Source organism: Dethiosulfovibrio peptidovorans DSM 11002 (assembly GCF_000172975.1).
GTDB lineage: Bacteria > Synergistota > Synergistia > Synergistales > Dethiosulfovibrionaceae > Dethiosulfovibrio > Dethiosulfovibrio peptidovorans.
In genome coordinates, this window is record NZ_ABTR02000001.1 from 2508249 (window position 1) to 2564900 (window position 56652).

At 53.4% G+C, this 56652-nt stretch carries 63 protein-coding genes, 4 tRNA genes, 1 other RNA gene and 1 riboswitch (1 of these 69 cut by a window edge); of the genes, 11 read left to right on the top strand and 57 right to left on the bottom strand.

Annotated features, from left to right (window positions below):
• Positions 1–116: 116 nt before the first annotated feature.
• Positions 117–1307: a pyridoxal phosphate-dependent aminotransferase gene (locus DPEP_RS12105; protein ID WP_005662476.1), complete on the top strand. Its 1191-nt coding sequence runs from the start codon at positions 117–119 to the stop codon at positions 1305–1307.
• 54 nt (positions 1308–1361) lie between these two features.
• Here the strand turns inward: DPEP_RS12105 and DPEP_RS12110 are convergent, their stop codons facing one another.
• Genes DPEP_RS12110 through DPEP_RS12120 form a run of 3 tightly spaced genes read right to left on the bottom strand, consistent with a single transcriptional unit; the run spans position 1362 to position 3268 of the window.
• A complete protein-coding gene (locus DPEP_RS12110; protein ID WP_050771336.1) occupies positions 1362–1928 on the bottom strand; it encodes a manganese efflux pump MntP in 567 nt (188 codons plus the stop codon).
• 13 nt (positions 1929–1941) lie between these two features.
• Positions 1942–2289, bottom strand: a complete 348-nt coding sequence (locus tag DPEP_RS12115; RefSeq protein WP_005662480.1) for a hypothetical protein — start codon at positions 2287–2289, stop codon at positions 1942–1944.
• Between the two features lie 22 nt (positions 2290–2311).
• Complete coding sequence (locus DPEP_RS12120) at positions 2312–3268, bottom strand: 2-hydroxyacid dehydrogenase (protein WP_005662482.1); 957 nt, start codon at positions 3266–3268, stop codon at positions 2312–2314.
• Between the two features lie 178 nt (positions 3269–3446).
• On the opposite strand from DPEP_RS12120, the gene DPEP_RS12125 reads away from it, so the two are divergent.
• Complete coding sequence (locus DPEP_RS12125) at positions 3447–4748, top strand: NCS2 family permease (protein WP_005662483.1); 1302 nt, start codon at positions 3447–3449, stop codon at positions 4746–4748.
• Between the two features lie 99 nt (positions 4749–4847).
• Positions 4848–6563, top strand: coding sequence for an adenine deaminase (ade, locus tag DPEP_RS12130; protein ID WP_005662485.1), 1716 nt, complete (start codon positions 4848–4850; stop codon positions 6561–6563).
• A 55-nt stretch (positions 6564–6618) separates the two neighbouring features.
• On the opposite strand, the gene frr is transcribed toward ade, so the two are convergent.
• The 4 genes from frr to rpsB all read right to left on the bottom strand — a co-directional run bounded on the left by frr (position 6619) and on the right by rpsB (position 9472).
• Positions 6619–7179: a ribosome recycling factor gene (gene frr, locus DPEP_RS12135; RefSeq protein ID WP_005662487.1), complete on the bottom strand. Its 561-nt coding sequence runs from the start codon at positions 7177–7179 to the stop codon at positions 6619–6621.
• A gap of 41 nt (positions 7180–7220) precedes the next feature.
• Positions 7221–7943, bottom strand: coding sequence for a UMP kinase (pyrH, locus tag DPEP_RS12140; protein WP_005662488.1), 723 nt, complete (start codon positions 7941–7943; stop codon positions 7221–7223).
• Between the two features lie 77 nt (positions 7944–8020).
• Complete coding sequence (gene tsf / locus DPEP_RS12145) at positions 8021–8614, bottom strand: translation elongation factor Ts (protein ID WP_005662490.1); 594 nt, start codon at positions 8612–8614, stop codon at positions 8021–8023.
• Between the two features lie 60 nt (positions 8615–8674).
• Entirely contained in the window at positions 8675–9472 is a 798-nt protein-coding gene (gene rpsB, locus DPEP_RS12150; protein WP_005662491.1) for a 30S ribosomal protein S2, read from the bottom strand.
• Positions 9473–9727: 255 nt separating this feature from the next.
• On the opposite strand from rpsB, the gene DPEP_RS12155 reads away from it, so the two are divergent.
• On the top strand, positions 9728–10021 hold the full coding sequence (locus tag DPEP_RS12155) for a metal-sensitive transcriptional regulator (protein WP_338033397.1): 294 nt from the start codon (positions 9728–9730) through the stop codon (positions 10019–10021).
• A 15-nt stretch (positions 10022–10036) separates the two neighbouring features.
• Here the strand turns inward: DPEP_RS12155 and ffs are convergent.
• The 14 genes from ffs to DPEP_RS12220 all read right to left on the bottom strand — a co-directional run bounded on the left by ffs (position 10037) and on the right by DPEP_RS12220 (position 21067).
• Positions 10037–10135: signal recognition particle sRNA small type (gene ffs / locus DPEP_RS13140), an RNA gene on the bottom strand.
• A 52-nt stretch (positions 10136–10187) separates the two neighbouring features.
• Complete coding sequence (locus DPEP_RS12160; protein WP_005662495.1) at positions 10188–11093, bottom strand: hypothetical protein; 906 nt, start codon at positions 11091–11093, stop codon at positions 10188–10190.
• A gap of 6 nt (positions 11094–11099) precedes the next feature.
• The gene (locus tag DPEP_RS12165; RefSeq protein ID WP_005662496.1) at positions 11100–12002 is read right to left on the bottom strand and encodes an ABC transporter substrate-binding protein; all 903 of its coding nucleotides are present in this window, start codon (positions 12000–12002) and stop codon (positions 11100–11102) included.
• The gene (locus DPEP_RS12170; RefSeq protein WP_005662498.1) at positions 11981–12748 is read right to left on the bottom strand and encodes an ABC transporter ATP-binding protein; all 768 of its coding nucleotides are present in this window, start codon (positions 12746–12748) and stop codon (positions 11981–11983) included. The genes DPEP_RS12165 and DPEP_RS12170 overlap by 22 nt, the downstream gene beginning before the upstream one ends.
• Complete coding sequence (locus DPEP_RS12175; protein WP_005662500.1) at positions 12745–13734, bottom strand: FecCD family ABC transporter permease; 990 nt, start codon at positions 13732–13734, stop codon at positions 12745–12747. Before DPEP_RS12175 ends, DPEP_RS12170 begins: the two co-directional genes overlap by 4 nt.
• A 93-nt stretch (positions 13735–13827) precedes the next feature.
• A complete protein-coding gene (locus DPEP_RS12180; protein WP_050771338.1) occupies positions 13828–14628 on the bottom strand; it encodes a sirohydrochlorin cobaltochelatase in 801 nt (266 codons plus the stop codon).
• A 177-nt stretch (positions 14629–14805) separates the two neighbouring features.
• Positions 14806–14938: riboswitch (cobalamin riboswitch) on the bottom strand.
• 23 nt (positions 14939–14961) lie between these two features.
• A complete protein-coding gene (gene hflC / locus DPEP_RS12185; protein ID WP_005662503.1) occupies positions 14962–15819 on the bottom strand; it encodes a protease modulator HflC in 858 nt (285 codons plus the stop codon).
• 12 nt (positions 15820–15831) lie between these two features.
• Positions 15832–16914 carry an FtsH protease activity modulator HflK gene (hflK, locus tag DPEP_RS12190; RefSeq protein ID WP_005662505.1) on the bottom strand — a complete coding sequence of 361 codons (1083 nt, stop codon included), beginning with the start codon at positions 16912–16914 and terminating at the stop codon, positions 15832–15834.
• 117 nt (positions 16915–17031) lie between these two features.
• Positions 17032–17119 (bottom strand) — tRNA-Ser (locus DPEP_RS12195).
• A 36-nt stretch (positions 17120–17155) separates the two neighbouring features.
• Positions 17156–18184, bottom strand: a complete 1029-nt coding sequence (locus DPEP_RS12200; protein ID WP_005662507.1) for a GGDEF domain-containing response regulator — start codon at positions 18182–18184, stop codon at positions 17156–17158.
• Positions 18185–18280: 96 nt separating this feature from the next.
• On the bottom strand, positions 18281–18637 hold the full coding sequence (locus tag DPEP_RS12205) for a hypothetical protein (RefSeq protein ID WP_005662509.1): 357 nt from the start codon (positions 18635–18637) through the stop codon (positions 18281–18283).
• Between the two features lie 12 nt (positions 18638–18649).
• Positions 18650–19351 carry a hypothetical protein gene (locus DPEP_RS12210; protein WP_040382675.1) on the bottom strand — a complete coding sequence of 234 codons (702 nt, stop codon included), beginning with the start codon at positions 19349–19351 and terminating at the stop codon, positions 18650–18652.
• The gene (locus tag DPEP_RS12215) at positions 19351–20058 is read right to left on the bottom strand and encodes a PDZ domain-containing protein (RefSeq protein WP_198003089.1); all 708 of its coding nucleotides are present in this window, start codon (positions 20056–20058) and stop codon (positions 19351–19353) included. The genes DPEP_RS12210 and DPEP_RS12215 overlap by 1 nt, the downstream gene beginning before the upstream one ends.
• Positions 20045–21067, bottom strand: a complete 1023-nt coding sequence (locus DPEP_RS12220) for a hypothetical protein (protein WP_005662514.1) — start codon at positions 21065–21067, stop codon at positions 20045–20047. The genes DPEP_RS12215 and DPEP_RS12220 overlap by 14 nt, the downstream gene beginning before the upstream one ends.
• Before the next feature lie 83 nt (positions 21068–21150).
• Between DPEP_RS12220 and DPEP_RS12225 the strand changes: the two genes are divergently transcribed.
• From DPEP_RS12225 to DPEP_RS12235, 3 genes are all read left to right on the top strand, one after another.
• The gene (locus DPEP_RS12225; RefSeq protein ID WP_005662515.1) at positions 21151–22233 is read left to right on the top strand and encodes an outer membrane protein assembly factor BamB family protein; all 1083 of its coding nucleotides are present in this window, start codon (positions 21151–21153) and stop codon (positions 22231–22233) included.
• Positions 22230–22718: a tRNA adenosine(34) deaminase TadA gene (gene tadA, locus DPEP_RS12230; RefSeq protein WP_005662516.1), complete on the top strand. Its 489-nt coding sequence runs from the start codon at positions 22230–22232 to the stop codon at positions 22716–22718. Before DPEP_RS12225 ends, tadA begins: the two co-directional genes overlap by 4 nt.
• Positions 22719–22773: 55 nt before the next feature.
• Positions 22774–22864, top strand: a tRNA-Ser gene (locus DPEP_RS12235).
• A 58-nt stretch (positions 22865–22922) separates the two neighbouring features.
• Here DPEP_RS12235 and recQ read toward each other — a convergent pair.
• The 5 genes from recQ to DPEP_RS12260 form a co-directional block, all read right to left on the bottom strand.
• Positions 22923–24734 carry a DNA helicase RecQ gene (gene recQ / locus DPEP_RS12240; RefSeq protein ID WP_005662517.1) on the bottom strand — a complete coding sequence of 604 codons (1812 nt, stop codon included), beginning with the start codon at positions 24732–24734 and terminating at the stop codon, positions 22923–22925.
• A gap of 65 nt (positions 24735–24799) precedes the next feature.
• A tRNA-Arg gene (locus DPEP_RS12245) sits at positions 24800–24876 on the bottom strand.
• 9 nt (positions 24877–24885) lie between these two features.
• Positions 24886–24974, bottom strand: a tRNA-Ser gene (locus DPEP_RS12250).
• Between the two features lie 57 nt (positions 24975–25031).
• Positions 25032–26084, bottom strand: coding sequence for a peptidylprolyl isomerase (locus DPEP_RS12255; RefSeq protein WP_005662518.1), 1053 nt, complete (start codon positions 26082–26084; stop codon positions 25032–25034).
• Positions 26085–26175: 91 nt separating this feature from the next.
• Entirely contained in the window at positions 26176–28740 is a 2565-nt protein-coding gene (locus tag DPEP_RS12260) for a DNA polymerase (RefSeq protein WP_005662519.1), read from the bottom strand.
• A 91-nt stretch (positions 28741–28831) separates the two neighbouring features.
• Between DPEP_RS12260 and gltX the strand changes: the two genes are divergently transcribed.
• A complete protein-coding gene (gene gltX / locus DPEP_RS12265) occupies positions 28832–30166 on the top strand; it encodes a glutamate--tRNA ligase (protein WP_005662520.1) in 1335 nt (444 codons plus the stop codon).
• 100 nt (positions 30167–30266) lie between these two features.
• Here the strand turns inward: gltX and DPEP_RS12270 are convergent, their stop codons facing one another.
• The 18 genes from DPEP_RS12270 to DPEP_RS12355 all read right to left on the bottom strand — a co-directional run bounded on the left by DPEP_RS12270 (position 30267) and on the right by DPEP_RS12355 (position 42171).
• The gene (locus DPEP_RS12270) at positions 30267–30956 is read right to left on the bottom strand and encodes a 4Fe-4S binding protein (RefSeq protein ID WP_005662521.1); all 690 of its coding nucleotides are present in this window, start codon (positions 30954–30956) and stop codon (positions 30267–30269) included.
• 12 nt (positions 30957–30968) lie between these two features.
• On the bottom strand, positions 30969–31967 hold the full coding sequence (locus DPEP_RS12275; RefSeq protein ID WP_005662522.1) for a respiratory chain complex I subunit 1 family protein: 999 nt from the start codon (positions 31965–31967) through the stop codon (positions 30969–30971).
• The gene (locus DPEP_RS12280; RefSeq protein ID WP_005662523.1) at positions 31964–33205 is read right to left on the bottom strand and encodes a hydrogenase large subunit; all 1242 of its coding nucleotides are present in this window, start codon (positions 33203–33205) and stop codon (positions 31964–31966) included. The genes DPEP_RS12275 and DPEP_RS12280 overlap by 4 nt, the downstream gene beginning before the upstream one ends.
• Before the next feature lie 10 nt (positions 33206–33215).
• Positions 33216–33776, bottom strand: a complete 561-nt coding sequence (locus DPEP_RS12285; RefSeq protein ID WP_156775134.1) for an NADH-quinone oxidoreductase subunit C — start codon at positions 33774–33776, stop codon at positions 33216–33218.
• Positions 33769–34224 carry an NADH-quinone oxidoreductase subunit B family protein gene (locus DPEP_RS12290; RefSeq protein WP_005662525.1) on the bottom strand — a complete coding sequence of 152 codons (456 nt, stop codon included), beginning with the start codon at positions 34222–34224 and terminating at the stop codon, positions 33769–33771. The genes DPEP_RS12285 and DPEP_RS12290 overlap by 8 nt, the downstream gene beginning before the upstream one ends.
• Before the next feature lie 11 nt (positions 34225–34235).
• Positions 34236–34571 (bottom strand): membrane-bound hydrogenase complex subunit MbhI, encoded by a 336-nt coding sequence (gene mbhI / locus DPEP_RS12295; protein ID WP_005662526.1) that lies wholly within the window; start codon positions 34569–34571, stop codon positions 34236–34238.
• Complete coding sequence (locus tag DPEP_RS12300) at positions 34571–36136, bottom strand: proton-conducting transporter transmembrane domain-containing protein (RefSeq protein WP_005662528.1); 1566 nt, start codon at positions 36134–36136, stop codon at positions 34571–34573. Before DPEP_RS12300 ends, mbhI begins: the two co-directional genes overlap by 1 nt.
• Positions 36133–36480, bottom strand: coding sequence for a sodium:proton antiporter (locus DPEP_RS12305; protein ID WP_040382680.1), 348 nt, complete (start codon positions 36478–36480; stop codon positions 36133–36135). The genes DPEP_RS12300 and DPEP_RS12305 overlap by 4 nt, the downstream gene beginning before the upstream one ends.
• Positions 36470–36958, bottom strand: coding sequence for an MnhB domain-containing protein (locus DPEP_RS12310; protein ID WP_005662531.1), 489 nt, complete (start codon positions 36956–36958; stop codon positions 36470–36472). Before DPEP_RS12310 ends, DPEP_RS12305 begins: the two co-directional genes overlap by 11 nt.
• Entirely contained in the window at positions 36959–37228 is a 270-nt protein-coding gene (gene mbhE / locus DPEP_RS12315) for a hydrogen gas-evolving membrane-bound hydrogenase subunit E (protein ID WP_005662533.1), read from the bottom strand.
• Positions 37225–37482 (bottom strand): Na(+)/H(+) antiporter subunit B, encoded by a 258-nt coding sequence (locus tag DPEP_RS12320; protein WP_005662535.1) that lies wholly within the window; start codon positions 37480–37482, stop codon positions 37225–37227. Before DPEP_RS12320 ends, mbhE begins: the two co-directional genes overlap by 4 nt.
• Positions 37479–37859 (bottom strand): monovalent cation/H(+) antiporter subunit G, encoded by a 381-nt coding sequence (gene mnhG, locus DPEP_RS12325; RefSeq protein WP_005662538.1) that lies wholly within the window; start codon positions 37857–37859, stop codon positions 37479–37481. Before mnhG ends, DPEP_RS12320 begins: the two co-directional genes overlap by 4 nt.
• Before the next feature lies 1 nt (position 37860).
• Positions 37861–38121 (bottom strand): monovalent cation/H+ antiporter complex subunit F, encoded by a 261-nt coding sequence (locus DPEP_RS12330; RefSeq protein WP_005662539.1) that lies wholly within the window; start codon positions 38119–38121, stop codon positions 37861–37863.
• Between the two features lie 2 nt (positions 38122–38123).
• Positions 38124–38612 carry a Na+/H+ antiporter subunit E gene (locus tag DPEP_RS12335; protein ID WP_050771339.1) on the bottom strand — a complete coding sequence of 163 codons (489 nt, stop codon included), beginning with the start codon at positions 38610–38612 and terminating at the stop codon, positions 38124–38126.
• 155 nt (positions 38613–38767) lie between these two features.
• Positions 38768–38950 carry a hypothetical protein gene (locus tag DPEP_RS12340; protein WP_005662543.1) on the bottom strand — a complete coding sequence of 61 codons (183 nt, stop codon included), beginning with the start codon at positions 38948–38950 and terminating at the stop codon, positions 38768–38770.
• A gap of 122 nt (positions 38951–39072) precedes the next feature.
• Entirely contained in the window at positions 39073–39621 is a 549-nt protein-coding gene (locus DPEP_RS12345; RefSeq protein ID WP_005662544.1) for a 2-oxoacid:acceptor oxidoreductase family protein, read from the bottom strand.
• Entirely contained in the window at positions 39621–41483 is a 1863-nt protein-coding gene (locus DPEP_RS12350) for a thiamine pyrophosphate-dependent enzyme (protein WP_005662545.1), read from the bottom strand. Before DPEP_RS12350 ends, DPEP_RS12345 begins: the two co-directional genes overlap by 1 nt.
• 31 nt (positions 41484–41514) lie before the next feature.
• Positions 41515–42171, bottom strand: a complete 657-nt coding sequence (locus DPEP_RS12355) for a helix-turn-helix transcriptional regulator (protein ID WP_005662547.1) — start codon at positions 42169–42171, stop codon at positions 41515–41517.
• A 140-nt stretch (positions 42172–42311) separates the two neighbouring features.
• Here DPEP_RS12355 and DPEP_RS12360 point away from each other — a divergent pair, with 140 nt between their 5' ends.
• A complete protein-coding gene (locus DPEP_RS12360) occupies positions 42312–43592 on the top strand; it encodes an MFS transporter (RefSeq protein ID WP_005662549.1) in 1281 nt (426 codons plus the stop codon).
• Positions 43593–43711: 119 nt separating this feature from the next.
• On the opposite strand, the gene DPEP_RS12365 is transcribed toward DPEP_RS12360, so the two are convergent.
• From DPEP_RS12365 to DPEP_RS12380, 4 genes are all read right to left on the bottom strand, one after another.
• Complete coding sequence (locus DPEP_RS12365; RefSeq protein WP_005662551.1) at positions 43712–44212, bottom strand: pyridoxamine 5'-phosphate oxidase family protein; 501 nt, start codon at positions 44210–44212, stop codon at positions 43712–43714.
• A 64-nt stretch (positions 44213–44276) separates the two neighbouring features.
• Positions 44277–45239 carry a calcium/sodium antiporter gene (locus DPEP_RS12370; protein WP_005662553.1) on the bottom strand — a complete coding sequence of 321 codons (963 nt, stop codon included), beginning with the start codon at positions 45237–45239 and terminating at the stop codon, positions 44277–44279.
• Positions 45240–45319: 80 nt separating this feature from the next.
• Positions 45320–47527: a glycosyltransferase gene (locus DPEP_RS12375; protein WP_005662555.1), complete on the bottom strand. Its 2208-nt coding sequence runs from the start codon at positions 47525–47527 to the stop codon at positions 45320–45322.
• A complete protein-coding gene (locus DPEP_RS12380; RefSeq protein ID WP_198003092.1) occupies positions 47520–48611 on the bottom strand; it encodes a lysylphosphatidylglycerol synthase transmembrane domain-containing protein in 1092 nt (363 codons plus the stop codon). The genes DPEP_RS12375 and DPEP_RS12380 overlap by 8 nt, the downstream gene beginning before the upstream one ends.
• A 117-nt stretch (positions 48612–48728) precedes the next feature.
• On the opposite strand from DPEP_RS12380, the gene DPEP_RS12385 reads away from it, so the two are divergent.
• Both DPEP_RS12385 and DPEP_RS12390 read left to right on the top strand, forming a co-directional pair.
• Positions 48729–50141: a YfcC family protein gene (locus tag DPEP_RS12385; RefSeq protein WP_005662560.1), complete on the top strand. Its 1413-nt coding sequence runs from the start codon at positions 48729–48731 to the stop codon at positions 50139–50141.
• A complete protein-coding gene (locus DPEP_RS12390) occupies positions 50128–51552 on the top strand; it encodes an amidohydrolase (RefSeq protein ID WP_005662563.1) in 1425 nt (474 codons plus the stop codon). The genes DPEP_RS12385 and DPEP_RS12390 overlap by 14 nt, the downstream gene beginning before the upstream one ends.
• A gap of 31 nt (positions 51553–51583) precedes the next feature.
• On the opposite strand, the gene DPEP_RS13815 is transcribed toward DPEP_RS12390, so the two are convergent.
• From DPEP_RS13815 to DPEP_RS12435, 9 genes are all read right to left on the bottom strand, one after another.
• Entirely contained in the window at positions 51584–51946 is a 363-nt protein-coding gene (locus DPEP_RS13815; protein WP_005662565.1) for a phage integrase central domain-containing protein, read from the bottom strand.
• Between the two features lie 105 nt (positions 51947–52051).
• Positions 52052–52366: a phage holin family protein gene (locus tag DPEP_RS12400; protein ID WP_005662567.1), complete on the bottom strand. Its 315-nt coding sequence runs from the start codon at positions 52364–52366 to the stop codon at positions 52052–52054.
• A gap of 10 nt (positions 52367–52376) precedes the next feature.
• Positions 52377–52925 carry a glycoside hydrolase family 108 protein gene (locus DPEP_RS12405; RefSeq protein WP_005662569.1) on the bottom strand — a complete coding sequence of 183 codons (549 nt, stop codon included), beginning with the start codon at positions 52923–52925 and terminating at the stop codon, positions 52377–52379.
• Complete coding sequence (locus tag DPEP_RS12410; protein ID WP_005659027.1) at positions 52922–53374, bottom strand: hypothetical protein; 453 nt, start codon at positions 53372–53374, stop codon at positions 52922–52924. The genes DPEP_RS12405 and DPEP_RS12410 overlap by 4 nt, the downstream gene beginning before the upstream one ends.
• A gap of 73 nt (positions 53375–53447) precedes the next feature.
• Positions 53448–53633, bottom strand: coding sequence for a hypothetical protein (locus DPEP_RS12415; protein ID WP_005659029.1), 186 nt, complete (start codon positions 53631–53633; stop codon positions 53448–53450).
• Positions 53633–53962: a hypothetical protein gene (locus DPEP_RS12420; protein ID WP_156775051.1), complete on the bottom strand. Its 330-nt coding sequence runs from the start codon at positions 53960–53962 to the stop codon at positions 53633–53635. The genes DPEP_RS12415 and DPEP_RS12420 overlap by 1 nt, the downstream gene beginning before the upstream one ends.
• A gap of 82 nt (positions 53963–54044) precedes the next feature.
• On the bottom strand, positions 54045–55316 hold the full coding sequence (locus DPEP_RS12425; RefSeq protein WP_005662572.1) for a hypothetical protein: 1272 nt from the start codon (positions 55314–55316) through the stop codon (positions 54045–54047).
• 12 nt (positions 55317–55328) lie between these two features.
• Positions 55329–56387: a hypothetical protein gene (locus DPEP_RS12430; RefSeq protein ID WP_156775135.1), complete on the bottom strand. Its 1059-nt coding sequence runs from the start codon at positions 56385–56387 to the stop codon at positions 55329–55331.
• The coding region annotated (locus DPEP_RS12435) for a hypothetical protein (protein WP_005662577.1) crosses the window boundary (this coding region is incomplete at its 5' end): on the bottom strand, positions 56357–56652 show 296 of its 2832 nt. Its footprint extends 2536 nt past the window's final position. The genes DPEP_RS12435 and DPEP_RS12430, both read right to left, overlap by 31 nt.

The window sequence follows — 56652 nt, forward strand, 5'->3', positions numbered from 1 at the left end:
AAAGTATAAACGACTTTCGTCAAAAGAACGAGACCGCTGTAGCTTTTCCTCGTTTTTTTTGTTTAAATGGCTGTACGCGATTATGGAACGACAAATAATCTAAGGAGATGAGCGGAATGGTTCTTTCTGAAAGGGCACGAACGCTTGAACCTTCGGCCACACTGGCCGTGGTTGCCAAGGCCAAGGCGATGAAGAGGGAGGGTAAGCCCGTAATTTCCTTCGGTGCCGGAGAGCCGGACTTCAACTCGCCCGAGTCCGCCCTCAAGTACGCAGTAGAGGCGATGGAAAAAGGTTACACCCACTATACTCCAGGAACGGGAATACCGGAGCTCAAGGAGGCCGTGTGTTCCTACTACTCCAGGAGGTTCGGTCTGGAGTACGCCCCGGGAGACGTGGTCGTAGGAGCGGGAGCCAAGATACTTCTCTACGAGGCCCTCAGCTGTCTGGTCGACCCAGGAGACGAGGTCATAGTGTTTGCTCCCGCCTGGGTCAGCTACGTGGAACAGATCCGCCTATGCGGGGGTAAAGAAATCATAGTGGACACTTCCGAGACCAGCTCCATACCGGACCTGAACGAGGTAAAACGAGTGATATCGGACAAGACGAAATGTATGATGATAAATTCGCCTAACAACCCCACCGGCGCCGTCTACGACGAGGAGACCCTTAAGGGATTGGCCTCCATCGCTGTGGAAAAAGACATAGTCATAATATACGACGAAATATACGAACAGCTGGTCTACGGCGATGCCGCTCACCATCAGATAGTTGCACTGGCTCCGGAGGTCCGGGATCATACGATAATCATAAACGGGGTCAGCAAGGCCTACGCCATGACGGGATGGAGAATAGGCTACGCCCTGGGACCGTCCGAACTGATGGCCAAGGTGGGAGCGGTGCAGGGACACCTCACGTCCAACCCCTGCTCCATAGCTCAGTACGCCGCCCTCGGAGCCCTGAAGGAAGCCGACGACGATATCGTAAAAATGCACGGTCACTTTTCCGATAGAAGAGACCTCATCCTCAAGCTCCTCGGAGATGTACCTCTGATCGAGTTCGTAGAGCCTCAGGGAGCTTTTTACGTTCTGGTCAACGTTAAAAAAGCCCTGGGCAAAAGCAGCGACGGAGAGAAACTGACCGACGACGTCCACTTCTGCCAGAAATTGCTGGACAAGTCATATGTGGCGATGGTTCCGGGCAGCGCCTTCTTTGCGCCGGGCCACATAAGGGTGTCCTACTCCAACTCGACGGAGGAGATCGTCGAGGGAATTAAACGACTCAAGGAGTTCATAGAGAAGCTGAGTTAAACGATATTATGTACCATCAACGGGGTCCTTCGATAAGGACCCCGTTTACTTTACCTATATCCAGTTCATATGGCTTGCCAATATCTCCAGACCTATGAGACAGAGACAAAGGCCTCCCAACATCTCCGCTCTGTGTCCAGTGGCGCTTCCCAGGCGGCACCCGGCCATCGCTCCGAAGACGGAAAGAAGGTAGGTTATAACCCCGGCAACTAGGGCCAAAGGCATGACGGAGTCCCCTAAAGTGGCTGTGGAAAAACCGACCGCCATGGCGTCGATGGAGGTAGCCACGGCCAATCCCAGCAGGACCCTGGTCTTGGCCGTGTCCAGACCAGAGCAGTCTTTGTCTGGCTTGATAGACTCGAATATCATGTTCCCTCCGACAAACCAGAGAAGACCGGCGGCTATCCAATGATCCCAGGCCGACACGAAGGACACGGCGGTGGCTCCCAAGACCCCGCCCAACAGGGGCATGGCAAACTGAAAAAAACCGAAGATAGAGGCCATCCGGAGGATCTGCCTTACCGGCATGCCGCACCGACAGGCCCCGGCACCTAAAGAGACCGAAAAAGCGTCCATCGCCAGAGCGGACGCCGTAGCTACGACCACATCCATCTCGGCCATCCACCGTTACCGTTCAATTAACGGACCAGACGAGCTTCACCGCCTCGCCGAGATTTTCCCCCCGTTCTATAGGCCCGTAGACCCTGAGGGATTTTTTGGGAGGGATACCGACGTCGAACACGGCTACTCCGAGATCTTCCCCCCCAGCTCCCTGAAAGACTACCTTTGCCTTCAGGGGCTGAAAGAGCTCGCCGTCGTTTTTCACAGTCAGATATAGACGTTTCCACTTTATATGAGGCTTGCTCCAGGACAGGTTGAAATAACCGTCTACCTTACCCGAACCTGGCAAGGCCGCCCAGGCCGTCCCTATCGAAGCTAAAGCCAGCAATATAGCCGAAAAGAGCGCAAGATACTTTTTCATCGAACTCCCCCTATAGACGATATCAATTCACCGGATTTCTCGGTTCCTTTCCTTCCAGCACGTCCAGCATGTTGGACGCGGCCATTGTAGCCATGGCATCCCTTGCCTCCCTGGTGGCGCTGCCTATGTGGGGCAACATTACCACGTTTTCAAGCGACAGGAGGGGGTCCTCCAACGATATCGGCTCTTCGTCGTAGACGTCTAAACCGGCGGCACCGATGACCCCGTCTCTGAGGGACTCGTAGAGCGACGTCTGGTCCACCACAGGGCCTCTGGATGTGTTTACCAGAACCGCATCCGGCTTCATCCTCTCCAGCTCTTTCTTCCCGATAAGCCCTCTCGTACGATCGTTCAGAGGGCAATGGAGGCTCAGGTAGTCACTTTTTTCCAGGATCTCTTCAAATGAGACCCATCTGGGGCCGTCGCCCTGATCCGTCGCAGGACCTCCCGAAGGGGTGTGATAGATTACCTTCATGCCGAATCCGGATGCCCTTCGAGCCACGGCCTTCCCTATTCGGCCAAACCCTATCAAACCCAGGGTCTTGCCGAATATCTCCCGCCCCAACAACATGGTGGGATGCCAACAGGTCCATTTTCCGGAACGAAGATATCTCTCCGCCTCGGTGAACCTGCGGGACGCCGCCACGAGCAACCCGAAGGCTATGTCGGCGGTGGCCTCCGTCAGAACTCCAGGAGTGTTCGTTATCTTCACCCCTCTCGAAGTGGCCTCCTCCACGTCGACGTTGTTGTAGCCTACCGCGTAGTTGCTGACCACCTTAACATTCGGGGCGTTGTCGAAGAACTCCGAGTCCACCTTTTCGGTCAACATGGTTATAACTCCGTCCACGTCGGATATCTCCTTCAAAAGCAGATCCCTCGGAACCGGTCCGTCTCCATCCCAACACCGATATTCTACTTTTCCATTCAATAAATTTAAACCGGCCTCCGGAATTTTATGGCACACATAGACTTTATTCATGGTATTCCTCCTTTTCAACAGAGCCTCTCAAAGGTATCATAAGACGATTCGGAGAGAAAGCATTTAAAATCCTGATCCCCTATGACAGGGTATCTCGTTGAAATGCTTTCAAACCAGGTCTATACTTACATTATATTCTTTAAGTAAAGACATCTTCATTATTTCAGGAGGGATCATCGTGGCAAGTTGGCTAGAAAGGCAGTTTAAACTGAAAGAAGTCGGGAGCGACGTAAAGACGGAGGTAATGGCCGGTATCACCACCTTCATGACCATGGGATACATAATTTTCGTCAACCCGGATATATTGTCCAAGACGGGGATGCCCTTCGGTCCTCTCATGGTAGCGACCTGTCTCGCCAGCGCTCTGGCGACTTTACTCATGGCGTTAATGGCCAACTACCCCATAGCTCTCTCGTCCGGCATGGGACTCAACGCCTTCTTCGCCTTTTCCGTAGTTCTGGGCATGAACATCCCCTGGGAAGTGGCCTTAGCGGCTATCTTCGTGGAAGGACTTCTATTCATAGTCCTTACACTGACCAAGGTACGAGAGGCTATAGTCAACAGTATACCTAAATCCCTCAAGATCGGCATCTCCACCGGGATAGGCTTTTTCATAGCACTCATAGGTCTGGAGGGATCGGGAATCGTCGTAGACAACCCCGCCACCCTGGTAGGTCTAGGCAATCTGGCCTCCAAGCCGGTTATACTTACGATAATAGGCTTCGTCATAATGATGGCCCTGGAAGCCCACAGAGTCAAGGGAGCCATTCTGTGGGGGATACTGGCCGTAACTGCCATAGCTGTGCCGATGGGAGTGGCTTCCATGCCGGAAGGGGTAGTCTCCATGCCTCCCTCCATCGCTCCGATCTTCATGAAGATGGATTTCTCCCAGCTGGCGAACGGAACTTTTTGGATCATAGTCTTTACGTTCTTCTTCGTGGACTTTTTCGACACGGTCGGCACTCTGGTCGGGGTCACCAACAGGGCCGGACTTCTCGACGACAAGGGCAACCTGCCCAGGGCCAGAAGCGCTCTGATGGCGGACGCCATTGGGACAACCTGCGGAGCGGTTCTCGGCACATCGACTATAACGTCCTTCGTTGAAAGCGCCAGTGGAGTCGAACAGGGGGGCAGGACCGGGCTCACCGCTCTTGTGACGTCGATACTCTTCCTTCTGGCCATTTTCTTCAGCCCCATTGTGTCCATCGTTCCAGCCTGTGCGACCGCTCCTGCTCTGATCATGGTCGGAGTCTACATGATGATGAGCCTCAAGGACCTGGACTTCGGCAGCTACACCGACGTCATTCCGGCAGCTATAGCTATATTCATCATGCCTTTCACCTACAGCATAGCCAACGGAATAGAGTTCGGCATCCTCACTTTCGTGATCCTCAAGTTTGCGGCCTGTAAGAAAAACGAGATAAGCCCCGTCATGTGGGGACTTTTCGTCATATTTATTCTCAAGGAGATATTCGTGTAAAACTCACAGCACGACAAGGAGGGGGCAGGGCTTTCGCTTCAGAGAGCCCTGCCCCTCTCTATAGTGAGTGAGATGAAACAGAAAGGGGAGTTATTTTACATGAACGTGAAATCCATGCTGGCTCAGGCCAGAGGCGAAAAGACGGCGAACCTGGTTATATCCAACGTCACGGTTCCTAATCTGTTCAGTTTCGAGCTGGAGGTAACCGACGTAGCCGTTTCGGGCGACCTCATAGTCGGTGTAGGAGAGGGATACAGTGGAGCGAGGACCGTGGACGGGACCGGCAAGTATCTGGTCCCAGGGTTCATAGACGGACATTGCCACATAGAGAGCACCATGTTGACCCCAGAGGGATTCGCCGAGTTGGTCCTTCCTAGAGGGACGACTGCGGTATTCGCCGATCCCCACGAGATAGCCAACACGTCCGGAATGGCCGGCCTGGAGTATATGCACAGGGCGTCCAGGTCCCTTCCTATGGACGTATTCCTGAACGCTCCATCCTGCGTTCCGGCCTCCCCCTTCGAGACCCCCTTCGACAGACTGGACTCTATGGCTCTGGATCGGATGTTTCGAAAAGGTTGGTGCACCGCCTTAGGCGAGGTGATGAACTATCCGGGCGTTCTGGAAGGCGATCCCGATCTATGGGGCAAGATACTCGTATCGGGAGATCAGGTTAAGACCGGACACGCTCCGGGCCTCACAGGAAAGGACCTGTGCGCCTATCTCCTGAGCCGGTGCGATTCGGATCATGAATCCTACGAGCTAAACGAGGCGATGGAAAAGCTTCGCAGAGGCATGTGGGTGATGATAAGAGAGGGAGCGAGCGAACACAACCTGGAGGATCTGGCCCCGATGATACTCCAGGACGAGAGACGGGGATGTCGAACCATGATGGTGAGCGACGATCTCAACGTCCCCCACATCTTAAGCAGAGGCCACATGGATGAAAAACTCCGTATGGCTCAGAAACTCGGGATATCCTTCCTGACCGCTCTCAGGATGGTGACTCTGTCCGCCGCGGACTATTTCGGACTGAAGGACAGAGGTGCCATTGCGCCGGGCTACAGGGCCGATATGGTCCTCATCGACTCCATGGAAAACTGCAGAGCCGAGATGGTCTGGAAGGACGGTGAGTTGGTGGCGGAAAACGGGTCCCTGTCCAGCTATCCTCTTGTCAGAGAGGGTCACTATCCATCGCCGTCCAAGACGACCGAACTTCCCGATTCGGAAGGACTGAAGGTAAAATTCCAAGGCGGGGATATAAGGGTAATAGGCATAAAACCGGGACAGGTGGTGACGGAACACCTCGTAATGTCCCCGAAGATAAAGGACGACCTGGTTATATCCGACGTCGAGAAGGACGTCGTAAAGATGGCGGTGGTCGACAGAAACACCGACAGCGGCAGGGTCGGCATAGGCTTCGTTCACGGAATAGGCTTAACCGGAGGTGCCATGGCATCTTCGGTGGCCCATGACGCCCATAATTTCGGTGTCATAGGGACGAACGACGACGACATGGTGTCGGCTCTCCGGGAGCTGAGACGCTTAGGCGGTGGATTCGTTTCCGTGTTGGACGGGGAAGTCCTGTCCTCCCTACCACTGCCGGTCGGAGGGCTTATGAGCCAGGGAAGCCCCGAAGAGGTCATGGAACAGTACGAGAGGATGGAGATATCGGTCGAAAAACTGGGCTGTTCCCTGGAGCATCCTTTTATGGTCATGGCCTTTCTGTCTCTATCGGTGATACCGACGCTCAAGTTGACCGATCAGGGATACGTCGATCTGGGTGCAGGAGGGCTGCTGGATCTCTTCGTATGAAAACGTAAAAAAGCGGAGGAGAAAGGGATCCCTTTCTCCTCCGCTTTAGAAAAGACTAGAACTTGGTGAGGATCTCCTCTTCCTTGTCCTTCATGACCTTGTCGATCTCCTGTATGTACCCATCGGTTATCTTCTGGATCTGATCAAGGAAGTCGTGGTACTGGTCCTCGCCTATCTCCGATTCGTTCAGCTTTTTCTTGTAGAAATCGTTACAGTCCCGGCGCAGGTTTCTTACCGCTATCCTGGCCTCCTCGGAGAGCTTATGGACCATCTTGGTAAGCTCTTTGCGTCTGTCTCCCGTGAGCTCCGGCAGATTCAGCCTTATAACCTGTCCGTCGTTCTGAGGGGTTACACCGAGATCGGAGGCCAAAATGGCCTTCTCCAAATCCTTGAGTACGGTCTTGTCGAAGGGAGTTATCAGAAGAGATCTCCCCTCCGGGACGCTTATGGTGGCAAGCTGCTTCAGCGGCGTGGACGCTCCGTAGTAGTCCACCTTGATGTCGCTTACCAAACCCGGATGAGCCCGCCCCGTCCTGATTCCTACGAACTCCCCTTTCAGGAAGTCCACCGCCTTTCTCATTTTTTCTTCAAGATCGAATTTCGTTACATCGCTCATGGAAACACTCTCCTTTTCGGTGGCGCTGATCTGTGATCCGGCTATTCCCCCGAAACTATCGTACCAATCTTCTTCCCTTGGATCAAGAAGTCGGCTAATCTACCGTCCTCCAGGACGTTCATGACCACTATGGGGATCTTATTTTCCATACACAGGGAGAAGGCGGCGGCATCCATGACCTCTATTCTTTGCCTTAAAGCATCCATATAGGTCAAGGAGGAGTAGAGGACCGCATCGGAGTTCTTCATGGGATCTTTGTCGTATATGCCGTCGACCTTGGTGGCCTTCACAAGACACTGGGCACCTATCTCGGCGGCCCGGAGAGCCGCTGCCGTGTCGGTTGAAAAATAGGGAGAGCCTGTTCCGGCGGAGAAGATAAGAACTCGCCCCTTGTCCATATGTCTGAGAGCCCTTCTTCGAATATAGGGCTCGGCTATCTCCTGCATCTGGATGGCCGTCTGAACCCGGGTGGGGATGCCCTGTTTTTCCAGTACGTCCTGAAGAGCCAGGGAGTTTATAACAGTGCCCAGCATTCCCATGTAATCGGCCTGGGACCTCTCTATGCCCTCGTCAACGGCCTGTTTACCTCTGAAGAAATTGCCTCCCCCTACGACCAGTCCGACCTCGACTCCGGCTCTCGAGATCTCCACGATCTGATGGGATATGCTCCTGATGGCGTCGAAGTCCAATCCGAAACCGAGCTTGCCGGCCAACACCTCTCCGGAAAGCTTCAACAATATTCTCTTGTATTTAAACTCTGCCACTGACGAATCCCCCCGTGTTTTTCCAAAAAAAAGGGGCCAGGATAAGGAATCCCTGAGCCCCTCTATCGTTGATCTAACTACTCTCCGATCGAGAATCTGGCAAAACGACGGACCACCATGTTCTCTCCAAGCTTGGCGACCGCCTCTATTACGAGATCCTTGATCTTTTTGTCGCCGTCCCTGATCCAAGGCTGCTCCATAAGACACACGGTCTCATAATACTTGCGGACCCTGCCCTCGGCGATCTTGTCCAGGATATTCTCCGGTTTGCCCTCCTGAAGGGCCTGCTGGCGGTAAACCTCTATCTCGCGATTGAGCTCCTCCGAGGGAACTTCCTCAGGAGAAACGTAGATCGGAGCGGCAGCGGCCACGTGCATGGCTATCTCGTGTCCCAACTCCTGGAACTCGTCGGTTTTGGCCACGAAATCGGTCTCGCAGTCGAGCTCGAGAAGGACACCGATCTTGCCGGTGGTGTGGATGTAGGAGAACACCCTTCCCTCTTTGGCCGCACGGCTGGCCTTCTTGGCCGCCTTAGCCAACCCTTTTTCCCTCAGGTAGTCGACGGCCTTTTCTACGTTGCCTTCGCACTCGGCAAGGGCATTTTTGCAGTCCATCATGCCACAACCGGTACGTTCTCTAAGACTCTTGACGTCAGATGCGCTGATTGCCATGGTCAGATCCTCCCTTATTCCTTTAAAAAGAAGACAGCTCTATCAACGGCCGTCCTGATATTAGTCTTCACCCTCGGCGGTATCTTCTCCGTATGCCTCGGTGAGCTTCTCCTTGACCTCGATGATGTCTTTATCGTTGACATCGTCGGAATCGTCGGATCCGTTGGCTCCGTCCACTCCCTGACGTCCCTCTATTACGGCACTTGCCATGAGCCCGGAGATGAGCTTGATGGCCCTTATGGCGTCGTCGTTTCCGGGGATAGGATAGTCTATGACCTCGGGATCGCAATTCGTATCTACTATGGAGATGACCGGTATGCCGATCTTCCTGGCCTCTTTGACTGCAATATCCTCACGACGAGGATCGATGATAAAGATAGCATCGGGAAGAACCTTCATATTCTTTATGCCAAGAAGATATTTCTCAAGCTTGGCCTTCTGCTTTTTGAGCAGGACTACCTCTTTTTTGGTAAGATCGTCCCAGGAACCGTCGGACTCCATGCGATCCAGTTCGACCATTTTGAGAACCCTTTTACGGATGGTCTGGAAGTTGGTGAGCAAACCACCGAGCCAACGCTGGTTGATGTAGTGCTGACCACAGCGAATGGCCTCTTCTCTGATGGTATCCTGCGCCTGGCGCTTGGTCCCTACGAAAAGGACACTGCCGCCTTCCTTGGAGACCTCTCTCAGAAAAGAATAGGACTTCTCAAGTCCCCTGACGGTCTTCTGAAGGTCGATGATGTAGACGCCGTTTCTCTCTGTGAAGATAAACGGCTTCATCTTGGGGTTCCAGCGGCGGGTCTGGTGACCGAAATGGACACCGCACTCGAGAAGCTGCTTCATGCTGACTACGGACATGGTGTTTCCTCCTTAATGAATGTGGTTTTTATCCTCCACCGGGCTACGAGAACGGGAACCGAAAAGGCACCACCCCGACCTCCGACCCGATGTGTGGAATGCGGTCCATACAAACATGGGCCATCGGCCATTATAGCATAGTCGGACTTGACCATCAAGAAGCTTCATATTACCATAACCGAGGTTTTTTGAATCGTGAGAGGCTCGGATAGAGTATCCTCAAAAAAGGGAAGGGGTAGCATAGTGACACAGTCTTTGATAGAACAACTGGACGATCTCTCGCCGGAGAGAAAAGCCATGCTCAATCGCCTTCGAAGGGTCGAGGGACAGCTCAGAGGAATTCAGAGGATGATAATAGAGGAAAAGGATTGTTGCGACGTTCTCCTACAGCTTTCCGCAGCAAGAAAGGCACTCCAGAACGCCTGTCTGGAGATACTCAAGAACTACATTTCCATCTGCATGACCGACGATTTATCCGAAAACGACGTCGACGTGAAGAGACTCCAGAAACTTATCGAGGCGCTGGTGGACATAGCGCCGATAAAATAGAGAAAGCTCCCTACAGGAGACCCAGGTGGCCGTGGCACCCAAGGGACACCGCTTACCGCTGCTTCCTTCCGGACCTGACGGGGTTCACGGGCTCTCGCCGCACGGGACTGGGCCCCCTGTAGGGAGCTTTTCGATGACGGAGGTCATTGTATCAGAACTGGGTAAATCATACAACTCGACAAAACAACAGAGCCGCTAAAATCCAAAGGGACATGAGAGGCAGCAGTGTTCCAAGATACCAACCCAGGAGCTTTAACACCGTTTTTTTCGGAAAAAGCCCGGACCAAAAGGCCAGATTCTGTCTCCCTATCCTGGACAGACTTCCCAAAGAGTTTCCCACGAGAAGGGCCAAAACGGCCTCCGACGAGGAAATATGGCCCACGGAGACGGCTGCTCCTGCGGTGGCCAAGGCGGCGGAGTTATGGGCCATTCCCGCCAAGGCCACGGACCAGGCCACAGGAGACATGGACAGCCCCCTGCCCCATTCTCTGAACATCGGCTCCAAAAAGGGCATCCCCCAGAAAGCCAGGGCGAAAAAAAACCAGCCCCACGGCAATGTCCTGCATAGCATTACCCAAAGAGAGGGAACCTTCCCGCTGCCTTGCCAGTTGACCTCTTCCAGGTCGACCGACCGACCGTGTCTCAACACAAGTACAAGAAAAAAACAGAATCGGACGGCGCTTCTGAGCAAAAGAGACAAAGCGTATATTCCACCGGCGAGACCGGCCAATCCTATGGACATCCCCAGGGTGGAAGTAGACCAACGTCTCAGATATCCCGGGAAAGATATGAGCTGGACTCCCCATACCAGATCTCTTTCCTCAAGCCTTCCCTGCTCCGCCGCCGAGGCCAGCATTCCGGCCGCTACCCTTGACGACCCTAGGCTCAAGGCCAGAGCCGTCACTATATCCGGGTGGATTCCCCATCTCGCGATTTTCGGTCCTATACGGGCCAAAAGTCTGTCAGAGACCCCGAAGCGCACCAGGATCCACCCGAAGAACAGACCTATCAGTACGTTCACCGTCAAAATGGCTTCCCCTCTTATGAAGTCACCCCATAGTCCCCAATCCATCACAGCCTAAAGATCCTCGGGAAAGAAGAAATCCGTCAATTGTCTAACGGTGGATTCCATCCTGTAGACCGACGGACGGCTCAGGTCTCTCTCGTCTATAAAGAGGATCCTCTTTCCCCTCAATATCTCTATCCAGGGCCTTTCGTACACGGATTTTTCCGTCACGTCGTTCATGGCACCCTGCTGAACTATGTAGACATCCAAGGTCGGAGTTATACCTATCAATCGCTCCATTCCGTAAGGGGCCAAGGGGCTTCCCTCTCTCAAGGGAGAAGCATCGGACGCTCCGTTTACCCCTCCGGCCAATTCGATAATTCCGGCGGCCCAACTGTCAGGAGAACAGGTCCTTATGCCTTTTTCGCCGGTCTCCAAAAAGAAAACCGGTTTTTTACTGCCTGCCCTGCGGATCTCCGCCATTATGGAAAGTCGCTCGATGGAACGGGCCAGAAGATCCACCTGGACATCGCCTCTATCGCCGAGGAGCTCTCCTATGGTCCTGACGTAATCGAACAGAGACGTCCATACCGGAGGATCCAGGTTCACCACGGGGATACCGGTCCGCCTAAGGACGTCGAGTGCTCGACCGTGGGTGCCCTCCAGCATGGGCCTCGATATGATCAGGTCGGGGTTCAGCGCTATGATCGACTCGGGATCGAAGTTACGAGGCAACCTGGGTATTCCTGGAAAAAGCTCTCCATCGTCGCTTTGAGACACCGCTACCAGACGATCCCCATAGCCCATGGCCAGCAGCGTCTCGCTATGTCCGGCATAGAGAGAGATCACCTTCGTGGCGGGACCGGAGAGACATAAAGAGTTCCCCAGGTCGTCGTGAACGACTATCTTCCCCTGGGCAAAGGCAGCTCCTGCGAAGAACAGATAGAAAGCGATCAATCCAGCTCGAAAAACCAAAGAGACCTCCCCCTTTCTCCGTCGTATCTACGAAAATCGACTCCGTAGACCTGAGACAGCCTCTCCCGAGAGAGGATGTCCTCCGGATTCCCGTATCTCACCAGACTACCTTCGTCCATAAGCCAGACCTTATCGGCGAACATGGCCGCCAGATTGACGTCGTGAACCGTGACGATAACGGCATGACCCCGGTTCGCCATCTCCCTGAGAGACGAGAAGAGAGAGGAAACGTGACCTGGGTCCAGAGCGGAGGAAGGCTCGTCCATCAGCATAACCGGACTATCCTGAACGATAGCTCTCGCTATGGCCACCCTCTGTCTTTCCCCTCCGGAAAGCTCCGTAACCGGTCGATCCCATAGATCCGACAGGTCCATGGCGATTGCCGCTCTACGGACGCTTCTCAGTGTCGAGTTTTTTCTCGGCTCGTCCCTGCCGTGAGGTAGGCGCCCCATAGCCAAGACCTCGGTCACGGAAAAGGGATAGTTCATGGAGGGAATCTGATCGACCACGGCGAAGAGAGCGGCCCTCGACCTTCGGCCCATGCTTTCCAGGTCGACGCCGTTCAGCCTGATCGAACCGTCGTAGTCTATCAACCCCGCTATAGCCTTCAATAGAGTGCTTTTTCCGCTTCCGTTAGGACCTATCAAAACGGTTATCTCTCCGCCCTTGGCCTCGGCCGAGATGGAGGTCACTCCATCACCGCTTGGATACAGAGCAGAGACATCATCCAGAACCAGTGAAGTCATCCCCTTCCCCTCTCTCTTATAAGGATCCAGCAGAAAAAAGGACCTCCTACCAGAGAGGTCAGGACACCGACCGGCAGCTCTCCCAGCTCCCGGACGATTCCATCCGCTCCAGAAAGAAGAAGAGCCCCGGTCAACATCGACAGGGGAAGAAGAACTCTGTGAGAGGCGCCTATGGAGATTCTTACGAGATGAGGAACGACGAGACCGACGAAACCGATAACCCCGAAAAAGGAGACCACGGAGGCGGCAGAGAAAGCCGCGGCAACCGCCAACAAAGGCCTCAGCACCCTCTCGTCGACTCCCAGCACGGCTCCGTTGTTTCCTCCCAGAGAAAGCGCGTCCAGATCGGAGGAGAAGAACAAAGACGAAGAGACGATCAAGACGCCGAACCAGACCCAAAAGACGCTTCCCCAGGAGGCACCGGAGAACCCTCCCATGAGCCAGAAGACTATCCCGGCCACCTTATCTCCGGCCAGGGCTTTCGCTAAGGTCACCCCGGCAGAGAGAGAGGACCCCACCACTATCCCGGCCAGGACGGTGTGTCCCGTGGATCCGCCGGAACGCCAGGAGATGGCCATGACCAAAGCTAGGGCTATGAGGGCTCCGGCAAAGGACGAGATCGTAACGACCCAGCCTGACAATATCGCTAAAGACGCCCCGAAAGCCGCGCCTGAGGCTATTCCTAGAGTGTAGGGTTCAGCCAGAGGGTTGGCGAGAAGGGCTTGCAGTACGACTCCCGATACAGCTAGAGAGGCCCCGGCCCCCATGGAGGCCATTATCCTGGGAAGCCTCACCACCCTGACGATTATATGGGCCTGGTCGTTCGATCCCCACCCCAGAAGGGCCCCTGCCACATCCGAAAGCGACAGGTCGACGTCCCCCGAGGTTATACGCCAAAAGAACAAAGCGATCAAAGCGACAGAGAGAAGGGATCCACACAGTAAAGCCCTCTTCCTATCCTGCCTTATACGATCGGTAATCCTCAAGACGGTCCCTCCCCTTACCAATAGATAAAAAACAGGCGTCCGAAACCTGAAACAGGCTTCGGACGCAGAGACTAAAATCGATCCAAGGTGCCCTTAAAAGCCATCTCCGGCAGCGGCCCTGTACTTCCGGACCAGCATGGCAGCGATCTCGTCGTATTCGCCCAGACCTTTCAGGACGGAGGATACTCGATACCCGTCACCTTTGATCACGGTGACCCAAGAATCATCCTCTGGACCGGCCATATCGTTGGTGGCATGGTCTCCGGCGACTATCATGAAGGGAGCTAAGGTCGCCTTACGAGCTCCCTTAGCCTTCAGACGAAGCAGGACGTCGTCCAGAGCGGGAGCCCCCTCGACGGTTCCCACGATAAAACCGGGGAGCGACGACTCCAGAACCGTCTGGAGATGGCCGTATGCGGCGTTAGCGAAATCGGGGGTACCGTGTCCCATCAGAACCACTACGCTGTCCTCGTCGACTTTATCGCCGTAGGTTCTGTCGAGGAAACCGGCCATAGCCTCGAAGTCTTCCTCATGATACAGCAAAGGTTCGCTCAGCACCAGACGATCGAAACCGTACTTTCCCCTGACCGACTGGAAGGCTCTGACGATCTCCTCCAGGTCTCCATACTCCTCCCCAGGGATGATGTGAGTGGAGACCACCACGACGTCGGTGAATCCCTCGTCCCTCATCTTGGACAGGGCGATCATAGGGCTATCGATCATCTTGCTCTCCTCTTTAGCCAATTTACGCCTGATTATGTTGGACGTATAGGCCAGTCGAATCTCCTTGTCGGGACAGGCCGATTTGAGGGTCGCAAAAAGGTTATCTATCGCCCTCTGACCGGACGGAACGGTCGTTCCGAAAGATACCATCAACACGCCTTTCTTGCTCACCGAATCATCTCCCCACGCGACACCAGCGACAAAGATCGCAGAAAACAACAGTAAAAACGACACCAACTTTTTCAAAAAACACATCACCTTTCCCGGTATATTATGACCAAAGAGGCCCCGAAGCGAAATCGCCACGGGGCCTCCCTAAACACCATGTGAAATCCGCCCGCGCAGAGACACATCGTCATCTCGAGAACAGCATTCTGGCTCGTTCGAAATTCGAACTTACAGTGGCGGGGCCGCTCCGGAGTCTAACCGGATTCCCTTATCTAGAGATGTCGGATATTCTATTTTCTCGATCAAGTATAGCACAAAAGATGAAACTACAATACGTCAGGGGCGGTCCATGCCCTCGAAGATGCCCTCTTCGCTCTCGACGATGACGTTTTTGCCCGGCAGGACCTCTCTATAAAACTCCAACCTTTTCATGAAGGGATAAAGACCCTTGACGGCACGATTGGCTTCGCTTAACAGCTTCTGAGCCTTCATGTCGCCCTCTCCCTTGATCTGCTCGGCCTCTTTCATGGCAGAGGCCAATACCTCCACCCTGTTTCTGTCCGCTGCTGAGCGCAGCTTCATGGCCTCGGCCTTTCCCTCCGACCTCAACTGAGCGGACATTCTGTTTCTCTCCGCCTCCATCGAGCGATAGACAGCCTCCTCGTTTTCCTGCGGGAGAAATAGTCTCTTGAACTCCACGGTCCTTATGGTGACACCGTATTTCTCGCTCTCCTCCGCCGCGATCTTGAGAGCCTGAGCCTCCGCTTCCTCCCTCTTGAGGTAGAGGATCTCGTCGAAGGTAACCTGCCCTGCGACAGCTCTGACGGCAGCATATACAGAATCGTCCAGCCTCTGTTGGACGGCGGATATGGTTCGGACCCTCTTTCTGAAGGTAGCCGGATCGGTTATCTGGAAGACCGCGATGGAATCGAATATGAGATTTTTTTTATCGGCCATCACCACCGAAACTGGATGGGCGTCGTACTCTATAAGCCTTTTAGTATACTTTACCACCGTGTCGAAGACAGGGACCTTGAAGGCTATTCCGGGCTCTCGCCTGGTCGAGACGATCTCTCCCAGTCTGAGTATCACGACCTGCTCGTCCTGACGGACCACATAAAAGGACCCGTAAAGGACCAGTATAAGAAATAGTATCACCCCAACAATAGAGACTGTTTTGAGCTGTTTAGTCATCCCTCCACCTCCTCAATCGCCCTTGGCGTCTTTTTCGGAAGACTCGATGAACCGATCCAAAGGCAGAAATTTCAGGGCCTCGGAGGACCGAAGAAACAGGGGGTTGATTTCCTTCCACACGTCGGTCATAGTCTCCATCCAGAGGTTCAGCTTTACCAGATCGGGATCGACCCTGTAGGCTTCGTTCAAAGCACTCAGTCTAGCGACGTCTCCCTCCGCTAGAGCCACCCTTCGAAAGGCGTAGGCGTTGGCCTCGTTAAGGATCCTCTCGACGTCTCCTGCCATCTCCGAGGCTATTTCCTTTGCGTAACGCTCGGCCTCCAGTATCATTCTTTCCTTCTCCGCTCTGGCCGAGTTTACCGCGTTGAAGGCTTTTTGCACCGCTTGAGGGGGAATAACGTCCTGCAGTGAAATGGAAGAAACGAAAATTCCTGTGGAGAGAGCGTTCATCTTGTCCTGGAGGCCTTTTCTGACCTCGGTCTGGATTGCCTGCTTTTCCTTCGTAAGAACGTCGTCCAGGATCCTAGCCCCTATGACCTCCCTCATGAAGGATTCGGCTATATCCCTGATCATCCTCTCTCTCATGCCTTGGTTCTCGGGGATATGGGTTACGTAGTCGACCGGATCGGATATCTGAAACTGAAGGACCCAGTCGATCTCTATGATCTTGTTGTCCCTGGTCAACATCTTCGATTCGTCGGGAACGTCTCTATACCTGGCGGGAGGACCTACACTTACAGTTCTGTATCCGTACTCAAAACGACGGATGTTTTCGGTGTTGACTATCTCCACTACGTCGATGAAAGGGATCTTCACATGAGGCCCCTGATCCGCGACATACTTGACCTCTCCCAGACGGAAAAGCACCCCCTCAGAACCGGACGGTACGATGTATATCCCGTCCAGAGCTCCAACTAGGACTATCAAGGCAAGTAAAACCGACAAAACGACCTTCTTTCCCCATGACCGCAGCCGATTAAGAAAGGCAAGATGCCGGGAGATATCCTCCCCAGATGCGGATTTATCCTTTACGAACTTAAGGAACAGCAACAACGCGGCCAAGACCGCCAGCGATAAAATCAATCTAAAATCCATGACGGACCTCCTCTCAAAAGATCTCTAAAACATATACTCGGACTAGATCCATCATACAACAGATCAAGCTCGAAAAATAAAAAAAGCCGCCGTGCCAAGCACGACGGCTTAATCATCTGGCGGAGAGGGTGGGATTCGAACCCACGGTACCTTGCGGTACACCTGCTCTCCAAGCAAGCACCTTCGACCACTCGGACACCCCTCCAGATCAACGAAGGGAATTCTAACACGTTTTGTCCTATCAGGCAAGATCCTGATAGCTTCGTTCGGAGAAAAATTCCTCCATTCCTTCGTCGCGATAGAAGCAGATCCTGTTTTTACCCCTGCGTTTTGCCTCGTAAAGAGCGTCGTCCGCCATCTTTATCAAGTTGGAGGAATTCCACATCCCGTGTTCCATAGGAGAGAGAACGAAGGAAAGCCCACAGGAGAGGGAAATCGGAAGTTCCTTGCCGTTGAAGACGAAATGTGCAGAGAGTATCCTTTCATACAGAGAGCACACTATCTCCTTGGCCTCCGCTTCATCCGCTTCGGGCAAAACGAATAAAAACTCGTCGCCACCATATCTGCCGGCTACGCCTTGCTTTTCCAAGAAAGTCTCCATAAAGTACCCCAGTTTCCTCAGCACGAAATCCCCTGCCTGATGCCCATAGTTATCGTTGATGTGTTTGAAAAAATCCACGTCGCACAGGCAGATAGAAAGAGGGCGGTTTTCTCTCTGAGCCCTGTCAAGGCTCTTCTCTAAATATGATAAAACATAACGTCTGTTGAAGATACCTGTCAACTCATCCGTCCTGGACATCCTATCTATGGCTTCCTTCTGTCTCAAGACTTTTCGATAGGCTTCCACGAGACGAAGTCCTACGGTAATCCTCGCTTCTATGTCCTCGGAATGGAAAGGTTTAGTGATGAAATCGTCCGCACCGGATGAAAGACCGTGAGCGATGGAGCTTCTATCGTCCATCGAGGTGGTCATCACTATGTAACAGTAACCGGAATCGTCGCCTCCCTCCTTTTCCCTTACGGAACGACATATCTCGGGCCCTTCGATCCCCGGCAAAACCCAGTCTAGAAAGACCATATCGGGGCTTTCTTTAAAGATGTAGTCCAAAGCATCGTCGCCTCTGGAGCAGCTTTCTAAGATGATACGAGATCTATCGGGAAAAAAGCGACCTATTCCGTCGAAGAGGATGCGTTTTTCAAGTCTGGAATCGTTGGCTATCAGGATTCTGACTACATCGCTAGCATCTTCGTTAAGACCTAACAACCCCATCTCAACACCTCCATCATATAGGTGACGGCGACGACACGACCGCACTTTTTGAATTATACAACAAAATGTGCGGTCGTTATACTACAAAGAGCCTAATCAGGGCAGTTCGTAGGTATAGTGGGACGGTTCCATCCCCATGTGTCCATTTCCGGACGGAGCAAAAACCTCCGGATTAGCCTGTTCGACAAAGGAAACAGGAAACTGTACCACGGACAAGCCGCCACCGAACACACAAACCGGGACCACGTTCAGATAGGCCCAGTTCCCTTCGGGAGTTCGGATCACCGCATATCCGTCTTTGGTGAGATAATACCCCTCCTGAACCTGAAGTGGAACGACATAGTCGTTATCGTAGTCGGGATGGGCCAGCAGGGCAGGGGCGTTGCCCATCATGGCATCGGCGTTCGACACCAGAAAAAACGATAGTAACAACGCGAGAAATCCACGGGTCACAACGATCACTTCCTAGAGATTTATCGGCGAAATTCGCCCCATCCAAAGGAAGCCCCAAACCGGAGCATGGGCGGCCAATATAGAGGTATCTCCGTCGTTCCATCTAGAACCGTTCTGCTTGCTCATCCTGGTAAGTTCGTATACATGACGTTTCAGGGTCTCCGCCGGCGATTCTCCGTCCTTGCAGATCATCTGATACCAGCTTTTTCCCGTCCACCCGTATAGGACCTCAGGACGATCTCCCTTCCAAGCCAAGGGAATTTTTGGCTTGTGTAAAACGGCCAGACGATCGACCATTCTATGCCATCTTGTAACTATTAGAAAATTATCGTCCGCCAGCCACCTAGGAGTGGGAGGCATGGCACCGGAAGTCATGACCCCATTGTTTGCGGAAACCGTAACTACAGGGGTCAAGTTGGCCTGCTGAAAGGGAACGACCGAACCGACAACATAGCCGGTATGTACCAAAGTTCCGTCGTTTCGAGGTACACCGTAAACCCAGTTGCCTCCGTTTCCTCGAGAAACGGGATATCCGTCGTAGGTCACGAACCACCCGGCGGGCATATTGTACGGACGGTATACGTAGAAACTCATTCCATCATAGACCGGCTGGGTTACAAGGACTGGTTCCGCTATGTAGGTGGCAGCGGAACCGGAAGATGCGGCAAAGATCAAAAGCCCCGACAACAAAGACAAGAGAATTTTTTTAACCATCATAAAAAGCTCCTTTCCATTACCATTCCAGATTCCCTAAATGCGAGAGAAAGATGTCTCTCCGCGGCGGAACGGCCCCACTTGACCGAATCCATCCGACGTCTAACAGAATTCCTATTCTCCACCTCCGAAGCCATGTTCTGAATGGCCTCGTCCATGGCAAAGGCGGTCCATTCCATAAATTCCTTGGCCCTTGAAAGCTCAGCCCAGAAAGGACCGGGAAGGGAGGGGACCTTTGTCTCTATTAAAACGGTCCTCAAACGTTGAAGTTCTCCTGTCTCTTTCAACACCGAGGACCTGAAAAGAGCCTTGTCCTCAGCTCCAGACCTGACGTCGTAGTAGAGGGAGCAAGCAGAATCCCAGACGGAGAGCATATCGTTCCAGTGTCCTCTGATCTGCATATAGACATCCAAAAACCGGGCGTCGGCCTTGGAGATCTTGGGTAGACGAACCCAAGCCAACCTTCTGTTTCCCGATCCCTCCACCTCCAGTATAATCGAACGTCCATCGGCCAGTCTTTCTTCCACGTACGAATCCAGATCTTCCGCCAGCGAGACGTCTTGTCCATCGACGGAGATGATCCGATCTCCATCGACGATACCGCCATCCTCGGCGACACGTAGGGGGTCTACCTCCTCGGCCACCACGGTTCCGTTGATTGTAGAAAACGAGATCCCAGACAGGACCCCTCCCTCAGCTGTCGCCACGCAGGGCAAGGTCGACACGAGAAAGGCTAGGATAAAGAATCGGGTCCGTAGCAAAGGTAATATCATCGACACCGGCACCGTCCTTTCGAATAAGCCACGACAGTATCTCATCGGAAGAGCTGGATGAGGCGACCTGCCCCATCGCCATATCCAACAAAAGATCCACCGACAGGCTCTGATGGGTTCTTCTTGGAAGAACGCTGTAAAGATCTTTCGAAGACGAGTAGAGATACAATCTGTATCGTCTGTCACCCTCGACAAAGGAACGCACTATCCGACCACCGCCACCCTCATCCCAGGACAATCTCGTCATGGCGTGAATTAAGGCTTTTAAAGACTCAATCATGGAGTTCCTGTCTCTGGAGAGCAGCAGAGCGTTCCCGAAGGAGACGAAAAGAACCTCTAGAGACGAGAAGGCCGCCTTAAAAACCGGAATATCGTCGATTTTTCCGTCTGGAGAGATTCCGACGGGGTTTTGTCCAAACAGAAAAGAAGGATCCTTCGATTTCCCTCTCTGTATTTCCACCAGTTTTTTCCTGACGTTCGGATCTAGGTCGAACCAATCCAGACAGAAAACTGCGGAAGAAAACCCCACCTCCCTTTCTCGGTCGGGAGAGAACACGACGGCCATGGAGTCCACAGGATACCCAGGGAAAAGAGAGTAGAAATCGGCGGAGACATCCTCCAGTCGTCGTCGCTCGGATACATAGACCAGAAAAGGCTCGTCCTTTCCCAGACCACCCACTGCCATCATGGCATTCTGATCCACACATCCGACAGGTTGAGAGTTTTTCTCTCTCCAACTGTCGTATAATATCCATCCAACGCCGCCCAAAGTCGATACTATCATGGCAAGAACGAACACGGTGCTCCTGTTTTTAACCGACAGAATCACCTTAAGTGGAGATAGAGTTATAGAAATCAACCTCGAGAAAAAAGCCTTTATCTTGCCTTTACCATCGGCCACTGCGGGTTCCTGATTTTCGTTTTCCGAGCCCCTTTCCGACATGGGATCCACCTCCCTTGCTACATGGATGTCTCGGTAATGATATAGTGATATTGTAGCCCAAAAAAGTTGAAGAGGTGATCTAGATGAAAGGGTTTTTCGCACTTTTTTACAGCCTGTTTATGATCCTATCGGCGTCTCTTGCATGGGCCGAAAGGCCCATTACCGATAAGACCCTATCGAAGAACATATCCTGGCACTATAAAGCGCTCCACGGTATAACCGGAGATTTGGCGGCGGACGGAGAAAGACTGTTCTTCTCCGACGGAAGCGGCAATCTCTATTGCCTGGACGGGAAAACCGGTAAACTTCAATGGCAGAGGGCTTTCGACGTACTGCTTTACGGAGCGCCGGCAGTCACGAAAGACAGGCTTTACGTGGGATCCGGATCGGGGATAGTATACTGTCTGTCGACCGTAAACGGCACCACCTACTGGAGTAAAAATCTGGCAGACGCTCCGGACAATCTGGCGTCAGGAGGAATAAACTCCTCTTTGGCCCTGTTGGGAGACTCTCTCGTAGCGGCCAATCTGGAGGGAAAGGTCGTTCGAATGGACTCCCAAACGGGAGAGGAAATGTGGAGTTTCAAGGCCTCCAGAGAAATTCTATCCTCCCCATTGATAGCTCCTCCCTTTGTCTACATAGGCGACCACGCTGGCATATTTCATGCGTTAAGCCTGGATTCGGGGAAAAGGACATGGGGTGGATCTTCGGGAGGCCCTATCGACGCCACGCCAGCCTACTCCAACGGAGTTGTCTACTACTGCGGATGGGACGGAGTACTGCACGCCATAAGGGTAAAGGGAGTTACTCCCCTGTGGAGCTTCAAAGCCGACGGAGCAGCTACCACCGACATAGTTTTATCGGAAAAAAAGGCCTATCTAGGGACATCCTCCGGAACCTTCTACTGCATAGGGACCGAAAATGGCTCACCCCTATGGTCCATCAAGATGGAGGGAGGGATCGTGGCTTCTCCGGTGGGCTCTCAAAACAGGGTATATGTCCCAGAACAGAACGGTAAACTCCACTGTTTTAACGGAAGTACCGGAGAGGAAATTTGGTCACTGGATCTAGGGTCTAACCTGGTCTCCGATCCCGTGATCTCCCAAGGGAATATTTTCATAGGCACCATGGACGGATCGATCTACTCGATAAAGGAAAGGCGATGAAAAACAAGAATTTTATGGATTTAGCCATAGAAGAGGCGAAAAAAGCCGCCTCGGAGGGAGACATCCCCGTAGGTGCCGTGGTCGTTTACAAAAACGATGTGATCGGGAGAGGCAGAAACCTGAGGAGGATCGACCACGATCCCACCGCTCATGCGGAGATAGTCGCCATAAGACAGGCAGCGAAAGCAAGGGGAAGTTGGAACCTCTCGGGGTGCGAGATATACGTAACTCTCGAACCCTGTCCGATGTGCGCCGGAGCTATCGTTCAGTCGAGGATAGCCAAGGTTGTCTACGGTTGCACCGATCCAAAAGCCGGAGCAAGCGGAACCCTGTACGACATAACCAGGGACACCAGGCTGAACCACAGGTGCGAGGTCATAAAAGGCATCGAGGAGGACAGATGCAGGAATATGTTACGAGACTTCTTCTCCGAATGTCGAAAGAAAAGACGGAAAGAGAGAAACCCGTCTCCAGGAGCCCCCTAAAAACTAGCTCCCCTTGCAAAAAGAGGCTCCGATAGGTATAATTGCTTTCTGTCGAGGAGGAGTGGCCGAGCGGTCGAAGGCGCTTGACTCGAAATCAAGTGAGGGGCTCTGCTCCTCCGTGGGTTCAAATCCCACCTCCTCCGCCACTTTTTAACTAAATATATTGAAAAGCCCTTCTTTTTTGGAAGGGCTTTTGTATATCGATCAAAAACGCTCCAATACCTCCAGAAAATCCGGTCCGTAAAGGTCGAGTTTTTTGACTCCCACTCCCTGAAGACAGCCGATCTCATCCAACGAATTCGGTCGTAACTCCAACATCTGGCGCAGGGTAGCGTCGTGAAATATAACATAGGCTGGAACACCGTGCTCTCTGGCCAACTCCAGTCTCTTCGCCCTCAATGCCTCCCACAGAGGATTACCGTCGAATTCCGAGGAGCCTTTGGTAGATACCTCTGACGTACTCGATCTGCTGTTTTTATCAGATGTCTTAACCTCGTCTACCCGGAAGGAAAGGCGCCTTTCTCCACGAAGAACCGGCCAGCTATCGCCGCAAAGACGAAGTCCTCCGTAACCGTCAGGGACCACCGATAGGACTCCCATGGCCAACAGCTGTCTGTAGACCGAACGCCATTGTCTTTCGTTCAGCTCACCGCCTATTCCGAAGGTGGATACTTGATCGTGTCCGGCTTCCAGAACCTTCTTGGTTCCCCTGCCCAGAAGCACGTCTATGAGGTGTCCTGTTCCGTAGATCTGCCCCGTTCGATAGACACAGGATAGAGCCTTTTGAGCCTGAACCGTGCCATCCCAGGTCTTCACGGGGTTCAGACAGGTGTCGCAGTTCCCACAGGGAACGTCGCAGCTATCCCCAAAGAAAGAAAGCAGGGAGCGGCGACGACAGCCGGTGGTCTCACAATAACCCAACATGATCTCCAGATTCTGTCGACTGATCCTCTTGTATCTTTCGTCTCCTTCGGACATCTCTATCAGCTTGAGTTGCCCCGTTACATCGGCCATACCGTAGGTCATCCAGGCATCGGCGGGCAGGCCGTCTCTGCCAGCCCTTCCCGTTTCCTGATAGTAGGCTGCCAGGCTCTTAGGCATGTCCAGATGAGCTACGAAACGAACGTCGGGTTTGTCTATGCCCATTCCGAAGGCGATGGTGGCGACCACCACGACCGCCTCCTCGTCCTGAAACCTTTCCTGGACCGTCCTTCGTTCCTCCGCCCCCATACCACCGTGATAGGACAGAGCTTTAATTCCGTTATCCCGAAGCCACTGGGCTATCGACTCGGTTTTTCGCCTGGTCATACAGTAGACGATGCCAGAGTCGTTACGATGGCTTCTCCTGAGAAAATCAAGCAGCTGTTTTTTTGGTTTTTCCTTCATGACTACCTGATAGCGGATGTTCGGCCTGTCGAAGCCGGAGACGAAGACTTTACCTCCGTTCAGGTCGAGCCGCGAAAGGATCTCTTTTCTTGTGAGTTCGTCCGCCGTAGCTGTGACCGCTATCCTGGGGACTTCCGGGAAAGCCCTACCCAGCTCTCCTAGCCGAAGGTACTCGGGGCGAAAATCGTGCCCCCATTGGGATACGCAGTGAGCTTCGTCTATAGCTATCACGGACAGGGAGATCCTGGAGAGAAAATCCATAAAGCTCGGTTTCATCGCCCTTTCGGGGGCCACGTAAAGAAGGTCCAGTTCCCCTCTCATGGCGGCCCGGGAGACCTGCACGAACTCCTCGTAGTTCATAGTGGAATTCATGTAGGCAGCCCTCACGCCGCTCTGGACGAGCCCGTTTACCTGATCGTGCATCAAGGCTATTAGCGGAGAGATCACGACGCCTATTCCGGGACGTAGGATGGCCGGTATCTGATAGCACAGGGACTTCCCTCCTCCGGTGGGCATAAGGACAAGGCAATCCCCTCCACCCATGACGTGGTCTATGGCGTCTCCTTGATTCAGACGGAATTCGTCGTACCCGAAAAGGCGCTTTAACAACCCACGAGGAGTCTCGTCCATCAATCAAATCATCTCCTGACTACAAAAAAAGCGAGATCCCTCGGGATCTCGCTTCAGAAATGCTATGGCGCGCCGGGCAGGATTCGAACCCACGACCTTCTGGTCCGTAGCCAGACGCTCTATCCAGCTGAGCTACCGGCGCACACTTTAGTGGCGGAGAGAGAGGGATTCGAACCCTCGGATCCGAATCGGATCACGCACTTAGCAGGCGCGCGCCTTCGACCACTCGGCCATCTCTCCACGCAACGCAGCATATTCTACATACGGGAGAGGTTTCTGTCAAGTCGATCCGAGAATTTATTCTTCTGACTCTTGATCCTCACTCGCATTATCCTCGGAGATGACCTCTACAGATTCTTCCTCGGCAGGGAAGATCTCCGGATCAAGTATCTTGACATCCACTTTTTCAGATATCTCGTCCAGGAAAGTTCTCTGGAGCTCCTGTCTCTTCTGGTTCAACACCATAGACTGAAGCTGCTCTTTGGCGTCCTCGAAGGAGGTAACCTCTCTGTCCTTGGCGGACTTTCTGTAAACGACTATAAAATCGTCGCTGGCGACCTCCACCGGCTCAGCGTACTGACCGTCGTCCATAGAGGCGATAAAAGCCAGATTCTCCGGCAGAGAGTCCTTCTTTAGGAACGCAGGCTTTTCGGACCCGGTAGATCCTGTGATGTCCGAGGAGGAGAATTCCTCCAAAACCACGTCCCAGGATGTCCCGGACGAAAGCTCCTCGTAAGCCTTATTCGCAGCCTCTTGGCTGCTGAACTCGGCCGCAAGTACCTCGAACCCTTCAGGAACGGTAAAGACGAAGTCCTTTACGCTATCGTAGAGGGCCTGAAGCTCCTCGTCGTTTACTTTGGCGGCGGCTGAAGCCTCCTCCAGAAGCATCTGCTGAGAAAGTTGGGTTTTAAGCTGTTCTCTGAGATCGTTCATCGTTATGCCCGTTTCCTGAAGGTACTGCATAAAAGCCTCTTTCGTCGGAAACTGATCCTCTATGCCCGACACGGCCTGATCCAGTTCCTCCTTGGACGGGGTGATGCCTAAAGCCTTAACCTCCTTGAGAAGGGCCTCCTGGACCACCATTTGATCGAGAACCATCTGTCTTATCATGGGAAGATCGGTAGACGTAACGTCCTTTATTCCGGCCCTCTCTACGTAGTCCTGTACGGACCTAAGTAGCTGACTTCTCATCAGTTTCTTGCCGTCTATCTCGGCCACCGCATAATCCTCGTTGCTACTACGGCTACTCTTACCTCCGCCTACCCCGTACATCAGGGGGATAGCCAAAACAAAACACAGCAGGAAAAAGACGAGAATCCATTTCACCTGTGTACGAAGCGTCCTCAACATCAACGTAAATCTTCCCCTTTCATGATCGCTTTTTGCACGATACCTACAGATAGATATTGTATCACAGCAAGGTTATCGATCATACGCTATATTATACCTCCGCCAGGGAGAAACCTATTTTACCCTCAGTCTCCAACGGGACCGCCAGAGATGCCACGTTTTTCATGATCTCCTGAAGCTCGGCAAGGACCTCCTCCGATCGCTCCTCGGGACATTCACAGACTATAGAGTCATGTACCTGAAGGACCATAGACACATCCGGATCCTCCGCAAAAGACCTGGAAACGGCTATCATGGCCTTTTTCGCCAGGTCAGCGGCGGTACCCTGTATCGGAGAATTTATCGCCACCCTCCTGATATGTCCCCGATCCCTGGTGTTGCCGGTGACGACCTCCTCAAGAGGCCTTATCCTTCCGAATAAGGTCTCGGTGTAGCCCTTGGCGATCGCCTCGTCGGCACTCTTAGTCACGTAGGCCTCTACGCCGGGAAGGGCCGCAAAATAACGGGACATTATCCTGTCCGCCTCGGACCGCCCTACCCCTAATCTCTTGGCTAAACCGAAGGCACTCATGCCGTAGAGAAGTCCGAAGGTCACCATCTTGGCGGAACGTCGCAGCTCTTTGGTAACCATAGAGCTGTCCACCCCGAAGACCATGGATGCCGTCTCTGTGTGGATATCCCTGCCGGAGCGGAATATGTCGGCCAACCTCTTTTCTCCCGATATATGGGCCAAAACCCTCAACTCCACCTGAGAGTAATCGGCTGCGACGAAACATCTCCCCTTCTCCCTCGGGATCAGAGAACTTTTTATCCTATCGGACCATTCTCCATATGCCGGCAGATTCTGTAGGTTGGGATCCCTGCTGCTGAGCCTGCCTGTACCGGTGGTATCGCTCTCGAAGGTACTGCGTATGATACCGTCCCCACAGACGGAGCTCATCAGAGGCAGAGCGAAACCGCTGGACATCTTTGAGAGGGCTCTATGCTCCAGCAGCATGGACGGAACGGCGTTGTGAGGCTCCGGAAGTTCCGCCAGCTGCTCCAACACCGTGACGTCCGTAGAGTATCCGGTCTTCGTCTTCTTCACAGGAGGAAGGCCTAGCTTCTCGAAGAGAAGGCATCCGACCTGCTTGGGAGAATTGAGGTTTATCGATTCTCCGGCAGCGGAGGTTATCTCCTCCACTATCCGTTCCAGACGTTCTTTCAGATCCGATATGACATCTTGAAGAACAGGTTCTTCCAGCTTTATGCCGGATTTTTCCATCGATACCAGGACTGGGACCAAGGGCATATCTATACCGTACAAGACCTCGGAGAGCCCTCTGGACTCAATTGTTTGAGATAGATCGTCTCGAAGACGCCATAACGCCATCGCCCGTTCCTCCGTGGATTCGGGACAATCGTCGCCCATAACCGACGGCATATCGTGAGAGGCTTTGTCTGGATGGAGCAGATAATCGACACTCCTGAGATCCCAGACTCTGGAATAATCCGAAGGAACTCCCATGGCGACCAGCAATCTCTTGTAATCCGAGGTAATCACCGACCCCCTCTCCAGCCAGGAAGATAACTCGAAGGGCATCTCGCTACCGGACCAGAACCGCCCGTCTTTAGAGCACACCACCAGAGGATCGGCCACGAGCGACATGGGATACTCTCCGGTCCACTTGCCGTGAAAGGCAAGCTCGTCGCACATCAGAAGCTCGTCCAGCTCAACCGATTTAAGCTCCACCAAAGAGAGAGACTGTGCTTCTTTCTCTACCGAGGAGTCTCCGGAAAAACTCGTTTCTCCACAGATAAGGTCTCCCATCGATCTCTCCAGAGAGCTCATACCCAGCTCCCGACAGAGAGCGATGAAGCCGTCCGAATCGGGAACTCCGCACACCAGGTCGACATCGTCCGGAGCCCCATCGACGCTCAAGGTCGTCAAGATAAGGGATTTCCTTGCCAGATCTGCGTTTTCCTCCAGCTTTTTTCTCTGACCGGCGGTCAGATCCGCCGTATGGGCCAATATCCCCTCCAGGTCTCCGTATTTCCCGAGCAGCCTTCGAGCGGTCTTGTCGCCTATGCCAGGCACGCCCGGTACGTTGTCCACGCTATCTCCGACCAAAGCCAGATAGTCGGCCATCCTGGCGGGAGGGAAACCATATTCTCCCTGAAAGGTCTCGGCGTCCCACCGGTTGAAGGAGGAAATCCCCTTGCCCGGTCTTATCACCGTTATCCCCTCGTCCAGTATCTGAAGCATGTCCTTATCGGACGTGACCACCAGAACGGGGGTACCCTTATACGCGTATTCTCTGGAAACGGCGCCTATGACGTCGTCGGCCTCGACGCCGGGACGACATATCACCGGGATGCCCAAAAGCCCCAGCATTTTCTTCAATATCGGAAGCTGTACCTTGAACTCCTCCGGGGTGGGTTTTCTCCCCTTTTTGTATTCTTCGAACATCTCGTGACGGAAGGTCTTCCCAGGAGCGTCGAAAACCACCGAGAGAGACTGGGGAGCCCACTCTTTTTTGATCTTGGAAAGCATGTTGAAAAACCCGACCAAGGCGTTGGTCGGAGTTCCATCCGGAGCGGTCAGTTCGGGAATGGCGTAAAAGGCCCTGAAGGCAAGGCCGTGTCCGTCCACAAACATAATAGGTCCTTCGGTCATATCTCTCCTCCTCTTTCACATGTTTAAGGTATAATATCTTTTTGACGCCATCAATTGTACCAAGCAAACGATAAACAGGGAGGAACGGAATATGTCTAAAACCGTAAGAGTCCGATTCGCCCCCAGTCCGACCGGGGCTCTTCATATCGGTGGGGCTCATACAGCATTGTTCAACTGGCTCTGGGCCCGACACATGGGAGGAAAATTCATTCTGAGGATCGAGGACACCGACCAGGTTCGCTCCACCAAGGAATACGAGGATACCATCATGGCCGGAATGAAGTGGATGAACCTCGATTGGGACGAGGGGCCCGATATCGGAGGAGATTTCGGCCCATACCGCCAGACCGAAAGGCTTCATCTTTACAGAAAATACGCCGACGAACTGTTGGAGAGAGGGCTGGCCTACAAAGACGGCGAGGCTGTCATCTTCAAGGTCCCCCTGGGAGAGGACATCGGCTTCGAGGACGTGGTGTACGGATCAATCGACGTGGTCAGCGACTCGCTGAAGGACGGCAGGACCGGTCAGATGAAGGACATCGTCCTGATAAAGAGCGACGGAATGCCGACCTACAACTACGCCGTCGTAGTGGACGACCACACTATGGGCATTACCCACGTAATAAGGGGCGAGGACCATATATCCAATACTCCCAAGCAGGTGCTCCTATACAAGGCATTGGGCTGGGAATTGCCTACCTTCGCCCATCTCCCGATGATACTCGGAAAGGACAAGAAAAAACTATCCAAACGCCATGGGGCAACCAGCGTCTACGAATACAGGGACATGGGCTATATGCCAGACTCGGTGTTCAACTTCCTGGCCCTGTTGGGATGGGCTCCATCCGGAGACAGAGAGATCTTCGACAGAGATCTGGCCATAGACGAGTTCGACCTTAAGGACGTCAACAGGAAACCCTCGGTTTTCGACATGGATAAACTCAACTACGTCAACCAGGGCCATCTCCACGCCCTCCCAACCGCAAAGAAAATCGAGATGCTGGCTCCTTTTTGGGAGGAGGCAGGCATAGACCTTTCCTCCATAGACGAGAGCTATATGGAAAAGGCCTTCGATCTCATGGGAGGCAGGGGCAGGACCGTCAAGGACCTGGCGGAGTTCACCGACTACTTCCTCGATTTCGCTCCTGTGACGAAAAGATACGACGGAGAGGTCTCCGACGAAACCAGAAAGACCCTCCAGGATTTTTTCTCCGATATGATGAAACTGGACACCTGGACGGCATCGGCCATGGAGGCCTTCGCAAGAGACTGGACCAAGGAAAAAGGGGTCAAGTTGAAGGACGTCGCCATGCCTATGAGGTTCGCCATAACGGGACACAAGGTAAGCCCGGGGATCTTCGAGCTAGCCGAGTTCATGGGCAAAGAGGAGATCAAGCGCAGGTTGTCCCACTACGGATTCCTGTAATATCCGGAGATACGAACGTAAAAGAGAGAGGGAGCCGATTATAAAATCGGTTCCCTCTCTCTTTTAGATCTAAATCGATCTCAACCGATCGAGGACGAAACTACCCCTCGGGGGTGTACTCATCCTCTTCGATCGCTCCCTTGGGACATTTGGAGGCACACACCCCACATCCCACGCATTTCTCCGGATCTATGACATGCTTCTCCTTTACCTTGCCCTCTATGGCACCTACGGGACAGGCCTTTGCGCAAATTGTACAGCCGACACAGTCTTCTTCCCTGACACGGTATACCTTCTTAGGTTGGGCCTTAGGATCTTCGACCTCATCGGGAACCTCACCCTTTCTGTAGGTCCACTCGCTCTGGAAGGGTTTACGATCGGCCTTACCGGTATCCAAGGTCACGTTGGACTTTCTCTCATAGGTGGATATGGCGAAATCGCAGGTCATAGTCAGAGCATCGACCGGACAGATATCGTTGCACTGGGCACAGAAACAGCACCTGTCGTTGTGAACGATTATTTTTTTCGGATCCTCCGGAGCCCTCTCTATGGCGTTCGCCGGACAGACCTTCATGCACATTCCACAACCTATGCACTTCTCTCTGTCGTAACCGACCTTGCCTCTGAAACGTCCCCAGGTTTCGACCGGCTCGTTCAGGTCGATCTCTCCCTTGGAGGCAGCCTCCAAGACTCCGGTCAGATCGTCTGGCATATGAGAGACCGGATAGGGGTTGGTGAAGGCCTTCTTGAAAAGATGTCGCAGTATCTGTACCGACATGGCGTTCAGCATGATCTCACCCCCCTAATGCAGTAAAACGTCCACGGAAATGAGGATCATCCCGGCCAGCGAGAGAGCCCCAACCTGAGCCCAATAAAAATGGGATGCCTGCCATATCTTCAGACGTCCGAAAGCGGTCCTAAGGAAGGTCACGCCGAAAACCTCGACGAGAAACACCTTTACCCAGAACCACGGGAAATCGATTATGGCCATCGGCACTCCGGAAAGGCCTATAGCCTTACCCAAGGAGAAGGGGAAGAACAGGCTTACGACCAGCGCGGATATAGCGGCTCCTCTCAGGTTGAAACCTATATGAAGTAGAGCCAGGTTTACCCCGGAATACTCCACCGTGACACCTTCCAGTATCTCCGTCTTGGCCTCCGGAATATCCATGAGCCCCTTACCGGTTTCTCCCGGTATAACCGTGAGAATAGCTACAAACAGACATATCAACCCGAGAAAGCCTGCCTTGCCCACCACGGACCAGACAGAGGTCGCTACGTAGGTCTCCAGGGAGAAGGGATGTCCCGGCATCCCCAGTTTATAGGCGAACCAAGCCAGTGTAGAAACGACTATCGCCAGTGGGACCTCGTAGCTCATCATGAGAATCATCTCTCTCTGAGCTCCTACGTTAGCTATGGGAGAACCACTGGCGAAACCTCCTACCGCCACGGCTACCCCAGAAAGGCTGAGCAGATAGAGGATCAGAATGAGATCGCCGCTACCGTTGAGCACCGGTGGAAGAGAGCCCATCGGGATGTACATGAAGACCATCATACTGGCGATCATCGCCACCCAGGGACCACCGTGGAAGAAGACCGGGGTCGCCCAACGGGGAACGATATTCTCCTTACCCAAAAGCTTCAGTATGTCGTATACGGGCTGAAGCAGAGGCGGGCCGATACGACGCTGCATGACGGCGTGAAGTTTTCTGTCAACTCCCTCGAAAAGCACCGCGAAAACGGTTATGAGAAGCATCAGGGCGATCCCCGCGATCACCCGCATAATAAGACCGAGTATCATGCTCCCATCAGCCTCCTCGTCTTATCAGTCTTCTCTCGGCAGAGCTTCAGCAGGTCGGCTTTGGTCACTACGGACTTCGTACCGGAGCTCGTGTCGGAAAGGACCATCCTCTCCATACAGGAGATACAGGGATCGATACTGTTGATAATCAACGGAGCATCGGCCAGCTCGTTATCCTTGAACATCAGAGGCCAGGACACTGCATTGCTGTAGGTAGGAGCCCTCACCTTCCACCACTGAACGTTCTCCTGCTGAGCCTTCAAACCGACCGCATGGGTATCGTCGCCCCTGGGAGCCTCGATACAACCGTATCCGACACCTTCCGCCTTTTTGAGAACGGTGAGAAGCTTGTTGACCTTGGGCTCAAAGGTTATAGAACCCTCGGGAAGCCCCTCCATTATCTTCTCCAGGATATCCAACGACTGAAGGACCTCGTACACCCTAACGAGGAAGCGATCGTAGACGTCACCATGCACCTCACCGGTGTAATCCTGAGGCACGACCGGCTCGACGTGGATATCGCAGTAAGCATCGTATGGCGCGGACCAACGGACGTCGGCCCGGACTCCGCTACCTCGGGAGGTAGGTCCCAAAGCGCAGTATTTTATCGCCTGCTCGGTGGTAAGAACCCCGACGTCTCTGAGACGGGCCTTTACCACCGGATCGTTTATCGCCGCCTCATAGAAGGAGGCGAACTCGTTTCTGTAGTAATGGATCATATCCATTACCGTTCTCACCACCGCCGGAGTAACGTCCCAACGGACTCCGCCCACGGTGGTGACGGCATAGTTTACCCTGTTCCCCGAAAGGGCCTCGAGAACGTCCATGACCTTCTCTCTCAACATCATCCCTAGATGGAAGGCGCTGTCGAACCCGATGGTGTAACAAGCCACCCCGGACCAGAGTATATGAGAATGAATCCTCTCCAGTTCGAGAACCATGGACCTTATGTACTGGGCTCTGATCGGAACCTCTATCTGGGCGGCATCCTCCACGGCCTTAACGAAAGCTATGGCGTGGCTGAAGGAACAGATACCGCAGACCCTCTCGGCCAGGTATATCACCTGTATCGGGTTTCTCTCCCTGGCCATGAACTCCACCCCTCGGTGGATGGCTCCTGGACGAATTACCGCGTCTTTTATGTGTTCTCCCTCGATATCCAGCCACGCGGTGATGGGCTCTTTCAGCCCTACGTGAACCGGACCGATGGGAAGCTTATAGGTTTTAGTCTCGCTCATAGTAGCCCTCCTAGGAGAGATCCTCTACCAGGTCTTCGCCCGGAGCCGTCTCGTCCCTGCGCCATGGGAAGACTTCCCTGTTCCAATCATCGGGCAAGAAGACGAGGGCCTTGTTGGGAAGACCGATGTGGTCCACACCAAACATCTCCTGAATCTCCCTCTCGCTGTACTCGACCCCCGGAATACGGCTGAAAAGCGAATCCACAGTGAGATCGTCTTTCGGCACATGAACGCATACGGTAACGTGAAGGCTGACGCCCCTCTCTACGGCTCTGTAAAGGTCGAAGTGATAGTAAAGGGAGATATGATCGCCCTCGTCGTCTCCGGAGACCACGTGAAAGTTCGGAAAATCGAATTTTCCCAATTCGTCCACAAAATCCAGAAGGCGACTCTTGCCGATGGTCATCCATAGATGGTGACTGGTAACCTCGCCGGAGCTTCCCTCGGAAAAACCCCTCAGATCCACGTAGGACAGGTCGTCTCCGAAAACGCTTTGGAGATGCTCAGCCAGCTCCTGTGGAGTTTTTACCACCTTTTCCCTGTCTATAAAGCAGTCCATAGGATCAAGCACCAGCCTTTCTGAGCTCCGCCCTCTTGGCCTCCAGCTTCAAGACCGCCTTGGCAGCTCCCTCTATAATAGCCTCCGGTCTGGGAGGGCAACCGTGGACGTAAACGTCCACCGGTATGATCCTGTCCACCGGCCCTACCAAATTGTAGGACTTGAAGTAGACGTCCCCGGAACAGGCGCAGTTCCCGACAGCTATGACTACCTTCGGATCCGGTATCTGAGCGTATATGCGCTCCAGCTTTTCCTTCATGAAACGGGTCACAGGACCGGTAACCAAAAGGACGTCGGCGTGACGAGGCGTCCCGGTAAGCTTCATTCCGAAACGCTCTATATCGTACCTGGGCGATACGGTGGAGACTATCTCTATATCGCACCCGTTACAGGATCCCGTGTTGGTCGAGAAAACCCACAGGGACTTCGGCAAAACCTGCAGCATAGTATCCAGCTTCATTTAAGTCCCTCCTATAGGATGACCAGAACCATCAACAGAGCAGTGGTGACGAGAAACCAACCGACGTAGGTCACCGTCTGACCTGAATGGAAGGCCACCAGCTTATCGTAATAGGGTTTCAGAGCCTTTCGAAACCCCCAGTAGGAAGAGCTGGCCGGAACCGTTATCTCCTCTGAATCGGGAAGTTCGTTTCCGGAAAAATAGATCTGGTCCTGCTCGGTTCCCTTCTTGTAGTCCTGACGTCCTTGAGAACGAAGCCAGGTGGTCATGGCCCCTGCCAGTATGAAAAACAGTAGCCAGCTACCGAAATCCCAATAGCCGAAACCGGTGAAAAGACTTCCGAACATCAGATTCCACCTCCCAAGACGGCGCCGATATAGGCTCCCTTATCCACCAACGCAGTAGCGGCGGGCTCCACCAGATGGGAGACTACCCAGGTCGGGAAAAGAGACAGCCCCAATATTACGACGGTAAGAACGGCCATGCCCAGCACCATCGACGCGGGAACCTCTTTGACCTTCGAGAACTCCTTCTTCTCCGGCCCGAGGAACGCCGTCTGGAACACCTTTACGAAACTGGCCAGGGTGAGAATAGAGGTTACCAGAGCCACCACGGACAGAGCGGGATGAACCGCAAAGGACGATTCGTAGATCAACAGCTTCGAGACGAAACCGTTGAAAGGAGGTATTCCGGAGATCGCTGCAGCGGCGATCACGAACATGAAGGTCGTAAAGGGCATCCTCTTGGCCAGACCGCCCATCTTGTCCAGATCCCTGGTTCCCGTCACATAGTAGAGAGCGCCGGCAACCAGAAAGAGCAAGCCCTTATAGGTCACGTAGTTGACCATGTGGAAGATGCCGCCCTTCATTGAGGTCATTCCGAAATCGGCCATCTGTCGGGGATCTCCCATAGCTAGAAGTCCTACGCCGAAAGCCATGAGCATATAGCCCACCTGAGAGACCGAATGATACCCCATAAGTCTCTTGACCTCGTGTTGGACCACCGCCATGGAGACGCCGAAGAACATGGAGATCATTCCCAATGTTATGAGAGCCCAGGGCACAACGTCCCCTACTATGGCGGATCCGAAGACGGAAAAGACTATCCTACACAGCCCCACCAGGGAGGCCTGGCTCACCACTACGAGAAGAACAGTGACTGATGCGGGAGCCTCTGCGTAGGCATCGGGCATCCACATATGCATGGGGAAAGCCCCGCACTTCATGGCCAACGCCGTTATCATGAACACGAGAGCTACCTTCTCCGCCAAGCCGAACTGTATAACCTTTCCGACAGCCGCCATGTTCAGCAGGTTATACCTGCCATAAAGGAAACCGATGGCCAGCAACACCATCATGGCAGCGACCTGAGAGACCAGCATATACTTGAAGGACGCCTCTATGGATTCCGGTCTATCTCTCCAATAGGCTATAAGGCCGAACGAGGAGACCGAGGCTATCTCGAGAAACACGAAAAAGTTGAACAGATCTCCGGTGAGTATCAGTCCGAGCATACCAGCGGTAAGCAGGAAATACAGGGAGGAATACCAGACTTTTCCGGAAAACCTATCGAGAAAACGAAGGCCGAACAGCACCCCCGCCAGGGAGGCGAAACACCCTATGACGGCGATGAAAGAGTTGAACGAGTCGACCTCCAGAATTATCCTAACAGGATAGGCCATCCCGGAGGGCAAGGTAAGGTTCCAGGCCTTGCCGCCCATGACGTAGACCGCCGTGCCCTCGGTCGCCACGTATTGAAGCAGACAGAAAGAGAGGACGAGAAGAACCGAGGAGATCAAAACCGACCAGATCATCCTGGCCCTACGGCCGCCTAAAGCTACTATCGGGGTCGAGAAAGCCCCGAAAAGGGGAACCGCCAGCATGAGAGCGGGCAGATGTACAGACCAACTCATCCTCTCAACCTCCTGATCTCTCTGACGTCCAATGTACCATAATGACGATAGAGCATGACTATCAGAGATAGCATCAAAGCCGACGTCGCCAAAGCTATAACTATGGCGGTCAGGGTCAGAGCCTGCGGAGTGGGCAAAACGTAGACATCGACGGGGCCGGGTAAGAATTTGACCGGTATATCCCCTTTCAGCCTGTATCCCAGAACTACCAGGAACATATTGGCAGCGGACTCCATCACGCCAACCCCTATGGCGATCTTGAAAAGGTTGTTCTCCGCGATGATAGCGATAAGCCCCATCAGGAAAAGCAGACCTACCACGACAAAAGGCAGGTTAGCCATCATGACCAGTCTCCTTTCGAGAATCGGCAAAATCGTGCAGGACGATACCGCGGAACATGGACAGGATGATCACGGTAAGTCCACCGGCGACCTCGATACCGACGGCGATATCCATCACGCCTATCGTACCGGAGAAGGGGATCAGCCCGTGGGCCATCGTCTTCGCCACATCGTGCGGAACCGCCAGGAAGTTGTAGAAGAAAGCTCCCTCGGGGATACCTCTAAGCCCGAAACCGATGAACATCATCAACCCTACGAAGAGCATTATCCAGTAAATGGAGGTCTTAACCCACTCTAAAACCCTGTCCCCTCCGTGAGCGACCAGGAGAAGAGCCATAAAGGAGCCCACGATAGCTCCCCCCTGGAAACCTCCGCCGGGGGTCACGTCACCGTGGATGATGACATAGACACCGAAAATTATAAGGAACCAGGCGAAGAGGTCACAGACCGTACGTGCGACGAGAGAAAGAGGTTTACGCATTTACTTCCTCCCCTTTCTAAAAAGCATCACCACGGAACAAAGGGCCGTAAAAAGCACCGCCGACTCTCCGAGGGTGTCGAAACCACGATAGTCGAACACGATGGAGGTCACGACGTTCTCGGAAGATCTCTCCTCCATGGCATGATCCAGAAAATACTCGTCCATAGCCACGTCCCCGGGAACACCGAAAGGATGTACCGCATCCAGGCCGGAGAGAAGAATCCCCCCCAGCACCAAGGTGGCGGCGATAAATAAGGCCTTCAACTTCATCTACGTCCCCCCCTGTTCTTACGGAGACGGCCGACTCCGAACAGGGCGATCACGAAAATCGCAGTGTCCAGGGCAGCTCCTATGCTGGCCTCGGCAATAGCCACATCGGGAGCTTGGAGGATGTAGAACTCCAGAGCCATAAGAAGGCTGAAAGCTCCCAGACTTACGACAGAATACAGAAGATCTCTGAACCACACGGCGTAAAAGCCGGTCACCAGGAGCAAGATAAGATTGAAGACGTGAAATGAAGTCATCGTCTAAATCCCTCCTTGAGAAGCCTCTCGTCCCTCTCGGCCAAACTGTCTACCACCGCGTTTTTCGGGAAAGCCTTGCTCCTGTGAGCAGCCCTCGCCAAAACGTGAGCTCCAGTAGCGTTGCTTATAAGCAACGCTGCCACAACTATCACGGTGTGCAAAGCCAGGACGGAAAAACGGACCTCTCCCGTCTGGAATCGGCGGATAATGGCATAGACTATCACACCGAGGGAGAGCGATATGGTCCCGAACGTCGTGCACTTGGTGGAACCGTGCATCCTCGTGTAGACATCGGGAAAACGGAAGAGAGAGATGGTCCCCAGGGTATTGACCAACATCCCCAGCAGAAGGAACAGCACGGAAAATACGTAGATCATGCTATTTTCTCCCCTCCTCTATATAACGGGCGATAAACATGGTGCTCACGAAGGACAAAGCCGCATATACTATAGCTACGTCCACCATGACTACAGATTCGAAATGAGCCGCCAGAAGAATCATGATACCTATGACCAGGGTATTCATGGCGTCCAGGGCCACCGCTCTATCTGCCCCGGTAGGTCCCATTATCAACCTCCCGGCCATAAAAAGGACCAGAAGGGTCAGGAACCCCGCAGCCAACGCGAAAAAACCGATCATGGTCACTGAGCCACCTTTCTCGCCCACTCTCCGAAGGACCCGTATACCGCCTCACCGGAGGGATGAGGGTCGGTCACATTGATCCAATGAACGTAGAAAACCCCGCTGTCATCCTCGACATCCACCGTTAGGGTTCCGGGTGTAAGGGTTATGGCGTTGGCCAGAAGAGTCTTGGCCATCTCGCCGTGAAGCCCGGTATCAACCTCGACTATGCCGGGGTTGATCTTTCCCGTCACGATACGGATAGCTACGTCGATGTTCGCCTTGATGAGAGCCCAAAGAAACGGGCCGAAAAGAAAGTAGAGAAAACCTGCCCACCTAACCGGATTGAGACCAGCCAGACCAAAATGCCTGGCGTTGCTTCGGCTTCGGACCGATACGGCTACCACCGCAGCGAGTACCAGACCGATACCTATCTCAACCGGAGGAATCCCTTCCCCAGACCAGACCAGCAAAAGGTACATGAGGAAAGAGAGGACGAACACAAACACATACAACACCCCCTCAAAAGACTTGTCTTGCATTCTGTCGACCTTCCGTATTTTTTATACAGCCCGGACGACAAATTGTAAAAAATGTTATAGACTTCACAAAACTTCATGCCCCCCCTTGAGATCGCTCTACCACTCCCTTCGATCCATCAAAGCTACCGCCATCTATTCATACAGTCCAGGCAGAGCCAGGAATCGCCACCTTCGTCCGAGACGATAGGTCCATCGTAGACGGCTCTTTTCTCCTCCACAGCCCGGGCCAAATCGAAGGTCAAATAACCTCTGTATATTGGTAATACCCTGATTCCTCCGCATGAAGGACACTTTATATCGTCCATGTAATCGCACCTCCGACAAAAAACCCTGTAGACATTATACATGGAACAGTAACATCCTCCCAGTGGATAAGGCAAAAAAATCCCGGTCCGAAGACCGGGAAAATGGACGAAATATCGTGCCCCTACCTCTTAAAACCCAATTTTAGAGCTTTTATGTTATCGTCCCTGAACCTCTCGGGAGATAGATCCATCACCGCCGACGCCATGTCTTCCATGGAGATACCGGAGGAATCGGACGCCACCAAAGCCCCCAAGATCATCACGTTGAGGAAGAGAAACCGCCCCCCCATCTTCTCTCTGAGGATTCCATATCCGTCGACCGACAGGACTTTTATGTCCTTATCTCGAAGATATTCTCCCATTGTCCCTGTCTCGAATCTGGCTGGGTCGTCGCAGTTCACGATCAAGGTTCCGCCCGACCGAAGAAAGGACACGTTTCCTATCGCCTCGTCTGTATCGAAGGCCAGGAGGACGTCGGCATCCCCGCTCTGCACCAGAGGTCCGAAATGGTCCCCCGACTTGAAATGGCTTATGACCGAGCCTCCCCTTTGGGACATGCCGTGGACCTCGCTGCCGATTACCTTCTCGCCCCGCCTAAGGGCGATCTCTCCGAGCACCTTGCTGGAAAACAGTATGCCCTGTCCTCCGACTCCAACGATGACTATCTGCATTATCTGTCCCCTCCTTCCGGAACTATCGCACCCTTGGGACACACAGCTACGCATACACCGCAATTGACGCAATAGCGATCGTCCACCATCGCCTTACCGGTTGCCTGGTCCCAGACCAGGCCGGGACAGTTGAAATCCCTTATACAGATACCGCATCCTATGCATACAGACGGATCTACCTTCACAGGACGATACTCGGGCTTGACCTTGAGCATGGTTATACAGGGGTGACGGAATACTATGACCGCCGGCTCACCGTTGGAGGAAGCGTGTTCCCAGGCCTTTTCGATGGTCTTTTTGTTCTTTTCTATGTCGTAGGGATCCAAGACGGAAAGCCATTTCACGCCGCATCCCTTAACCGCTTCCTCTATGGAGACAGATACCCCTTCCTCGCCGGAACGCATTTTATCTCCCGTTCCAGGATGATCCTGTCCTCCGGTCATGGCCGTTATACGATTGTCCAGTATGACCAGAACGAAGGCGTGACGGTTGTAAACCGCCGTAGCCAGACCGGTCATCCCACTGTGGAAGAACGTGGAGTCACCAAGGGTGGCGAATATGGGGCGATCCGTCCCCTTGCCGTCGGCCTTGAAAGCCAGATATATGCCAGACGCGGCAGTGACCGATCCTCCCATACAGATGTTGGTATCCACCGCGTTCTGGGCTATGGCCAGACCATAGCATCCTATATCGCTGGCTACCACCGCATCGGGGAAGACCTTCCTTATCGAGAAATAAGCCGGACGGTGAGAGCATCCGGGGCAAAGTCTGGGACGTCTCCTCTCCGGGGAAAGCTCCTCCTCTATTTTATTAAAAACCTCGCGGTCCGAAAGATCCTCCTTGACCCCGAGCGCCCTGAGAAGTACCGACTCCACGACCTCCGGGACCAACTCCCCGGTCTTAGGAACCCAACCGTTCCACCTTCCCATGACGGCGGTCCTGTTCGGGATCTGTCCCTCGACAACCGGTTGAGTCTCCTCCAAAACCAAAACTCGGTCGTGTCTGTCGACAAAATCCTCCACCAGGTTCACAGGCAGAGGTACAGGAGTACCTATCTTCAGTATGGAGACGTCCTTCCGTCCCAGCCGATTGAGTATATCCCTGACAACCGAGTAGGATATGCCGCAGGCTATGACACCCAAATTGGCGGGCTCTTCAGAGGGCACCTCGAAGTTATAGCGATCCATCGCTCCGAATTCGCCACGAATCGCCTCGAAACGAGCGGAATGATCGTCGAGAAAACCGTGTATAACCGCCGGCATGACTATCCTCTTGCCGGCGGGTTTACGGTCGAAAACAGCGTCCCTCTGGGAAACCACGTTTTCTATAATCTCCACGTCCTGCCGACAGTGGTCAACCCTTACCGTGGGTCTGAGCATGGCCATGATCCCGTATCTATCGGCCAGATCGAATGCGTCCGCAACCATGGCCTTCGCCTCCCTTGCGTCGGAAGGGTCAAAACAGGGTATTTTGGCCGCCGAGGCGTAGGATCTGCTGTCCTGATCGTCCTGGGATGCGTGACATCCCGGATCGTCGGACACCACGACCAACAGGCCTCCGTCCAATTTCTGATGGGCCACGCTCATGAAGGGATCTGCTGCCACGTTCAACCCGACCTGTTTCATCACGGCACAGCTTCTCTTTCCGGCATAACAGGCCCCTATGGCCATCTCTAGGGCAACCTTCTCGTTGGCCCCCCATTCCACCTGGGTATTGGTCCCCATTTCGTCGGAATATGCCGCTATGGCAGGCAATATCTCCGACGAAGGAGTTCCGGGGTAGGCCGTGGCGACGGCACACCCCGACTCCACAACCCCTCTGGCTATTGCCTCGTTTCCAAGCAGTATTCTTCTCTCTGACATGAAGTCACTTCCCCCTTCGGCAATTCGTGAGTCAATCTTCTTTCCTGACCTCTCTTATGTAGGAATAAATCGTGTATTTCGTCTTACCGGTCTCCTGAGCCAGGGTCTCGACCGCCCCCTTCAAAAGAAAAAAGCCCCCCTCGTCCAGGTCCTTAACCGCCTCGAGACACTCCTGTTTAGAGCATAGGTGCAGAGGTTTTCCGACCTTTCCTCTGAGCACCCTCAGGTTACGCTCCAGAAGATCCTCGAACTTACCCTGAGGACCATCCACGTCGAACTCGGAATAGGCCGCCGAGGGATCCACCGCTACCAAAAAATCGACCATTCCCTTGACCATCTCCGCCTTGGTCATGTCGTAGTTGACGCACATATATCCCACGATCTCTCCGGTATCATCCTTAAGATAAAAGGTGTTCGAACGTATCCGCTTGCCGTCCTTCGATCGGGTGAGATAGTTGACCACGTAGTCCCGATCCTGTTCCTCGGCGGACTTCAGGACATAGAGGGCGAAATCTCTCAGAGGCGAACCTACGGATCTGCCCGTGACATGGCCGTTCTCTATGGCCACGACCGAGTGATCCGGATCGGAGACGTCGTGCAGAACCACCTCGTAATCGGGGCCCAGAGCCAAGGCGAGCCCCTTTACCATGGGCAGCATGGATCTCAATATCGGATGCAGCTTTTCCACAGAGACTCCCCCTCACACTTTTGACGTCACATCAAAAACGTGACATGTCATCTTTATACAAAAAAATTGATATTCCGTCAATCCTTTGATATGCTTTATCGGAATTAGAGCGCACAAAAGAGATCACAGGGGGTAAGAGTATGACAGGGGATATGAGGAAAGCCCTTAGATACAGGTGGGCCGTATGGGGAGCCATGGTACTGGCTTATATGGTGGTGTTTTTTCACCGTCTCGCCGCAGGAGTTGTCAGAGCGAACGTAACGGAAGCCTTCGACCTCTCTTCCGCAGCCTTCGGAAACATGGCATCGGCCTATTTTTACGCATACATGCTCATGCAGATCCCGGTGGGACTCATGGCCGATTCCCTGGGAGCCAGGGTAACCGTGTCGATCGGAATGATGCTGGCGGGAACCGGATCGGTACTCTTCGGCACAGCGTCCAGCTACGGTCTGCTGCTGATCGGAAGATTTTTGGTCGGGATAGGAGTGTCCACCGTATTCGTCTCGATCCTGAAGGTCCAATCCCAGTGGTTCAGGGAAAGGGAGTTCGGAACGATGTCAGGACTGACCTCTCTGGTCGGTAACCTGGGAGGGGTGCTAGCCCAGGCGCCATTGGCTATCCTGGTAGGTCTGTTCAGCTGGAGAGCCTCTTTCGTGACCATAGGCGTGGCTACCTTCGGCATCGCCGCTCTTTGCTGGATCGTGATACGAAACACCCCACAGGAGAAGGGCTTCCCCGCCATAGACGAATCGAACGACATCGGAGAAGATGTCGTGCCGATTCCTCTTATGACCACACTTAAGGAATCCGCTTCGGACTGGCGCATATGGCCGGTGTTCGTGTTTTTCGGATGTTACAGCGGAGTTTATCTGGCTCTTTCCGGAACCTGGGGGACCCCTTATTTACAGGACGTATACGGAATGACGGTACAGCAGGCCTCCTCCATGGTCTCCTTTGCCGTTTATGGAACGATCGTCGGAGGGATAACCGCCGGTTCCATTTCGGACAGGATAGGAAAGAGAAAGCTGCCACTGATCTTGATGAACATATTGGCGACCGCGACTTGGTTGGCGATAGTGGTACTGTGGCAGGGCAAACCGCCGATATGGGCAATAAGGCCCCTTTTCTTTATGGTGGGATTCTTCGCCACGTCATACGTCATATCCTGGGCCATAGTCAAGGAGATAAACAGACCCCAATCGACCGGGGTAGCCATAGCCCTGGTCAACACCGGGGCTTTTCTGGGAAGTGCCGTCATAACCACCGTGATGGGAATGATGCTGGAAAACATGTCACATCTCGCCTCTCAGGAAAAATTCACCGCCGCTCTTGGCGTATGTCTGGGAGCGACCGTCCTGGGGCTGATATGCTCGCTGGTCTTCCCTGAAACCAACTGTAGAAACGTATCTAAAGGTCGTTAGGACTCCTCTAGAAACTCACGTCCGAGAAATAGCGTTTTTAGAGATGCCCTGTAGCTTCATAGAAGCAAAGAATACAAAAATAGACGGCAGATCGTGTTTTGCCACGATCTGCCGTCTATTTATCTTTCTATGAAAGGACCCTTTTCCTTCCCGGTAATATGCACTATTTTCATCTCTAAAACCTCTACCTTATCCAAAAGGGCTCTGGGACGAGGGATATCCACCCCTTGACGACAATAGTGTGCCGCCAACACGGATAGAGCGTGTCTTTTCCTATCCTCTTCGTCGTCGGGGATCACCGATACCTCCCCGAACCCCACCACGCTCCGGTAGGGAAGGTCAAGCCCCGACCTCTTTTTGGGCGCAGGAATTGGAAGGACATCGACCTCGACGCAAAAGGAAGCCCTCGGATTTTTCTTTATTATATCGATCTTCTTGCCTTCCTTGGCAGAGTGAAAATACATATGACCCGGCTCGTATCCAAAGGTTATCGGCAGCACGTAGGGCCACTCTCCGTCGAAAAGAGCCAGATGACAGACTTGAGCACGATCCAAGATTGAATCTATACGATCTTGATCCCTAACCTCTCTCTCCTCCCGCCTCATAGGACGATGCAGCATAAAAGGATCCCTCCTCTATCGAACGTACAAAGATATCAAACTCTCCCTAAAAACAACTACAGAATCACATACCCAGAGAAGACGACAACAGCCACCCCGAGTACATCATGGATGCAGCGAGAAGGCCAGCCCCTTCGAACCTGTTTATCCTGCCCTTTCCTCTAAATCCGTAACATATTACGAAAAGAGAAAGGGTCAAAGCCCCCATAACGGCCATGTCTCTGGATAGAACCTCAGGGGGTACATCCATAGGGCAGATCGCCCCGGCAAGACCGACCACCGCCAAGGTGTTGAAAAGGTTCGATCCCAAGACGTTCCCCAAAGCCATTTCGTGCTCTCCTCTCCTACATGCCATGATGGAAGAAGCCAGCTCGGGCAGGGAAGTTCCCAGAGCCACCACGGTAAGACCGATAATAAGATCGCTGACGCCCATACGATGAGCGAGGTCGACAGCTCCCCAGACCATAAGCTTGGAGGAGATGACCAAAACGATCAAACCGACAAGCAAATCGAAGGCATCCCTGCGGTTAGATCTGTCCGAAGCCTTAGATAACGACTCGTTTCCTGATTTTACACTGTGTCCCCTACCATTAACAACTCCCCAGGTCAGGATAACCGCAAATAAGAGGAGAAGGACCATTCCGTCTAGCCGGGAAAGTCTGCCATCGTAAAGCTGAAAGGCCGCCAACAACGTCACGACAGATAAGACCGGAAGCTCTTTCCGCAATACTCCTCCACTTACTGCTATAGGAGAGATCACCGCGGTAACTCCCAAGATAACCGCTATGTTGGCTATATTGGAGCCGTAAGCGTTGCCTAAAGCGATTCCAGGATTCCCCTGAAAAGCGGATAACACGGAAACGACCATCTCGGGAGCGGATGTACCGAAACCCATTATCACCATGCCTATCAACATGGGAGACATTCCGGACTTCTTCGCAGACGAGGCCGCCCCCTCTACAAAACGATCGGCGCTCCATATCAGGAGCGCCAGCCCAAAAACGACGGCAAAAACCGAGAGGACCATAATTTTACACAACACACCTTTCGATAGGACAGATAAATCTCGAAGACATCGTCGTAAGGATACCACAAAAACAGAAAAGCTTAGTCTTTTGCTGTTCTTTTATTCAAAAGCCTGGCGTATACCTTCTCCATCGACCTTCCAAACTCCTCCATACCGTATTTCCGGGAAAACGCCTCGGCGTTTTCCGATATCCTCTTGCTGAGGTCGGGATCCTCTATCAAAGTCCGAATTCTATCGGACCAAGAAGCCCTATCCAGAAGGGTTTTATAGCCGTTGATTCCATCCCTGATGAAATCGTCCACTCCGCTTGACCTGACCGCCACTACCGGCAATCCCATGGTCAAAGCCTCCAGCACCACCATACCCTGGGTCTCCGAACAGGAAGCGAAGACAAACAGATCGCCCAAACCATAGTAAACCGGAATACTTTCAGGAGACACAGCTCCTACCAGAATCACCGTATCGCCCAATCGAAGGTCGGAGATAGCGGCTTCTACCTCTTCTCTATCAGGGCCGTCCCCCACTATGAGAAATTTGAAAGAGACATCGCAATTATCCCGAAGCGACGCTAGGGCCTCCAGCATAAAAAGGATGTTCTTCTCCTTGCTCAACCTGGAGACCGTTATCAATATTTTTTCCTCTCCCAAACCCAGTTTATCCCTCAGTTCTTCCACCTGAACTCGACACACCCTGGAAAAAAGCTCCCTGTCTATGCCGGTGGGGAGCACAAAAAGAGGCCGCCGAACCCCTATCATACGAAGGTAATACTCCGCAGATTCGGTAGGTACCACCACTCCATCGCATTTATTGCAAAAATGCCGCACCATGGCGTGAGAGAGAAAATTACGAAACAACGCCCCCGGGATGGGAACAGCGTGATCGAAACGATCCAGTCTGGTGTGGTAGGTATAGACAACCGGCACACCTATCCGTCCGGCTATAAACAACCCGACGGAGCCTAGCCAATAGGGATGATGAACGTGGATTATATCGGGCTTGAAACCCGATACTGAGCGGTATATACGGGGAAGAAAAATGTTGGAGACCGCCACCCCGAAAACCCTGAAACCCCTGAGGATAGGAGGAACACCCAGAACCCCTTCCTCGCCCTTTCCGTCTCCGGGAGCCACTACGATCACCCTGTGTCCCAGAGAGCTCAAAGCCCGTCTCAGCCTGTCCACCGACACGGGAACTCCGCCGATGAAAGGGAAGAAGGTATTGGTGAACATGGCAACCCCTATAGGTCTATTCAACATCGGATCGGAGGGACTATCGAAATCGGGGTAGTAATTTTTCTCGACGAATACCACCGAATAAAGCCATATCGCCACAGCGGCACACATACATACCATCAAAAGAAAGTTAACGTACCCGACGTAGAAAAGCGAATGGACGAAAAACCAAAGACTCTCCAAAGTCCGAAAGAACGGATGTTGTCCGATATCCAGCCTTACCGGCTCTATCGAGATACCGTCCTCATCCACCCTCACCTGCACATAATGGTAGAAGCTAAGATCATCGTTCAAGAGCAAACCGCCCGAGCCTCCGGTTATTATGTACTTGACCCCGTCGCAGAAGGTCTCGTCGAAAAAGGGCAGATTGGCCGAAAAAACGACATCGACACCGAAACGGGAGAACATCGAGACCAGTTTTTGCCCCACGTCCTGATCCAAAAAGGATTTGCTCGAAACCCCTACAAGCCCTACTGTATTTACCGGAATAGGAGGTCGTCCCACGAAAACGAAGACATGCTCCTCCGAGGATCCGGCCATCAGATCCTCAAACCATCTAAACTGCCAATCCCACGAGGTCTTCCCGGTCCCATCCAGAAAAACGAACCTGCTGCCTCCTGCCACGAAGGTGAACAGGTACGGACCGTAGTGTTCGTAAAACCGACCACCTCCGAAAGCACTCTCCTCGTCCTCCCCAAAGGTGAGCATATAGGGTATGTCCAGCTTCTCCATGGTACTGTGAAGAGCCCTGTACTTGTCCTCCCCTCCACCGCTAACCGCGTTTCCGGCGGAGACCACGAAATCCGTCTTGCTCGAGTTCAGGAGGGGAACGATTTTTTTCTCGAAAATCCCGATCGAGTTCTTTACGTTCCCAACGACGGTAAAGGAGAAACTGGACCTCCCCTTTAAACGCCTCTCTATTCTTTCCATCTGAACGGCATGAACCGCTCCGTAATCCTCCTCCACAAAATTGAGGTACAACTTATACCCAACCAAGAAGATCACGACCATTAAGTTGACGTAGAAGAGGATCTTAAGTTCTCTGGACCTACGCACCGCAACGTCTCCGACCGAATAAATCGGTCAACGTAAAGAGAAAGCCTATTCCCATTCCCAGATATATGGTCAGAAAACGCCAGATAACTATCACCGAGACCAACTCGGAGGAAGGGATCGACGACAGAAAAAAAAGGCCGAATAGTCCCTCGGCAAAACCAGCTCCACCGGGGGTAGGCGAGAAGTACATTATAAAAGTCGTCAAGATCAAGAGCCCTACGGAAAGAAGATAGGGCACGGGATAACCGGTCCCCCGAAGAAGAAAAAAGGGAAAGGAGAAGAGGGCCATCAGAAAAACGGCCGTACATACCACGGACAGAAGGATATCGGCACCTCCTCTGCTACAGCGTCTGATATCCCTAGAAAAACGCACGATCTCCTTTACCGCTTTGGATCTCCAGGAAACTGCCCTGGCTCTGTCGATCACCTTGGTTCGGCAAAGCAGGTTAAGCCCCCTATGGAGGACAAAGATCATCCAGTTCCTCTTAAGCAGGGCCAGACAGAACAGAAACAGATAGACGATCCCTAAAAATGCGAAGCCCAAGGACAGAATCCCCCCTCCCAAAGAGGTCGAAAAGGGATGTAAAAAGAGTAACAAAAAAGGAGAGACCCCGAATATACAGACAGTGGCTAGGAAGGTCCTCAAGGTAGTAGCCGCCGTCGCAGTTCCGAGAGGGACACCGAACCTCCGGAGATACCATATCTGGGCAAAGCCTCCACCGGTTGCCATAGGGGTTATATTCGAGAAAAATATGTTTACAAATACCAGTTTGGCCAATCCCACTAAAGGGATCCTATATCCCATCGACCGGAGAACATAGAAGAGCCTCAGTCCGTCGCAACAGAAATAGACAACCAAAAGCCCTAGCAAACAGACCACGGTACGAAGAGACAAAAATCCATAGCCCACGTGAAAATCGCCTCCCAGCCCTTTGGAGATAAACACCGGAGCAAGGACGCTCAAAGAGACGAAAAGCAAGGCGAATAAAACAAGACGAAGCTTCCCTATTTGCTCTATCACATTGGCGGAAAAATCCTTACGATTCGAGGCCACCGTACCATCGCTCCCTTCATTTTCGGACACATCATACCAGATCCATGGAACTCCACACAGGAGGGCTACTTGACCTCATACAGCTAAAGAGATAGACTGTAAAATACTTTATTTTGGATACACAAATAAACTACAGGAGGTTTTGTTATGGTCACACAGGAGAAAAAGCGCTCCTCATTTCCACACGTATTCGTCATACTCCTATCCATAATGGTAGCAGCCATGGTGGCTACCTGGTTCGTTCCAGCCGGAGAGTTCAGCAGACAGTTGGACCCGAAGAGCAATCGGACCGTAATAGTACCGGACAGCTTCCACTCGGTCGAACAGGCACCGGTCGATCCATTCCAGATGTTCGTAGCCGTCCAGAAAGGCATGACCCAGGCGGGATCGATAGTCTTCTTCATATTTATCGTATTTTCTTCCATTTATGTCGTGATGTCGACAGGGGCCATAGACGCCTTCATAGCCTGGATGGTCCGCAAGACCAGGTCCAACCCAGCTTCGGCCAACATCACATTCGGAGTTCTCATGGCCGTATTCATGATATGGGGATCCACCGGAACCCTGTCCTACGAGGAGATGATAGCCTTCGTCCCCATCTTCGCCAGCTTGGCCTTGGCTCTGGGATATGACCCCATAGTGGGATTGGCGGTATCGTTCGTCTCAGTCGGAATAGGATTCGCATCAGCTACGGTAAACCCATTCACCATCGGGGTGGCGCAGACCATTTCGGAACTTCCCCTTTTCTCCGGACTAGCCTACAGGCTGTTGATATTGGCGGTTATGGGAAGCATAACCATAGCATGGACCCTCAGATATGCCGCAAAGATCAAAAACGACCCATCCAAGAGCGTGGTAAGCGACCTGGACTTCGAAGACTTGGAATTCGACGAAGAAAAGGTGAACCTTAAGTTCACAAAAACCCACAAAACCGTCCTAATGCTTTTTTTGATTACCATACTGATCGCAGGGTTCGGACTTCTTAAGCTTCACTGGTATATCAACCAGCTGGCTGGGCTGTTCCTCATCATGGGTATTCTGGTAGGCATAGCGGACAGAAAGGCACCCAGCCGCATCGCCGAGCTTTTCGTTGAAGGGATGAGCAAAGGCGTCCTCTCCGCGATGGTGGTAGGAGTGGCACGGGGAATCTTGGTCGTATTATCGGAAGGTAAGATCGTGGACTCCATAATAAACGGAATGGCGAACCTTCTGGGTCAGGGATCAGCCTATCTGAGCTCCGTCGGAATGCTGCTTTTCCAGACTATGATGAATTTCCTCGTTCCATCCGGATCGGGACAGGCGGCCACTACCATGCCTATAATGGCCCCCTTGGCCGACCTGTTGGAGGTTAAAAGACAGGTAGCGGTGTTGGCCTTTCAGTTCGGCGACGGATTCTCCAACCTGCTTTGGCCGACAGGCTTCATTCTGATCGGTTGCATCCTGGCTAAGGTGCCACTCAGCCGCTATCTCCGTTGGTTCCTTCCCCTCTACGCAGTGCTCTTCGTCGTTCAAATCCTGTTCCTCTGGGGAGCTATAGCCATAGGTTATGGCCCGTTCTAAACACATAGGGATCGATACGATGACAGATGAATCGAGAAAGGATATTCTGCGTCTATTGGAGGAGATCGCACCGAAACCGGAAAAGCTGGCCCTGGACCTATGGAAAAATCCCGAGCTGGGCCTTGAGGAGAGATACGCCGCCGACAGATACGAAGAAATTCTTTCCCTTGAGGGATTTCAGGTCCAAAGGGGGATCGGCGACCTGGACACAGCCATCTCGGCTAGCTGGGGCTCCGGCTCCCCCTTTATAGGATTTCTGGGAGAATACGACGCTCTGCCTGGAATAGCCGAAGACGGTGGCCCGGGGCACGGATGTGGACACAACCTCCTCGGAGCCGCATCTCTAGGGGCTGCCATGGCCCTGAAGAAATACATGGAAAAACTGAATCTGTCCGGAACGGTGGTCTTCTATGGATGCCCCGCCGAGGAAAACAACGGCGGAAAGGTCTATATGGCAAGAGACGGCTGCTTCTCCGAGCTGGATGCCGCCCTGACCTGGCACCCCTCTGACGTAAACGCCGTATGGGAGGCGGGAACTCTCGCCCTGAACGCCTGTAACTTCGTCTTCAAAGGTGTCACCTCCCATGCGGCCAAGTCTCCGGAGGCGGGCAGAAGTGCCCTGGACGGAGCCATACTGATGGACGTAGGGGTCAACTACCTGAGGGAACACATGATCCAGGAGGCACGGATCCACAGCGTTATAACCTCTGGCGGCAAGACTCCCAACGTGGTCCCAGCCGAGGCAACTATATGCTACTACGTCAGGGCTCCCAGGCGAGACCAGGTGGAGCCTCTTTTCGAAAGGGTGGTCAACTGCGCCAAGGGAGCAGCTCTTATGACCGATACGACCTTCGAGATCGATATGATCGACGGACTTTACGACTACCTGCCCAACCCAGTGTTGAACAAGGTCGCGTCAAAGATAATGTCGGAACTTGGAGGACCGAAATTCGACGCGGTCGATCGAGAGAAGGCGGCTAAGTTGCAATCCAGCCTTCCGGAAAAAACGGTCAAAGAGGCTTTCAAAAAATACGGGGCCACCGCAGATTTTCTGGGCCGGGAGCTTAGCGATGTCTATCTTCCAGGAGGAGGCCCCATGGCAAAGGGAAAAACCATGGCGGGATCGACCGACGTGGGAGACGTATCTCACGTCGTACCAACCATTCAGATAACGACCTGTACCATGCCGATAGGGACCTCTCTACACTCCTGGCAGAGCAACGAATCCTTCGGTAGCACCATCGGATTGAAGGGTATGAACTTCGCCTCTCAAGTGCTTGCCCTGACCGCCTTGGAGCTTTTAAAGGACGAGTCTCTGTTGAAAAAGGCAAAAGACGCCTTCGAAAGGGATACCGAGGGAGAGCCTTACGAGAGCCCGTTGATTCCCGGAGCTAGACCGAAGATAAGATAAAGACGGACGGGTTATAAAAACGGCCGGGTAACTATTCAGTCCCCCCTCCTATGAACGCCACCGCTTCACCGTAGCTCACGAACTGGGACACTACGTCCTCGGCCACCAAGCAGCCTTTTCCCTGGAATTGTGAGCTCCGAGAGAGAAACATACTGGACAGTACCCGCGGTATCAACGCCCTTTTCAGATCGGCCGTTATGTCGTGTCTGGCCTGTCCCGTGGCTATTCCATACCGCAGGACTTGCCCCTCTATTTGAGATACCCTGTGAGCCGTCTCAATGTGTCCCTGGTCCTCTATCCGACGAAAGACGGTCAACCCACAAATACAGTAGCCGTCGGGATCTGCGACGATCCCGACGGCTACGAAATGGCTAATGGTGGAGGCGCGGACCACAGAATACTCCCTAATTGCAAGAGGTTACGTAGTTTGGAGACACCTTGGAGACAAAAACATGCCTAAACGGCTACTTTTCCAAAACACTAGACGACGTACCTCCGCCTATCGCTTTGTTTCCCTTTCCAGCCATTTTAGCAGAAGCTCCTGACCGAAGTCTAGAATCTGTCCGGCACTGTATCCGGCCATGGCCACGACGGCGGAAGTCAGCCAGGCATTGAGTCCTATTCCAGAGCAGAAACACTGGACGACCACCCCGGCGAATCCCGCCGTTATCATTCCGCCTATAAACTCGCCCCATGAGAACGGCTCGGATCTGTGGAGCCTCACGTATCGAACGAAGGATCCCACCATAGCCATGAGTGCGGCGGGGAATATGATCCCCGCCAGTTTTCTGAGGGCTTCAACGTAGTCGTGCATGGTCCCTCCTTCACTTTATCTCGTCTATCAACCCGGCCACCCTTCGACGTACCCAACCCCACAGAAACTTTCGTTGGCTGGAGTCCCCCTCGACGATCTTCACATAAAACCTGGTCCGCATCGCAAGAACACTCATTGATAGGGCCTCGGGCGAATTGCCGTCCAGAGCCTTTTTCAAGGTTTTTAGGGTGTTAGGACCTATGACCCCGTCGACGCTAAGGTCCGCATCAGCCACGAAGTTCAGGGTCTTCTGCAGCAGCCGTCCAGCTCCCCCCACGCCGTGGTTCACGGCACAGTCGAACATGACGAGGTCCAGCGGGTTCGGCATTCCGTCGGCTTCTATGGGCTCCCAGTAGTCGGACCAGTAGATCAGGGCGGCGTCGGCCTTCGACAAAGATCGTATGTCCTTATGGGAGACTATCTTTCTCTCGTAGGCGGATCTAAGGGTACCTTCCGTTATGCCGTAATTGGTCCGTCCTCCCCTATCGTCCGGATCGTTCACATATCCTCCCTCGAATCCCAACACCACGGAGAGGACTTCAGAGAACCTGTCCGTCACTTCGTCCCCCTCCCCTCCCAGGGCAAAGGGCCCGCTATATCCAATATGTCCCTGCCATGGATCGCCAGCTCCTCTATCCTGTCCAGCCCCCAGTCGTGACCGAGGCGCTCGTTCAGTTTGTCCACGGCATAGTCCACCAGTCCTCGGATGATGGGGCCATCGAAGGGCTCCAGAAACCATGGAAGGACTATCAAGCCATCCAGGTATTCCACGACGGCGTCTCTCTTGTCCTTTGACTGAAGCCCCGAGATCTCGTCCTTCACCTGCGAGGTGGCCAACTCGGCGAACACGACTATACGCCCGACAAAATCGACCACATTCGACAGATTCTCCCTTGCCTTCTTGAGACTGTTCCACTCGGACAGCTCGTTCATCCGCTCTTTCAGATACCTAGCGTCGGCCACCAGAGTGCTCAGGGCTTCCTTGATCTTTTCGACGTTCTCTCTCATCGGGATTCCTCCTCTTTTCGGAACAAAAAAAGGGAAGCCCACGCCGAGCTTCCCCGAAACTTTATGCCGTTCGCTACGCCTCCGGCGTCTCCAATTCCATACCCAACCTCAAAGCTCCCACCATGACGACGTTGCTCTTCGGAGGGGCTCCCGGCGTCTTTATCTGATCCCATATCCGGTCCATCTTCGAAGACAAACCACCCATTCCCGACAACACCGGGGAGAGATCTATGTCCGTCTGCTTGATGAAACGTCCCATCAAGACACCTCCATAACGAGAAGATTCACTGTTGCCCCCGCCGAGGAAGACAGGGAGATCTCCCCCAGCCGTCCCCAGTCCAGACTATCGAGGTCGAGCCCGTAATTCCCATCCAGCCTTATGGCTCTTTCGCCCAGATGGATCTCCGCAACGTCGTCCCCCTCGGTGGCCGCCTGGAGAGAGAGCTTGCCGCAATAGGGGACCGGCAATGTCACGGTCTCACCGGGCGGGACGGTCACCTCTCCGGAATACAACACCTGAGAGCGAGGCTTAGGATCGTCGGAGACGACGGTAAGCCCGATCTCCTCGGCGGGAATGAAAAAGGGCACCCGTTTTTCCTCGCCGGGTACCCAGTAATGCCGCCCGAAAGATATCGGGTAGGACTTTTCGTTTTTATATGTAGGCATGGATCTAACCTATCTGGAGCATGCGTCCGGGAAGATGGACCCGATATCTCTTGCCATCCAGCCACCCCACGGACCCGACGGAAAGAGCCTCCGGCGTCGCTAAAACCCCGGGGACTGCCCCCCTTATCTCCTCGGACGTATAGGCGAAAAGATCCGTTACGACGGGGCCGCCACTGACGGAATCCGTAGAAATAGGTGGCGAAGGAGCAAAAAGTTGCATCGTGATAGTTCCCTCCGGGTTGGATTCGCTACCTAAAACGACCAGATGCTCCCCCTTGCTGGGCGGCGAAAAGGCACAACAAAGATCAGTGTCGAAGATAGCAGGGAAAGCCCCATCAAGGCCGTTGCCTTTAGAAGTGTCCACAAGGACGAGCCCCAGCACCCCGGAGTGTTCCTCTCCTTCGTCATAGCAGAAAAAAACGCCACCTTCGTTGCTGATTACCGAAGAGGTTATGGGCAAAATTCTCCAGGGAGTGGGAGATACCAGCTGATCTTCTAAAAAACCCGTCCCTATCCGCATAATGGTCCCAGATATCACGATCGGGGCGCCTAGCCCTTCGCTAGTCTGCCCGAAATAGATGCGGGGAGTTTCATGGTACTTATACCAGCTTGGACGGAAAGGCTTGCACTGGATGTTCTCAAGAAAGGCACTCATGACAACGGCGGATGTCCCGTTATAAGGATATTCCAGTGTGTCGGAAGTAAAAAGATTAACAGACACATAGTTGTTATTTGATTTGTCCGTCAGACCAAGACGACTTATCGGGTTTTTACCTCCTATACGCATCACTTTCTCTTTATTACGCGACAGAGGGCCTCCAAACAAGTAGCCGTTGTCTATGTTTATGTAGGCTCCACAGTTGAGCTCATACGAAGTTGTATTTGACGCCTTGCCAAAATACGAGAATAAGATACTTAATCCCAAAGGACCCTCGGGGAGTGGCGTCTGCGAGTTTATCACAGGGGCCATGAAATCCGTCTGGCTTATGATCCCCAGCATCGTAGAGCTCGCTTCCAATGTCATGATATCTCCGTCTAGCTCTCCAAGGTACACTCTTCGAGGTAACAGTTCGGGGGTACTTGCGAACTCGTATATAGGATCCTTCGCCTCCACGTACAACCCGTCTTTCACCTTCGCCACGATGTGGTAGGGGTACTCCACCCCGTCGTGGACGTGTTTTTCCTCCTTGAGTATCTCCAACCCGCCTATGGCCGCCAATTTCTTCATTAGCACCAGGGGGTGACACCCCAGAGTATCAATCCTTTTTACCGCCATTACATTACCTCCCTATTGAGATATGACCCTGAGCCGGGCCGTCAGTACCGAGTTCGGCGCATCGTAAGGCAGAGACACCCTCAAGAAACACCGTCTTCCGCTCCACTGTCGGATATTTCCTATGGCGTGCCCCCTTTCGTAGGAGTAATCCATACGGACCTCCGAATCCACGGCGGGAGCGGCCCCGAAGGTAATCGTCCCCTTTACGTTGTTGAGGGCGTAGTCCGTCACCTCCTGCCCCCCTACCAGCACCTTCGAGACTTCACGTATCAAAGGGGTGCCGGTGTCGAATATCTTTTTACTCCCGTCTCCAGTTCCAACCAGACGGTTCTCCACGGAGAAGGCCCCGCCCAGCTTGAAAAAAGCGGTCTCCGCATCGTCGGCCATGTCGTTCTGGCTATATGGATTATCAAGACCGGAGCTCCTGGTCTCGTAATATCCTCCCTGACAGACGGGATCCACGTAGGAGAACAGCACGGACTCGTTGGCCTCCGGAGGCTCCGCTATGTACAGGCTCTCGCCGTCGTCTTGGATCTCGAAGCCTGTTCCCTCCGGTATCTCCACCCCTCCCACCAACAACTTCAGTGGCGTCAGACATCTGGACGGAAGGGGAAAGGATCTGGTAACCCCGTCTCCGGCAAATCCAGCCACCTGCTCCATGGTCACTATTACGGCGTTGGCGTCGGTGGACCCTACGGAGTAGGCATAATCGCAGGTGACCACCTTCCCGTCGGCAGGAGGGGACGAAAAAACTATCAGACCGTTCTCGTGGTCCACCGAGACCCCCGTCGCAGGTGAGCCGTCCACCTTGACCGCGACTGGAGCCTCCGGATGGTTCACCAGCGGCTTGAACTGGGTGGCAAAACTGACCCTCGCTCCGTCGGCGGTCCCCAGCAACTCGCCGGACACCTGAGTCGGCCTGTCGTTCCATAGACGAAACCCTATCTGTACGCTGGTCGTCCCGGTGTCTATGGCCCCGAAGTCCAACCGGCTCAGTGGATACGCATCGTCGCTCGTTCTCAACTGCATTATCGGCATATCTATTCCTCCCTTTTTTCTTCCTCTTTCCATAGCCGGGCCATCCGGTCCAGTTCCTCAGGCGACTGCCGTATCACCACCGGAAAAAACCGGGCATACCAGGTATGGAGAGCCATCCTCGTCCACCATTCGCCGAACCCGAACACCTCTAGAGCCTTGTCGTAATCCCCGATGGACAGGGAGCATCTGCCATGGCCGAACAGGGCCACGATCGCCCCATCCTCACGAGACCCCAGGCTTACCAGTTCCCAATCGGTCGCCTGCTCCAAGACATACGGAGAGGGGCTCGTCTCGCACC

Coding starts and splice junctions, on each gene's coding strand:
- DPEP_RS12255 (WP_005662518.1), bottom strand. CDS start 26,084: ATGTTGAGGACGCTTCGTACACAGGTGAAATGGATTCTCGTCTTTTTC.
- DPEP_RS12430 (WP_156775135.1), bottom strand. CDS start 56,387: ATGGAAAGAGGAAGAAAAAAGGGAGGAATAGATATGCCGATAATGCAG.
- DPEP_RS12305 (WP_040382680.1), bottom strand. CDS start 36,480: ATGATGGCTAACCTGCCTTTTGTCGTGGTAGGTCTGCTTTTCCTGATG.
- gltX (WP_005662520.1), top strand. CDS start 28,832: ATGTCTAAAACCGTAAGAGTCCGATTCGCCCCCAGTCCGACCGGGGCT.
- DPEP_RS12400 (WP_005662567.1), bottom strand. CDS start 52,366: ATGCACGACTACGTTGAAGCCCTCAGAAAACTGGCGGGGATCATATTC.
- DPEP_RS12340 (WP_005662543.1), bottom strand. CDS start 38,950: ATGGACGATATAAAGTGTCCTTCATGCGGAGGAATCAGGGTATTACCA.
- DPEP_RS12110 (WP_050771336.1), bottom strand. CDS start 1,928: ATGGCCGAGATGGATGTGGTCGTAGCTACGGCGTCCGCTCTGGCGATG.
- DPEP_RS12410 (WP_005659027.1), bottom strand. CDS start 53,374: ATGAGAGAGAACGTCGAAAAGATCAAGGAAGCCCTGAGCACTCTGGTG.
- DPEP_RS12105 (WP_005662476.1), top strand. CDS start 117: ATGGTTCTTTCTGAAAGGGCACGAACGCTTGAACCTTCGGCCACACTG.
- DPEP_RS12300 (WP_005662528.1), bottom strand. CDS start 36,136: ATGAGTTGGTCTGTACATCTGCCCGCTCTCATGCTGGCGGTTCCCCTT.
- DPEP_RS12350 (WP_005662545.1), bottom strand. CDS start 41,483: ATGTCAGAGAGAAGAATACTGCTTGGAAACGAGGCAATAGCCAGAGGG.
- DPEP_RS12210 (WP_040382675.1), bottom strand. CDS start 19,351: ATGGTTAAAAAAATTCTCTTGTCTTTGTTGTCGGGGCTTTTGATCTTT.
- tsf (WP_005662490.1), bottom strand. CDS start 8,614: ATGGCAATCAGCGCATCTGACGTCAAGAGTCTTAGAGAACGTACCGGT.
- DPEP_RS12320 (WP_005662535.1), bottom strand. CDS start 37,482: ATGACTTCATTTCACGTCTTCAATCTTATCTTGCTCCTGGTGACCGGC.
- recQ (WP_005662517.1), bottom strand. CDS start 24,734: ATGGACGAGACTCCTCGTGGGTTGTTAAAGCGCCTTTTCGGGTACGAC.
- rpsB (WP_005662491.1), bottom strand. CDS start 9,472: ATGTCCGTAGTCAGCATGAAGCAGCTTCTCGAGTGCGGTGTCCATTTC.
- DPEP_RS12170 (WP_005662498.1), bottom strand. CDS start 12,748: ATGACTTCACTGGTTCTGGATGATGTCTCTGCTCTGTATCCAAGCGGT.
- hflC (WP_005662503.1), bottom strand. CDS start 15,819: ATGACTAAACAGCTCAAAACAGTCTCTATTGTTGGGGTGATACTATTT.
- frr (WP_005662487.1), bottom strand. CDS start 7,179: ATGAGCGATGTAACGAAATTCGATCTTGAAGAAAAAATGAGAAAGGCG.
- tadA (WP_005662516.1), top strand. CDS start 22,230: ATGAAAAACAAGAATTTTATGGATTTAGCCATAGAAGAGGCGAAAAAA.
- ade (WP_005662485.1), top strand. CDS start 4,848: ATGAACGTGAAATCCATGCTGGCTCAGGCCAGAGGCGAAAAGACGGCG.
- DPEP_RS12345 (WP_005662544.1), bottom strand. CDS start 39,621: ATGCAGATAGTCATCGTTGGAGTCGGAGGACAGGGCATACTGTTTTCC.
- DPEP_RS12360 (WP_005662549.1), top strand. CDS start 42,312: ATGACAGGGGATATGAGGAAAGCCCTTAGATACAGGTGGGCCGTATGG.
- DPEP_RS12365 (WP_005662551.1), bottom strand. CDS start 44,212: ATGCTGCATCGTCCTATGAGGCGGGAGGAGAGAGAGGTTAGGGATCAA.
- DPEP_RS12115 (WP_005662480.1), bottom strand. CDS start 2,289: ATGAAAAAGTATCTTGCGCTCTTTTCGGCTATATTGCTGGCTTTAGCT.
- DPEP_RS12220 (WP_005662514.1), bottom strand. CDS start 21,067: ATGTCGGAAAGGGGCTCGGAAAACGAAAATCAGGAACCCGCAGTGGCC.
- DPEP_RS12120 (WP_005662482.1), bottom strand. CDS start 3,268: ATGAATAAAGTCTATGTGTGCCATAAAATTCCGGAGGCCGGTTTAAAT.
- DPEP_RS12200 (WP_005662507.1), bottom strand. CDS start 18,184: ATGGGGTTGTTAGGTCTTAACGAAGATGCTAGCGATGTAGTCAGAATC.
- DPEP_RS12160 (WP_005662495.1), bottom strand. CDS start 11,093: ATGGATTGGGGACTATGGGGTGACTTCATAAGAGGGGAAGCCATTTTG.
- DPEP_RS12425 (WP_005662572.1), bottom strand. CDS start 55,316: ATGGCGGTAAAAAGGATTGATACTCTGGGGTGTCACCCCCTGGTGCTA.
- DPEP_RS12290 (WP_005662525.1), bottom strand. CDS start 34,224: ATGAAGCTGGATACTATGCTGCAGGTTTTGCCGAAGTCCCTGTGGGTT.
- mnhG (WP_005662538.1), bottom strand. CDS start 37,859: ATGATCTACGTATTTTCCGTGCTGTTCCTTCTGCTGGGGATGTTGGTC.
- hflK (WP_005662505.1), bottom strand. CDS start 16,914: ATGGATTTTAGATTGATTTTATCGCTGGCGGTCTTGGCCGCGTTGTTG.
- DPEP_RS12260 (WP_005662519.1), bottom strand. CDS start 28,740: ATGACCGAAGGACCTATTATGTTTGTGGACGGACACGGCCTTGCCTTC.
- DPEP_RS12330 (WP_005662539.1), bottom strand. CDS start 38,121: ATGATCGGTTTTTTCGCGTTGGCTGCGGGGTTCCTGACCCTTCTGGTC.
- mbhI (WP_005662526.1), bottom strand. CDS start 34,571: ATGTTCGGAAGTCTTTTCACCGGTTTCGGCTATTGGGATTTCGGTAGC.
- DPEP_RS12370 (WP_005662553.1), bottom strand. CDS start 45,239: ATGGTCCTCTCGGTTTTTGCCGTCGTTTTTGGGCTGGCGCTCCTGATA.
- DPEP_RS12225 (WP_005662515.1), top strand. CDS start 21,151: ATGAAAGGGTTTTTCGCACTTTTTTACAGCCTGTTTATGATCCTATCG.
- DPEP_RS12280 (WP_005662523.1), bottom strand. CDS start 33,205: ATGAGCGAGACTAAAACCTATAAGCTTCCCATCGGTCCGGTTCACGTA.
- DPEP_RS12415 (WP_005659029.1), bottom strand. CDS start 53,633: ATGGGACGTTTCATCAAGCAGACGGACATAGATCTCTCCCCGGTGTTG.
- mbhE (WP_005662533.1), bottom strand. CDS start 37,228: ATGAAGTTGAAGGCCTTATTTATCGCCGCCACCTTGGTGCTGGGGGGG.
- DPEP_RS12275 (WP_005662522.1), bottom strand. CDS start 31,967: ATGATACTCGGTCTTATTATGCGGGTGATCGCGGGGATCGCCCTGATG.
- DPEP_RS12270 (WP_005662521.1), bottom strand. CDS start 30,956: ATGCTGAACGCCATGTCGGTACAGATACTGCGACATCTTTTCAAGAAG.
- DPEP_RS12385 (WP_005662560.1), top strand. CDS start 48,729: ATGGTCACACAGGAGAAAAAGCGCTCCTCATTTCCACACGTATTCGTC.
- DPEP_RS12390 (WP_005662563.1), top strand. CDS start 50,128: ATGGCCCGTTCTAAACACATAGGGATCGATACGATGACAGATGAATCG.
- DPEP_RS12310 (WP_005662531.1), bottom strand. CDS start 36,958: ATGCGTAAACCTCTTTCTCTCGTCGCACGTACGGTCTGTGACCTCTTC.